The organism is Pseudonocardia sp. GCM10023141 (assembly GCF_042653605.1).
In genome coordinates, this window is the sequence record NZ_JBHSIR010000009.1 from 395,426 (window position 1) to 451,935 (window position 56,510).

At 68.9% G+C, this 56,510-nt stretch carries 56 protein-coding genes and 3 pseudogenes; 29 read left to right on the forward strand and 30 right to left on the reverse strand.

Annotation, left to right across the window (positions count from 1 at the left end; all coding sequences use genetic code 11):
* The first annotated feature begins 137 nt into the window (after positions 1-137).
* From ACFPFQ_RS06700 to ACFPFQ_RS06735, 8 genes are all read left to right on the forward strand, one after another.
* The gene (locus tag ACFPFQ_RS06700) at positions 138-596 is read left to right on the forward strand and encodes a MarR family winged helix-turn-helix transcriptional regulator (RefSeq protein WP_379615837.1); all 459 of its coding nucleotides are present in this window, start codon (positions 138-140) and stop codon (positions 594-596) included.
* A gap of 26 nt (positions 597-622) precedes the next feature.
* Complete coding sequence (locus ACFPFQ_RS06705; RefSeq protein ID WP_379615839.1) at positions 623-2,023, forward strand: MFS transporter; 1,401 nt, start codon at positions 623-625, stop codon at positions 2,021-2,023.
* 33 nt (positions 2,024-2,056) lie between these two features.
* Entirely contained in the window at positions 2,057-2,350 is a 294-nt protein-coding gene (locus ACFPFQ_RS06710; protein ID WP_379615841.1) for a DUF1330 domain-containing protein, read from the forward strand.
* Positions 2,265-2,855 (forward strand): inorganic phosphate transporter, encoded by a 591-nt coding sequence (locus ACFPFQ_RS06715; protein ID WP_379615843.1) that lies wholly within the window; start codon positions 2,265-2,267, stop codon positions 2,853-2,855. Before ACFPFQ_RS06710 ends, ACFPFQ_RS06715 begins: the two co-directional genes overlap by 86 nt.
* Positions 2,856-2,900: 45 nt before the next feature.
* A complete protein-coding gene (locus ACFPFQ_RS06720; RefSeq protein WP_379615845.1) occupies positions 2,901-3,149 on the forward strand; it encodes a hypothetical protein in 249 nt (82 codons plus the stop codon).
* Positions 3,150-3,213: 64 nt separating this feature from the next.
* Entirely contained in the window at positions 3,214-3,648 is a 435-nt protein-coding gene (locus tag ACFPFQ_RS06725) for a DUF3349 domain-containing protein (RefSeq protein ID WP_379615847.1), read from the forward strand.
* Positions 3,649-3,941: 293 nt separating this feature from the next.
* Complete coding sequence (locus tag ACFPFQ_RS06730; protein WP_379615849.1) at positions 3,942-4,136, forward strand: hypothetical protein; 195 nt, start codon at positions 3,942-3,944, stop codon at positions 4,134-4,136.
* Positions 4,137-4,274: 138 nt separating this feature from the next.
* Positions 4,275-4,601 (forward strand): hypothetical protein, encoded by a 327-nt coding sequence (locus ACFPFQ_RS06735; protein WP_379615851.1) that lies wholly within the window; start codon positions 4,275-4,277, stop codon positions 4,599-4,601.
* On the opposite strand, the gene ACFPFQ_RS06740 is transcribed toward ACFPFQ_RS06735, so the two are convergent.
* On the reverse strand, positions 4,580-4,774 hold the full coding sequence (locus tag ACFPFQ_RS06740; protein WP_379615853.1) for a hypothetical protein: 195 nt from the start codon (positions 4,772-4,774) through the stop codon (positions 4,580-4,582). The two genes, ACFPFQ_RS06735 and ACFPFQ_RS06740, sit on opposite strands and share 22 nt — an antisense overlap.
* Positions 4,775-5,174: 400 nt before the next feature.
* Between ACFPFQ_RS06740 and ACFPFQ_RS06745 the strand changes: the two genes are divergently transcribed.
* Positions 5,175-6,194: an acyltransferase family protein gene (locus tag ACFPFQ_RS06745; RefSeq protein WP_379615855.1), complete on the forward strand. Its 1,020-nt coding sequence runs from the start codon at positions 5,175-5,177 to the stop codon at positions 6,192-6,194.
* On the opposite strand, the gene ACFPFQ_RS06750 is transcribed toward ACFPFQ_RS06745, so the two are convergent.
* On the reverse strand, positions 6,177-6,317 hold the full coding sequence (locus tag ACFPFQ_RS06750) for a hypothetical protein (RefSeq protein WP_379615857.1): 141 nt from the start codon (positions 6,315-6,317) through the stop codon (positions 6,177-6,179). The two genes, ACFPFQ_RS06745 and ACFPFQ_RS06750, sit on opposite strands and share 18 nt — an antisense overlap.
* 8 nt (positions 6,318-6,325) lie before the next feature.
* On the opposite strand from ACFPFQ_RS06750, the pseudogene ACFPFQ_RS06755 reads away from it, so the two are divergent.
* The 6 genes and pseudogenes from ACFPFQ_RS06755 to ACFPFQ_RS06780 all read left to right on the forward strand — a co-directional run.
* A pseudogene (locus tag ACFPFQ_RS06755) lies at positions 6,326-6,670 on the forward strand (winged helix-turn-helix domain-containing protein); the annotation flags it as partial.
* A 371-nt stretch (positions 6,671-7,041) separates the two neighbouring features.
* Entirely contained in the window at positions 7,042-7,506 is a 465-nt protein-coding gene (locus tag ACFPFQ_RS06760) for a hypothetical protein (RefSeq protein WP_379615859.1), read from the forward strand.
* Entirely contained in the window at positions 7,445-8,458 is a 1,014-nt protein-coding gene (locus tag ACFPFQ_RS06765; RefSeq protein WP_379615861.1) for an HD domain-containing phosphohydrolase, read from the forward strand. Before ACFPFQ_RS06760 ends, ACFPFQ_RS06765 begins: the two co-directional genes overlap by 62 nt.
* 75 nt (positions 8,459-8,533) lie before the next feature.
* Positions 8,534-8,896: a nuclear transport factor 2 family protein gene (locus ACFPFQ_RS06770; RefSeq protein WP_379615863.1), complete on the forward strand. Its 363-nt coding sequence runs from the start codon at positions 8,534-8,536 to the stop codon at positions 8,894-8,896.
* Between the two features lie 231 nt (positions 8,897-9,127).
* The gene (locus tag ACFPFQ_RS06775; protein WP_379615978.1) at positions 9,128-9,424 is read left to right on the forward strand and encodes a putative quinol monooxygenase; all 297 of its coding nucleotides are present in this window, start codon (positions 9,128-9,130) and stop codon (positions 9,422-9,424) included.
* 43 nt (positions 9,425-9,467) lie between these two features.
* The gene (locus tag ACFPFQ_RS06780) at positions 9,468-10,220 is read left to right on the forward strand and encodes an AraC family transcriptional regulator (protein ID WP_379615865.1); all 753 of its coding nucleotides are present in this window, start codon (positions 9,468-9,470) and stop codon (positions 10,218-10,220) included.
* Between the two features lie 108 nt (positions 10,221-10,328).
* Here ACFPFQ_RS06780 and ACFPFQ_RS06785 read toward each other — a convergent pair whose 3' ends face one another.
* Both ACFPFQ_RS06785 and ACFPFQ_RS06790 read right to left on the reverse strand, forming a co-directional pair.
* Positions 10,329-10,913 (reverse strand): TetR/AcrR family transcriptional regulator, encoded by a 585-nt coding sequence (locus ACFPFQ_RS06785; protein ID WP_379615867.1) that lies wholly within the window; start codon positions 10,911-10,913, stop codon positions 10,329-10,331.
* Positions 10,914-10,922: 9 nt separating this feature from the next.
* Entirely contained in the window at positions 10,923-12,371 is a 1,449-nt protein-coding gene (locus tag ACFPFQ_RS06790) for a carboxylesterase/lipase family protein (protein WP_379615869.1), read from the reverse strand.
* A gap of 125 nt (positions 12,372-12,496) precedes the next feature.
* Here ACFPFQ_RS06790 and ACFPFQ_RS06795 point away from each other — a divergent pair, with 125 nt between their 5' ends.
* Together ACFPFQ_RS06795 and ACFPFQ_RS06800 are read left to right on the forward strand one after the other, a co-directional pair.
* Positions 12,497-13,510, forward strand: coding sequence for a molybdopterin-dependent oxidoreductase (locus ACFPFQ_RS06795; RefSeq protein WP_379615871.1), 1,014 nt, complete (start codon positions 12,497-12,499; stop codon positions 13,508-13,510).
* Between the two features lie 469 nt (positions 13,511-13,979).
* Complete coding sequence (locus ACFPFQ_RS06800) at positions 13,980-15,359, forward strand: hypothetical protein (protein ID WP_379615873.1); 1,380 nt, start codon at positions 13,980-13,982, stop codon at positions 15,357-15,359.
* Between the two features lie 118 nt (positions 15,360-15,477).
* On the opposite strand, the gene ACFPFQ_RS06805 is transcribed toward ACFPFQ_RS06800, so the two are convergent.
* The 14 genes from ACFPFQ_RS06805 to ACFPFQ_RS06870 form a co-directional block, all read right to left on the reverse strand.
* Positions 15,478-16,173 carry a GntR family transcriptional regulator gene (locus tag ACFPFQ_RS06805; RefSeq protein ID WP_379615875.1) on the reverse strand — a complete coding sequence of 232 codons (696 nt, stop codon included), beginning with the start codon at positions 16,171-16,173 and terminating at the stop codon, positions 15,478-15,480.
* A gap of 104 nt (positions 16,174-16,277) precedes the next feature.
* Positions 16,278-16,469, reverse strand: a complete 192-nt coding sequence (locus ACFPFQ_RS06810) for a ferredoxin (protein ID WP_379615877.1) — start codon at positions 16,467-16,469, stop codon at positions 16,278-16,280.
* Positions 16,466-17,656, reverse strand: coding sequence for a cytochrome P450 (locus ACFPFQ_RS06815; protein ID WP_379615879.1), 1,191 nt, complete (start codon positions 17,654-17,656; stop codon positions 16,466-16,468). The genes ACFPFQ_RS06810 and ACFPFQ_RS06815 overlap by 4 nt, the downstream gene beginning before the upstream one ends.
* Positions 17,653-18,489 (reverse strand): ABC transporter ATP-binding protein, encoded by an 837-nt coding sequence (locus tag ACFPFQ_RS06820; protein WP_379615881.1) that lies wholly within the window; start codon positions 18,487-18,489, stop codon positions 17,653-17,655. Before ACFPFQ_RS06820 ends, ACFPFQ_RS06815 begins: the two co-directional genes overlap by 4 nt.
* Positions 18,490-18,524: 35 nt before the next feature.
* Positions 18,525-19,322 (reverse strand): ABC transporter ATP-binding protein, encoded by a 798-nt coding sequence (locus tag ACFPFQ_RS06825; protein WP_379615883.1) that lies wholly within the window; start codon positions 19,320-19,322, stop codon positions 18,525-18,527.
* Positions 19,323-19,384: 62 nt separating this feature from the next.
* Positions 19,385-20,488 (reverse strand): branched-chain amino acid ABC transporter permease, encoded by a 1,104-nt coding sequence (locus ACFPFQ_RS06830; RefSeq protein WP_379615884.1) that lies wholly within the window; start codon positions 20,486-20,488, stop codon positions 19,385-19,387.
* Positions 20,485-21,366: a branched-chain amino acid ABC transporter permease gene (locus ACFPFQ_RS06835; protein WP_379615886.1), complete on the reverse strand. Its 882-nt coding sequence runs from the start codon at positions 21,364-21,366 to the stop codon at positions 20,485-20,487. Before ACFPFQ_RS06835 ends, ACFPFQ_RS06830 begins: the two co-directional genes overlap by 4 nt.
* Complete coding sequence (locus tag ACFPFQ_RS06840; protein ID WP_379615888.1) at positions 21,366-22,307, reverse strand: fumarylacetoacetate hydrolase family protein; 942 nt, start codon at positions 22,305-22,307, stop codon at positions 21,366-21,368. Before ACFPFQ_RS06840 ends, ACFPFQ_RS06835 begins: the two co-directional genes overlap by 1 nt.
* A 14-nt stretch (positions 22,308-22,321) precedes the next feature.
* The gene (locus ACFPFQ_RS06845) at positions 22,322-24,013 is read right to left on the reverse strand and encodes a thiamine pyrophosphate-binding protein (RefSeq protein WP_379615890.1); all 1,692 of its coding nucleotides are present in this window, start codon (positions 24,011-24,013) and stop codon (positions 22,322-22,324) included.
* Complete coding sequence (locus ACFPFQ_RS06850; protein ID WP_379615892.1) at positions 24,004-25,344, reverse strand: amidohydrolase family protein; 1,341 nt, start codon at positions 25,342-25,344, stop codon at positions 24,004-24,006. The genes ACFPFQ_RS06845 and ACFPFQ_RS06850 overlap by 10 nt, the downstream gene beginning before the upstream one ends.
* Positions 25,341-26,969 carry a bifunctional 3-(3-hydroxy-phenyl)propionate/3-hydroxycinnamic acid hydroxylase gene (locus ACFPFQ_RS06855; RefSeq protein WP_379615894.1) on the reverse strand — a complete coding sequence of 543 codons (1,629 nt, stop codon included), beginning with the start codon at positions 26,967-26,969 and terminating at the stop codon, positions 25,341-25,343. The genes ACFPFQ_RS06850 and ACFPFQ_RS06855 overlap by 4 nt, the downstream gene beginning before the upstream one ends.
* The gene (locus tag ACFPFQ_RS06860) at positions 26,966-27,841 is read right to left on the reverse strand and encodes an SMP-30/gluconolactonase/LRE family protein (RefSeq protein WP_379615896.1); all 876 of its coding nucleotides are present in this window, start codon (positions 27,839-27,841) and stop codon (positions 26,966-26,968) included. The genes ACFPFQ_RS06855 and ACFPFQ_RS06860 overlap by 4 nt, the downstream gene beginning before the upstream one ends.
* A complete protein-coding gene (locus ACFPFQ_RS06865; RefSeq protein WP_379615898.1) occupies positions 27,838-28,752 on the reverse strand; it encodes a dioxygenase in 915 nt (304 codons plus the stop codon). Before ACFPFQ_RS06865 ends, ACFPFQ_RS06860 begins: the two co-directional genes overlap by 4 nt.
* Before the next feature lie 48 nt (positions 28,753-28,800).
* Positions 28,801-30,069: an ABC transporter substrate-binding protein gene (locus ACFPFQ_RS06870; protein ID WP_379615900.1), complete on the reverse strand. Its 1,269-nt coding sequence runs from the start codon at positions 30,067-30,069 to the stop codon at positions 28,801-28,803.
* A gap of 239 nt (positions 30,070-30,308) precedes the next feature.
* Between ACFPFQ_RS06870 and ACFPFQ_RS06875 the strand changes: the two genes are divergently transcribed.
* A complete protein-coding gene (locus tag ACFPFQ_RS06875) occupies positions 30,309-31,565 on the forward strand; it encodes an NAD(P)/FAD-dependent oxidoreductase (RefSeq protein WP_379615902.1) in 1,257 nt (418 codons plus the stop codon).
* Between the two features lie 327 nt (positions 31,566-31,892).
* On the opposite strand, the gene ACFPFQ_RS06880 is transcribed toward ACFPFQ_RS06875, so the two are convergent.
* From ACFPFQ_RS06880 to ACFPFQ_RS06900, 5 genes are all read right to left on the reverse strand, one after another.
* A complete protein-coding gene (locus ACFPFQ_RS06880; RefSeq protein WP_379615904.1) occupies positions 31,893-32,177 on the reverse strand; it encodes a hypothetical protein in 285 nt (94 codons plus the stop codon).
* Positions 32,178-32,506: 329 nt separating this feature from the next.
* A complete protein-coding gene (locus ACFPFQ_RS06885; RefSeq protein WP_379615906.1) occupies positions 32,507-33,259 on the reverse strand; it encodes a beta-ketoacyl-ACP reductase in 753 nt (250 codons plus the stop codon).
* 42 nt (positions 33,260-33,301) lie between these two features.
* On the reverse strand, positions 33,302-38,845 hold the full coding sequence (locus ACFPFQ_RS06890) for a carboxyl transferase domain-containing protein (RefSeq protein ID WP_379615908.1): 5,544 nt from the start codon (positions 38,843-38,845) through the stop codon (positions 33,302-33,304).
* A gap of 74 nt (positions 38,846-38,919) precedes the next feature.
* Positions 38,920-40,887 carry a 3-oxoacyl-[acyl-carrier-protein] synthase III C-terminal domain-containing protein gene (locus tag ACFPFQ_RS06895; protein ID WP_379615910.1) on the reverse strand — a complete coding sequence of 656 codons (1,968 nt, stop codon included), beginning with the start codon at positions 40,885-40,887 and terminating at the stop codon, positions 38,920-38,922.
* A gap of 310 nt (positions 40,888-41,197) precedes the next feature.
* A complete protein-coding gene (locus ACFPFQ_RS06900) occupies positions 41,198-41,683 on the reverse strand; it encodes a CBS domain-containing protein (protein WP_379615912.1) in 486 nt (161 codons plus the stop codon).
* Positions 41,684-41,848: 165 nt separating this feature from the next.
* Here ACFPFQ_RS06900 and ACFPFQ_RS06905 point away from each other — a divergent pair, with 165 nt between their 5' ends.
* The 6 genes from ACFPFQ_RS06905 (at position 41,849) to ACFPFQ_RS06930 (ending at position 47,049) form a co-directional block, all read left to right on the forward strand.
* Positions 41,849-42,136 carry a three-helix bundle dimerization domain-containing protein gene (locus ACFPFQ_RS06905; protein ID WP_379615914.1) on the forward strand — a complete coding sequence of 96 codons (288 nt, stop codon included), beginning with the start codon at positions 41,849-41,851 and terminating at the stop codon, positions 42,134-42,136.
* 194 nt (positions 42,137-42,330) lie between these two features.
* Positions 42,331-43,152, forward strand: a complete 822-nt coding sequence (locus ACFPFQ_RS06910) for a GAF and ANTAR domain-containing protein (protein ID WP_379615916.1) — start codon at positions 42,331-42,333, stop codon at positions 43,150-43,152.
* Positions 43,153-43,173: 21 nt separating this feature from the next.
* Positions 43,174-43,986, forward strand: a complete 813-nt coding sequence (locus ACFPFQ_RS06915; RefSeq protein ID WP_379615918.1) for a GAF and ANTAR domain-containing protein — start codon at positions 43,174-43,176, stop codon at positions 43,984-43,986.
* A 104-nt stretch (positions 43,987-44,090) separates the two neighbouring features.
* Positions 44,091-44,927: a DUF1206 domain-containing protein gene (locus ACFPFQ_RS06920; RefSeq protein ID WP_379615920.1), complete on the forward strand. Its 837-nt coding sequence runs from the start codon at positions 44,091-44,093 to the stop codon at positions 44,925-44,927.
* An 80-nt stretch (positions 44,928-45,007) separates the two neighbouring features.
* Positions 45,008-45,163, forward strand: coding sequence for a DUF6131 family protein (locus tag ACFPFQ_RS06925; protein ID WP_379615922.1), 156 nt, complete (start codon positions 45,008-45,010; stop codon positions 45,161-45,163).
* A gap of 1,124 nt (positions 45,164-46,287) precedes the next feature.
* Positions 46,288-47,049: a gamma carbonic anhydrase family protein gene (locus ACFPFQ_RS06930; protein ID WP_379615924.1), complete on the forward strand. Its 762-nt coding sequence runs from the start codon at positions 46,288-46,290 to the stop codon at positions 47,047-47,049.
* A 290-nt stretch (positions 47,050-47,339) separates the two neighbouring features.
* Here ACFPFQ_RS06930 and ACFPFQ_RS06935 read toward each other — a convergent pair whose 3' ends face one another.
* On the reverse strand, positions 47,340-47,828 hold the full coding sequence (locus tag ACFPFQ_RS06935) for a TspO/MBR family protein (RefSeq protein ID WP_379615980.1): 489 nt from the start codon (positions 47,826-47,828) through the stop codon (positions 47,340-47,342).
* Between the two features lie 325 nt (positions 47,829-48,153).
* On the opposite strand from ACFPFQ_RS06935, the pseudogene ACFPFQ_RS06940 reads away from it, so the two are divergent.
* Positions 48,154-48,363 (forward strand): annotated as a pseudogene (locus ACFPFQ_RS06940) (respiratory nitrate reductase subunit gamma); the annotation flags it as partial.
* Here ACFPFQ_RS06940 and ACFPFQ_RS06945 read toward each other — a convergent pair.
* Positions 48,360-49,004 (reverse strand): SRPBCC family protein, encoded by a 645-nt coding sequence (locus tag ACFPFQ_RS06945; protein WP_379615926.1) that lies wholly within the window; start codon positions 49,002-49,004, stop codon positions 48,360-48,362. The pseudogene ACFPFQ_RS06940 and the gene ACFPFQ_RS06945 overlap by 4 nt on opposite strands.
* Positions 49,005-49,716: 712 nt before the next feature.
* On the opposite strand from ACFPFQ_RS06945, the gene ACFPFQ_RS06950 reads away from it, so the two are divergent.
* From ACFPFQ_RS06950 to ACFPFQ_RS06960, 3 genes are all read left to right on the forward strand, one after another.
* On the forward strand, positions 49,717-50,100 hold the full coding sequence (locus ACFPFQ_RS06950) for a pyridoxamine 5'-phosphate oxidase family protein (protein WP_379615928.1): 384 nt from the start codon (positions 49,717-49,719) through the stop codon (positions 50,098-50,100).
* A gap of 19 nt (positions 50,101-50,119) precedes the next feature.
* A complete protein-coding gene (locus ACFPFQ_RS06955) occupies positions 50,120-50,554 on the forward strand; it encodes an HPP family protein (protein ID WP_379615930.1) in 435 nt (144 codons plus the stop codon).
* A gap of 124 nt (positions 50,555-50,678) precedes the next feature.
* Positions 50,679-50,921, forward strand: a complete 243-nt coding sequence (locus tag ACFPFQ_RS06960; protein ID WP_379615932.1) for a BON domain-containing protein — start codon at positions 50,679-50,681, stop codon at positions 50,919-50,921.
* Here ACFPFQ_RS06960 and ACFPFQ_RS06965 read toward each other — a convergent pair.
* Positions 50,815-51,114 (reverse strand): annotated as a pseudogene (locus tag ACFPFQ_RS06965) (hypothetical protein); the annotation flags it as partial. The gene ACFPFQ_RS06960 and the pseudogene ACFPFQ_RS06965 sit on opposite strands and share 107 nt — an antisense overlap.
* A gap of 200 nt (positions 51,115-51,314) precedes the next feature.
* Between ACFPFQ_RS06965 and ACFPFQ_RS06970 the strand changes: the two are divergent.
* A complete protein-coding gene (locus ACFPFQ_RS06970) occupies positions 51,315-51,740 on the forward strand; it encodes a hypothetical protein (protein WP_379615934.1) in 426 nt (141 codons plus the stop codon).
* A gap of 350 nt (positions 51,741-52,090) precedes the next feature.
* Here ACFPFQ_RS06970 and ACFPFQ_RS06975 read toward each other — a convergent pair whose 3' ends face one another.
* The 4 genes from ACFPFQ_RS06975 to ACFPFQ_RS06990 all read right to left on the reverse strand — a co-directional run bounded on the left by ACFPFQ_RS06975 (position 52,091) and on the right by ACFPFQ_RS06990 (position 56,166).
* Positions 52,091-52,318: a hypothetical protein gene (locus tag ACFPFQ_RS06975; protein ID WP_379615936.1), complete on the reverse strand. Its 228-nt coding sequence runs from the start codon at positions 52,316-52,318 to the stop codon at positions 52,091-52,093.
* Positions 52,315-54,000 carry an NlpC/P60 family protein gene (locus ACFPFQ_RS06980; protein WP_379615938.1) on the reverse strand — a complete coding sequence of 562 codons (1,686 nt, stop codon included), beginning with the start codon at positions 53,998-54,000 and terminating at the stop codon, positions 52,315-52,317. Before ACFPFQ_RS06980 ends, ACFPFQ_RS06975 begins: the two co-directional genes overlap by 4 nt.
* Positions 54,001-54,070: 70 nt before the next feature.
* Positions 54,071-54,835 carry a class F sortase gene (locus tag ACFPFQ_RS06985; protein WP_379615940.1) on the reverse strand — a complete coding sequence of 255 codons (765 nt, stop codon included), beginning with the start codon at positions 54,833-54,835 and terminating at the stop codon, positions 54,071-54,073.
* Complete coding sequence (locus tag ACFPFQ_RS06990; RefSeq protein WP_379615942.1) at positions 54,832-56,166, reverse strand: ice-binding family protein; 1,335 nt, start codon at positions 56,164-56,166, stop codon at positions 54,832-54,834. Before ACFPFQ_RS06990 ends, ACFPFQ_RS06985 begins: the two co-directional genes overlap by 4 nt.
* Positions 56,167-56,510: the final 344 nt, after the last annotated feature.

Here is a 56,510-nt window from a genome sequence, read left to right on the forward strand (position 1 = left end):
GGCACGCCACCCAGCCGCATCGCGATCTGGCGACCGGCTGACGGCCATCAACACAGCTTCGGCAGTCCCCTCGACGACAGGTCCGGTACCCGAAACATTTCCATAGACTCTAAATATAAAGTTGCTATGCTTCGAGCGTGCGTCGGCAAGACACCCCTCCTGGCGCGTCCGCCGCCGTCGGGGCAGCCCTCTACGGCCTGGCCACCAGGGCCACGAGACGCCTTCCCCGCGACATGAGCCTGACATCCGCCGCCACCTTGGCCACCCTGCACAAGACCGGCCCGCGACGGATCACCGATCTGGCGGTGGCCGAGGGCGTCACCCAGCCCGCGATGACCGTGCTGGTCCGGGTGTTGGAGGAAGCCGGGCTGGCCGAGCGGAAGGGCGATCCGTCCGACAAGCGGGTCACGCTGGTGCGCCTGACCGAGGCCGGCGCGTCGTACGTCCGGACGCGACGCCAGGCGGGCGTCGACGCGTACGCGCGGTTGATCGACGAGCTCACCGGTGACGAGGTCGAGGCCCTGGCAGCAGCCCTTCCGGCGCTGCGGCATCTGGCGGAGCTCGAAGGCCACGCCGGAGCGGAGTCGGACCGGTGACCGACGCCCAGGCTCATGACCAGCCCATGAGCACTCCCCCGCCACGTTCCCCAGCACGCCTGCTGGTCCCCGCCCTGATGTTCATCGCACTGGTCGTGGCGGCGGTTGCAAGCCTCGGGACGCCGCTCATCACCAGCGTGGCGACCACGTTCCACGTCTCCCTCGACAGCGCGCAGTGGACGCTGACCATCGCCCTGCTCAGCGGTGCCGTTGCCACACCCGTCATCGGCCGGCTCGGAGCCGGTCCGCACCGGCGGGCCACGATCCTCGCCACGCTGGCGATCGTCGTCGTCGGCAGCGCGTTCACGGTGCTGCCGCTGCCGTTCGCCTGGCTGCTCGTGGGCAGAGCGGCCCAAGGCGTCGGACTCGGTCTCACGGCGCTGATGATGGGTGTGGCCCGCGACCACCTCCCCGAGGAGCGCAGCGCGGCCACGATCGCCCTGATCTCCGTGGTCTCCATCATCGGCGCCGGCGTCGGCTACCCGTTGGCCGCACTGCTCGCCGAGCTCGCCGGCCTGCGGGCCGCCTACGGCCTCGGCCTGCTCGTCACCGCCATCGCCTTCGTGACCGCGTGGCGCTCCATGCCCGCAGCTCCCGAGGGTCGCTCCGCTCACGTGAACGTGGTCGGTGCGCTCGTACTTGCCGGTGGACTACTCCTCGTCCTGTTCCTGGCCGGCGAGATGAGCCTCTGGAGCCGACACCTCGCCGTGGCGGTGACCCTTGCCGTCGCCGCCATGCTCCTGCTGTGCATCTGGACCGTTTCCGAGCTGCGAACCTCGGCGCCCCTGATCGACGTCCGGGCGGTACGGCACCCGGCGGTCGCCGGGGCGAACATCGCCATGTTCGTCGGCGGGAGCGGCATGTACCTCCTGCTCACGCTCATCACCCGCTACGCGCAGACGCCGCACAGCGCCGGCTACGGCTTCGGACTGACCACCTTCGATGCGGGGCTGGTCCTCATCCCGTTCTCCGTGCTGGGGTTCGTCGCCGGCAAGCTCACGCCGCGGGTCCGGATGCGGATCGACGGCCCCCTGCTCCTGGCCGCCAGCGCTGTCATCGTCGGCGGCGGGTTCGTCCTGTTCGCCACCGCCCGGTTCGAGCTGGCCGAACTGCTCGCGGCCATGGGCGTGCTGGGCTTCGGCGTCGGCAGCTTCTCGGCCGCCATGCCCGGCGTCATCCTGGCCGTCACCCCCCAGAACGAGACATCGAGCGCCATGAGCTTCAACTACGTCGTCCGCAGCGTCGGGTACTCCCTGGGCAGCGCCATCGGCGGCCTGATCCTCGCCGCGGGCACCGTCCCCGACCACCTCTTCCCCGACGACAGCGCCTACACCACCGCGGCGCTGGTCGGCATCGGCGCCATGGCGATCACGACACTGACGAGCCTCGCTCTCGCCCGCAGACGCTCGTCCGAGACCCACCCGTGAGTCAGATGAACGCATCCCGACACTGGAGGTTCCATGCCCAAGGGCTACTGGGTCAGCGCCTACCGCACGATTGCAGACCCCGAGAAGCTGGCTGCCTACAACAAGCTGGCCCCTGCGGCCGTCAAGGCCGGGGGCGGTCGGATCCTCGCCCGCGACGGTCGGGTCGTGGCGCATGACGCCGGAATCGCCGGGCGCACCGTCCTGATCGAGTTCGCCAGCTTCGAACAGGCTGTCGCCGCACATGCGAGTGCGGCCTACCAGGAGGCGCTGGCCGCACTTGCTGACGGCGTCGAGCGCGACTTCCGCATCATCGAAGGCCTCGACTGACGATCGAGGCCGCGTCGGCGATGAACACGAAGGCGGCAGTGGCCGGCGGCGTGTCCGGCGGGCCACTGCCGCCTTCGCTCCTCAGCTCTCCTTGAGGTCGCCCCAGGGGATGGCTGCCGAATCCTCCTCGGCCGCAGTCATCCTGCTCTCCAGCAGCTTCGGCTACTCGCTGTCCACCACCCACGTCGCCACCGGATCGGTCCTCGGCACCGGGATCGGCAAGAAGGGCGCCCAGGTCCGCTGGGGCGTCGCCGGGCGCATGGCCACCGCGTGGCTGTTCACCCTTCCCGCCGCCGCGGTCGTCGGGGCGGTGACCTGCTTCCTGGCGCACCTCATCGGCGGCACGGCGGGCGTCATCGTGATGTTCATCGTGCTGCTCGCGATCGCCGCGTTCATCTACCTGCGATCACGCAGGACCGCCGTGCACGCGGGCAACGTCAACCAGGAGTGGGCCGGTGGGGTCGCACCGCCCCGGCGCGACGTCGCCGCCTCGACCTCGGCATGAAGAACCACCGCATGACTTCCCGCATCGACCGGACAGGGTGACGAGATGAACGCCTGGATCAACCTCGATGCCGTCGGCCTCATCCTCGGCCTCGGGCTCGTGTTCGGCGCCGGACTGCCCGCGCTGTTCGCAGTGGGGCTGCGCGCGCTCAGCGCCACCGGCTCCCCGGCGCCGGTCACCGGCGACGGCGCGGCCGAGGTGGGGCCGGTACGGATGACCGCCGCGGTGCTCTGCTTCGCCGGGGTGGTGGCCGCCGTCGCGGCGGGCATCTACCTCATCGTCGCCATGAGCTGACCCATCCGATCCCTGAAAGGACGTGACGGATGGCTCTGCCACCGTTTCTCAGCTCGATCATCGAATGGCTTCGTGCGGGCTACCCCGAAGGCCTCCCCCGCAGGACCACCTGCCACTGGTCGCCCTGCTCGGCAGCCAGCTGTCCGACGCCGACGTCACTGCGATAGCCGACGAACTCGCGGACAAGGGCGACCCCGCCACCGCCGACGCCATCCGCGACGCGGCAGGGCGCATCGGCGGTGCCCGGCCCACCGACTCCGACGTCGCTCGCGTGCGGGCCGGCCCGCCTCGCCGCAGGCAGATGGCCCCTCGCCGCCCCCCATCACGTGGACCCCACGCCTTCGAGTTCGCCGACCGCACCGCACCGCCACCACCCACACTGATACTGCCCCTGGTCCCGGACTTCCCCCTCGGCGCCGCCCACGGCTTCGACCTGGCCCAGCTCCGGCCCGGCACCGACGGGTTCACCCCGCCCAGCAGCCACTCTCCACCCAGATGATCGACGCCTGGGTGCAGTTCGCGCTCCGGCGACCCCAACGGCGCGGCGGGTCTTCCGGCCTGGCCACCCGTCGACTGCGCCACCACGAACGTACTGCGCCTCGACACCACCCCAACCGCGCACCTGCAGCCGGCGTTCGACGTCGGCTCGGACCGTTCCGGGTAACCCCGCAGCAGCGACGCGCTGCCGTATCCCGACCTTCACGCCACGGCCTCCGACAACACCCAGACCAACCCCCACCAGCCCGGTATACATCTGACGCGGTGACCTGCCCCGTCCCCTGCGCTTCGACCGTGCGCTCTGCCGCCGTCAGCGATCTGTTCGACGCCGTCGAAGCGCTGATGATCCGCTACCAGGCGCTGCCTGACGCCGAGCGCCACCAGCTGTGGTCCGCAGACGCCGAACGCATCACCGGTGAGGTCGGTCGACATCTCAGCGTCGCCCGCGCGCGCCTGTCCTCCTCGTTCGTTCCCACACCAGCCACATAGCCGGCCCAGCACCCGCTCGTGCAGTCGGCACGGACCCTCCCCGGCCGGACTCATGTCGGTCGAGTACGGCGATAGTGGATCAGGTGAACTCGGCGCGAATGTCGTTGCCGGTCCACGAACCTGCGACATCATGTTCGGATGTTGTTCACCGTCGCCGCGGGCCCCACGGCCCCGGACGGCCATGCCGGGTTCGTCGCCGGCCGCTACCGCAACGGCGCCTTCAGCGACGCCTGGACCGACGTGCGCCGCTGCGCCGAGCGCACCTTCACCGCCTACCTCCCCGGCTGCACCTGCGGCTGGACGGGGCTCGCGCAACCGGCCTCCGACACCGGCTGGCACCGATGCCGCCGGGCCTGGTTCGACGAACACCTCACCCGCCTGTCCGAGGCAGTGGCCTCCGCCGCCAGCCTACCGGCTCGCGCAGGAACCACTGCGCGCCCGCGCTACGGCGAGGTGAACCCGTAGCGCCACACACCGGTGTCGGGGTCCGGATCCCGGTTGAGCAGGTGATAGATCCCGCGCAGCTCGCTGGGCTCGTCGCGGTGCCAGTACAAGCTGGGCAGGGCGCGGTCGAGCAACGGGTACTCCTGCACGACGCCGTCGGCGGGCCCGCCCTCGAACATCACCCGGACACTCACCACACCGTGGGCACGGACTTTGTGCACACAACCAGGGTCACGTTGCTCCATCCGCAGAGATCATTGCCACCAACGGCGCAAGCCGATCACTCAGCGTTGCGCGCGAGCCGCGCACACCAGGGTTGTGGTCCGTGCTCCCAGCCGGACAGCTTCCCGACGCCTCCGTCCAGCATCCACAGCGAAGATGACCAGCAGGCGTCTTCCTCATCGGCATCAGCCCTCACCGCGTTGCTCACCGCGCTCGGGTGACGACTCCACCCCGGTCCGTCGCCACCCGTTCACAGGATATTCATCGGCCGGCGGCCCATTGATCCGACCGGGCGGACACCATCCTGACGCCGCCGTCGCACCGAGACCGCGCGGTGGCGGACGTCGCGGGTCGGCCCTCGAAAGGATGTGAATGTTCCTTCGGTACGTGCACAACTTCCGTGCGGTCGCCATCGTGTTCATCGTCGCCGGGCATGCCGCGTTCACCCTCGGACGGACGGCCGAGCCACGCACGATGGACCTGCTCGCCGACGTGCTCGACTACGGCACGGTGCTGTTCCTGTTCATCGCCGGCTTCCTGTTCCAACACCTGGCCGCGACTTTCGACTACCGCCGCTACCTGGGCCGCAAGCTCCGCAACGTCATCCTCCCTTACGCCGTCACACTCACGCCGGGCATCGCGTTCATCCTCTGGACCACCCGCAACACCGAGCCGCACCCGCTCTATCGCATCGCCACCATCCTGGTGACCGGGCTCGGCACCCCGGACTATCCGATGTGGTTCGTCCCGATGATCGCGCTGTTCTACCTGGCCGCTCCGCTGTTCATCCTCGTGGTGCGCCATCCACGGCTGTACTGGATCACACTGCCGCTGCTCGCCTTCTCGCTGCTCGCCCACCGGCCACCGGAGATCGAGACCGCGGCGATCGCCCTGTACTTCCTGCCCGTCTATCTCATCGGGATGTGGGCCTGTCACGAGCGCGACCGGCTCGAGCCGCTGCTCCTGCGTGTCTGGCCGTGGCTGCTTGCCGTGTTCGTCGGCGCCGTGATCACACGATTCCTGTTCTCCCCGACCCACGGCGGCGACTACTCGCGCAGCTTCTTCTCCGGGGAATACCGGCTCATCGACGAGATGCTGCTCATGAAGCTGGTGCTCGCCTTCGCGCTCATCGGCGTGCTGCAACGGTTCGCCTCAGCGATCGGGACCCGGCTGACCCCCATCGCCGACATCAGCTTCACGATCTTCTTCGTGCACGTCTACCTGCTCTATGCGTTCGTGCTGGGCTCGCGGTACCTGCTCGGCGACGTGCCGGAGGGCACCCTGCTCACCTGGTTCGCACTGACCGTCGCGGTGGTCGGGGTGACAGCCGCCGCCACGTTCGCCGCGAAGCGGGTACTGGGTCGGCACAGCCGCTCACTGATCGGTTCGTGAGGAGATCGCCCGTCCCCACCCGGGGAACGCACGGATGTCGACCTCGGACTGCACGTCCCGGCGGGTGACCGCGAGGTAGACGACCAGGCCGACGATGACGGCTGTCAGCGCCAGGCTCACCACGCCCGCACCCGACCCGAGACCACCCCACCATCGCCATCGGCGACCTCGTCGTCGACACCGCCGGGCGCCGCGCCGCCGTCCACGAGCACGAGATTCCGTTGCGCGCCAAGGAGTTCGACCTCCTCGCTCGCCTCACCGCCGAACCCGGCGTCGCGATCAGCCGCGCCACCCTCATGACCGACGTCTGGGACGAGCACTGGTTCGGCTCCACCAAGACCCTCGACGTCCACGTCGCAGCGCTGCGCAAACACCTGGCGGCGCATGCCGAGCACGGAGATGTCCCACAGATCGTCACGCTCCGGGGCCACGGCTACCGGATCGAGACCCGCACCGATCAGGTGCCGAACTCGTAGCCGTGCAGATGCCCGTACCCGGGCCATCGGCAACAATGCCGTGCAGGACGAACAGGGTGGCGCCCACCACCAGGAGCAGCATCGCGAGGGCGATCACGAGTGTGCGAATGCGTTGGGTGCGGCTGCCCGGTGCGCGACCGCACAGCACCGCACGTCATGGACGATCTGTTTGCGGGCCAGGCCCGACATCGCCTTGGACGCCGCGAGCTCCGTCCCGATCGCGGTGTTCTCCCCCGAACGCTTCGATGGGTAGCACCCGATGCAGCGCCGGTGGCGACCTGCGCGTCTGGCGTACGGGCGCAACCCAGCAGCCGATCGTTTCCTGACTTCTGCATGGACCGGGCCGCGGCGGAGCGATCTATCCTGCTGCGATGTCCCGGATCCGGGTTGCGGAAGTGTTCGCGGCGTTGTCGTTGACCACCGATCTGGCCGCCGGCGTGCCAGTGGAGAAGGGCTTGCGCACCTGCGTGGTGGCCACGGCGTTCGGTCGGGCGCTCGGTCTGGCCGAGGCCGAGCGGCTGGCGCTGTTCCATGCCTCCCTGCTGCGCTCGATCGGTTGCACTGCTGCCGCGCCGGAGAACGCCGCACTGTTCGTCGACGACCGGGCATTCCAGGCGGCGCTCAAGCGGCTCGACCCCGGTGACCCCAACGTATTCGGGAGCCAACTCGCGGCATTCGGTGACTGGGCGCCGCAACGGCAAGGTGAGCTGGCGCGACGGTTCACCGAGATCGCGCCCATCCAGGGACCGCGGGCCGCCAGGTGCGGGCTGCGAGGTGAGCCGGGCACTCGGCGGTGCGCTCGGGTTGCCGGCCACCGCGGTCGAAGCTCTCGATGACGTGTACGAGCGGTGGGACGGACGGGGTATCCCGGGCGGGCGCCGCGGCGAGGAGTTGTCACTGCTGGGCCGCGTAGTACACGTGGCGGAACAGGCCGTGTTCGCCCATGCCGAGGGCGGGCGTGTCGCGGCTTGTGCGGAGGTAGCGCGTCGTGCAGGCGGGCACCTCGATCCGGACCTGGCCGCGGCCTTCCTCGACGATGCCGACGCGCTGCTCGCCGTGCTGGATGCCCCGGACATGCTCGCGGCCGTCGTGGCCGCCGAGCCCGGAGCGGGCACGACGGTCGGTGTGGAGGGTCTCTCGGGGTCGGAGCGCACGGTGCTGCGGGCGGCCGGGCTGGTGCACGATCTGGGACGGGCCGCAGTGTCCAGCGAGGTCTGGGACCGGCCGGGTCCACTCGGGACGGCCGACTGGGAACGGGTACGGCTGCACGCCTACTGGACGGACCGGATCCTGCGTCGTTGTCCCGGGCTCGCCGCACTCGCCGAGCTCGCCGCCGCCCACCACGAACGCTGCGACGGCAGCGGCTACCACCGCGGTGTGCATGCTGCCGAGCTGCCGTTCGCGGCCCGGCTGCTCGCCGCTGCCGACGTGTTCGCCGCCGCCACCGACACCCGCCCGTACCGGCCGGCGATGACTGGCGAACGCGCGCGGGAACTGTTGCAGGTGGAGGCGGCGGGGCGGCTGGATCATCAGGCCTGTGCCGCGGTCATCGAGGGCGCCGGGCTGCCCCGGCCACGACGCGTGTGGCCGTGCGAGCTCACCGACCGCGAGGTCGAGGTGCTCCGTCTCGCCGCTCGGGGTCTGTCCAACCGGGGGATCGCCGCCGAACTGGTGGTCTCCGAGCGCACCGTCGGCCACCACCTCACGCACGTCTACGACAAGACCGGGCGACGAACCCGGGCCGGGGCGGCCGTCTTCGCGATAGAGCACGGGCTACTGCCCGAATAGGTCGAACGACCGATGTGGCCGCACGTCCCCCGGCGCGAGCATCTCCCTCGTCGAAGCCCCAGGCGAAGGAGACCGATGTCCACCATGGACACCACCACGAGCACTAATGCCACCGCCGTCGCCGACATCTACGCTGCGTTCGGCCGCGGCGACGTCCCGGCGATCCTCGACACGCTCTCCGAGGACGTCGCGTGGGAGACATGGCCCGACAATTTCGCCCAACGCGCCCAGGTGCCGCACCTGCTTCCGCGTCGTGGCCCGGCGCAGGCCGCGGAGTTCTTCACCGTGATCAGCAGCTGGACAGTCCTCGACTTCGCCGTCCTCGACATCGTCGGCGGCGGCCGGCAGGTGGTGCGGTTCCGCCACTACTGCGACACCGCCAAGCACATCGCCGCGAGCAGCGGAGAGGACACCACAGCAGGGCACCCGCCGCAGTGATCGCGATCCGGTTACTGCTGCGGGTCTGCAACCGGCCGAACCGCGAGAGCCTGCTGCACCCCGCGAGGGAGTGACACGCCGGCGCCTGCCTGGGTCTGGGTAGGGGCGAGTCTGTCCGATGGGAGCGCGAAGGCGTCCGGTCGACGGAGGCCGGACGAGCAGGTGCCGCGTGAGGATCAATGCATCTCATCTGCAGCGATCGCTGCTCCGATCCAGGAGGTCCCCGTGTTCATGGCCATCGTCGATTTCGCTACCGCCGCCACCGACCGCGCGGTCGCCCTCGACCATCTCGACGCCGAACGTCACGAGATCCGCGCGATGCTCGGCAACCTCGCCTTCCGGGTATACGCCTCGCGAGAGGACGACAGCCGGATCACCATCCTGCATGAGTGGGAGGACGAGGCATCGTTCGACGGCTACCTGAGCTCAGCGTCCTTCGCACGTTTCGGCGAGGCGGTTCGACCGATCATCGTCGGCGTGCCGGTGAGCAGGCGTTTCCGCGCAGAGTTGCTGGCGACGGTCGGCTGACCGGTAGCGCTACGGGCTAGGGTCGGTCCGTGCGAGGCCGTCGATGACCCGCAGGGCGTACAGCTTCGTGCGCACGTTCGAGACGGGACCCGCCCGCGACTTCTGCGTCGATCGCCACTACCTCCTCTGCGCCTCCGCCGGCGCCCTCCGGTTGGAGGCGCAGGGCCGGGCGTGGTTGCTGCCGCCGGCCCGGGCCGCTCTGATCGAGGCGGGCCGGGCGGTTCGGGTCAGCATCCCCCGGCCGGTCACGACGGCGTCGGTGTTGTTCGACGCGGGGTTCGCACCACCCCCGCCGGCACCGTTGACCGTGTTCGACCTCAGCCCGCTGGCCCGCGCACTGGTGGCTGAGTGCGGCGGGTGGGGAGAGAGCGACGAACCCCTCACTGCCTACGCCGAGACCCTGTTCGCCGCCCTCGCCGCGGTGACCTGGCAGCTTGCCGAACGGCCGAGCCCGGTCGTCGTGCCGGTCGGGCGTTCCCCGGAACTGCGCCGGGCCCTGCAACTGACCGAGCAGCGGCTCGAGGGAGAGGTTCGTTTCGAGGACGTGGCACAGGAGGTCGGCCTGGCGCCGCGATCGCTGGCCCGCCGGTTCGCGGGCGAGACCGGCATGACATGGCGGGCGGTCCTGCGCCGGATGCGCCTGCTACGGGCGGTCGAGGAACTCGCCGCGGGCGACACCCCGGTGACCAGGATCGCCTTCATGGTCGGCTACACGTCCCTGTCCGCGTTCAACGCCGCCTTCCATGAGCTGACCGGCCGCACGCCCACCGAGTACCGCGCCAGCTTCCATCCCTGACACCGATGCCCTGAGTCGACGCGCATCTCAGACGCCCGCCGGCCGGCGCGAGGATTGCGGTTGAACCGCGGGTGGAGCCGGTCGGATGGACCCCACCGGGAGGGGGCATCACGCGGGGGTGATGGCTCGCACGTACAGGTCTGAGAGATCACGCCCCAAGCGGGCCAGCTCGGCCGGTTCGGGGGTTGCCCGCGCCGCGGTGGCGACGACCGCGTCGACTCCGCTGGTGAGGGCGATCGCGGCCATCCGCGCATCGAAGTGCCGGAACACGCCTGCGTCCTGCCCGCCGCGGAAGTGCTCCTCGATCAGCGCGAGGCGTCCGTTCACGGCCTGGCTCTGCGAGCCGGCGTTCTTGACCAGGTCGATCAGCGCACGGACAGCCGCCGGGTGCTCACCGACGAGCGCGACGTTCGACTCGACGTACGCACGCAGCTGCGCGACGTGGCCTCGTGCGGCGCCGATGCGGGCCTGCATGAACCCGTTGGTGATCGCCTCGATCTCGGTGAGGCAGGCCGCGAGCAGATCTTCCTTGCCGGCGAAGTGATAGCTGATCAGGCTCGTACTCGACAAGCCTGCCTGCTTGGCGATCCGGCTGAACGTCGCGTTGGCGAAACCGTCGGCGGCGATCACCTCGATCGCCGCCGAAACGATCTGGGCGCGCCTACTGGACCCCCTGGCCTGCTGCCCTCGCACGCGCCGAAGCTACCTCACCACCCGCGTCGTGGGATCGAGCAGCGGCAGGGGGTCGAACCTGTGGTCCCGCCAGGCCTGGCGGGAGTCGTCCTCGGGGTAGGGCGTCACGATCGACGTGCTGTCGAAGACCTGCGTGAGCCGACGCTCGGCGTCGTAGGTGGGCCAGCCCGGATCACCGGTCGTGGCGAATCCGATCCACGCTTCCCGCATCCGCGCCGACAGCTCCGCAGCCTCCGGCTTCCCGCCGATCAGCATGGCCGGACCGCCCACGGCCAGGTTGCCGAAGACGAGCGGCACGTCGAGGCCGTGGCAGGCCCCGAGCGCGCCGGGCCAGGTCAGTTCGTAGAGATGGGCCCGGCCGCCCCCGATGATCTGAGACTCGGCCAGGTGCAGTGACGGCATCCGGAACAGCCAGTCGGAGTGGACCAGTTCGTAGAGCTGCTCCGGCTCTCCGTGGCCGTAGGGCTGGGGGGCGAAGGTCTCCATCGCGTTCGCTGCTTGTTCCGGGGTGACCGTACCGAGCAGGCCTTCGATCACCATGAACAGCCGGTGCTCGTCGCGGGTGTGGCCGACGACGAGGTCGACATCCCGCCCGGCCCCGTCGGCGAGAGCCTGCCACGGCGTCGCGGGCAGGATGTCGCCGTCGACGACAGGGGCGAACAGAATCGCGCGCTGCGCAGCCAGGCCCCACCGTGGCGTGCACTCGCCGATCCGCGCCATGACCGCGTCGGCCGCCTCGGCCAGCTTGCGCGGCTCGACCTCGGACAGGTTCGGCAGACCGAGCGCCGCCGTGATGTCGGATGCGAGTGCCGGGTGGAAGAACGTGCCCGGCACGCTCTGCGCAATGGCTCTGTGGAACAACCCTGCCGCCCGGGGCATCGCCATCAGCGCCGCGACCGACCCGCCCCCCGCGGACTCTCCGAAGATCGTGACCTGGTCGGGATCGCCACCGAAGGCGTGGATGTTGTCACGCACCCATTCCAGCGCGGCCACCTGGTCGAGCAGTCCCCGATTGGCGGGCATGCCGTCGATCTGCCCGAAACCTTCGACGCCCACGCGGTAGTTGAACGTCACCACCACGACACCGTCACGTGCGAGGCACGCGCCGTCGTACTCCGGCAGGCTGGACACACCGATCCCGTAGCCGCCGCCCTGGATCCAGACCATGACCGGCAGTCGAGCGCCGAAGTCGGGCGTCCACACGTTGAGCGTCAGCCAGTCGTCGGACGCGCGGACCAGCGCGTCCATTCCGAAGAAGCCCGCCTGCGGAGGCGGCGGCCCGAACTGCATCGCATCCCGCGCGCCCTCCCACGAGGCGACCGGCCGGGGCGCGGCGAACCGGAGCTCGCCGACAGGGGGTCGGGCGAAGGGGATACCGCGAAAGACTCCGAGACCGGCTTCGCCGGTACCCCGGAGCTCCCCGGCCGCCACACGTACCGCGATCGTCTCTGCATCCATGGGGCGGAAAGTAGCTTGGGCAAGCAGCTCAGGAAAGCGGTTTTGCCATGGGCGACCGTCGAAACGATGGACCGCAGCGAACGGGACTGCAGCCCAGGTGATGCTGTCCGGGGATACTCGCTCACATGTCTGGGCTCCCGGCGTTGCGCAGGGCCGGCCGCCGGACCAACCTGGCCCTCCTCCTGCTCCTCATGGGCGCGTTCGGCACCGGCTGGTTGGCGTTCGCCGCAGCCGCGCCGGTTCCCGCCGAGCTGGTCACCACGGCCCACGGCCTGCTCGGGCTCGGCATCATCGCGCTGGCGCCGTGGAAGGCGACGATCGTGCGCCGGGCCCGGACCTGGCGGCCGATGAGCCTGCTGCTCGCCGTCGCGATCATCGCGTGCCTCGCGGGTGGGTTCGCCCTCGTCTTCGTCGGGCCGGCCGGAGTTGCCGGGCTGACCGCGGTGCAACTGCACGTGGGCGGGGCGCTGATCGCCCTGCCGCTGCTGGTGGTGCACCTCGTGCGACACCGACGCCGCCAGGGGTTCCGCCGCCGCGACATCAGCCGGCGCGCGCTGCTGCGCACCGGCGCGTTCGCCGCCGCGACGGGTACGGGTTACCTGCTGCTGGAGGGCGTCGGCCGATGGACCGGATCCGCCGCCGCCGGGCGCGCACCGACCGGCTCGCACCAGATCGCGCCGTCCGAGGTTCCCGCCACGATCTGGCTGCTGGACCGGGTACCCCTCCTGGACCCGACCACCCACCACGTCGACGTCGCCGGCCGGCCCTTCGCCATCATCGACCTCGCTGCACTGGCGGAACCCGTCGACGTCCGCCTGGACTGCACCAGCGGTTGGTACGCCGAGGAGACCTGGACCGCGACCCGGCTCGATCGGCTGCTCCCCGCTACCGAACTGCGGGCTGCGGCCAGTATCGAGGTGGTCAGCGCCACCGGTTACACGCGCCTGTTCGCACCCTCCGACGCCGGTATCCTGTGGCTCGCCACCGCCACCGGCGGCCAGCCGTTGCGGCCCGGGCGCGGTGCTCCCGTCCGGCTGGTGGCCCCGGGGCGGCGCGGGTTCTGGTGGGTGAAGTGGGTGAGCGCGGTCCACCTGTCCGGCACGCCGTACTGGGCACAGTCACCGTTCCCCCTGCAGTGACCGCAGCCCGCTCCCGGCGGCTACCGCCGCTGCGCCTGCGCAACACCACCGGCAGCCAACTCGGCGCCCGCTACCCCGACCTGACCCACCGTCGCCACGGCCGCCGGACCTCCTCCGTTTCCGGTGGGCCTGGGGCGGTGACCATCAATGGTGAGGCGGCGGTGGTCCCATCGCCGTCAACCACATCCCGCCGAACAACCCGACAACAAGAGATGATCAGCGATCAGCGAGTCAGACCCATCCGCAGGTCTTGACAGGTGCTCTCCACCCGCGGCGCTCGGAGCCACCAGCCGGCCCGGTCGCTCCGTCCGAGCCGGTACCGACCGGCGGATGACCGTGCCCTCCACCGATCGGTGGAGGGCACGGTCATCTCCCGAAGGGCGCGATCGGTCGAGGGTCCGACGGCGGTGTCACGGCGAGGCTGAATGCACGCCGGGAACAGCCCGGACCCAGCCGAGCGAGGCACCCCATGAGCATCGATCTCCTTCCCCGACCCACGATCCGCACTGCCGCGACGCCGCGTGCGCACCGCCCCATCACCCACGTCATCGACCTCCCGCCGGTGTCGGCGGAGCACCGCCTCGCCGGCAGCCGCTTCACCCCGTTCCACCGCCTGATCGTCACCGGCCTGGCGGTGAACGCGCTCGTCGCACTCGCCGTGCTGCTCAGCGCCCCGAGTGCCGCCACCCTGTTCGTCACGACCATCACCGCCGCCAGCGTCAACATGGCCGCGGCCGTGCTGATCCGTCATCAGTACGTCGTCAACGCACTGTTCGCGGTGGCCACGAAGGCACCGCTGAGCTGGCCACTCCGGCTGCGGGCGGCGCTGGCGAAGGTCTACCAGATCGGTGGCGGCGTCCACGTCGGATGTGCGATCTCGGCGACCGGGTGGTTCCTGGCCTTCACCGCCGTGCTGCTGACCCAGCCGCAGCTCGGCGCCGTCGCCGGCGTGCACACCGCCCTCGTCTGCGTCGCGTTGACCATCGCGCTGGACCTCGTCGTCATCGCCGCCTGCGCCCGTCCGTCGATGCGGGAGCGGCACCACTACGTCTTCGAGTCCACCCACCGCTACGGCGGCTGGCTGGCACTGGCCCTGTTCGTCTGCCTGACCTTCCTGGTCGCGATCAGCACCGGGGGCGACGTCCTCACCACGTTGGCCGCCTCGCCCAATACCTGGATCCTCGTCGTGCTGCTGATCGGTGCGGCCATCCCGTGGCTGCAGCTGCGCCGGGTGCCCGTCGAGGTCTTCACGCCGTCGAGCCACGTGGCGCTGGTCCGCTTCCCGACCGAGAAGCGGCCTCGGACCGGCTCCGCCTCCCGGGTCGCCCGCACCCCGCTCGGCGAGTGGCACGCCTTCGCCAACATGATGACTCCGGACGCACCCGGCTTCCAGCTGGCCATCTCCCGCGCCGGTGACTGGACGTCCGAGCTCATCGCCGATACCCCCGACCACCTGTGGGTTCGCGGGGTCCCCACCACCGGAGTGGGCACCTGCGCCCGGCTGTTCACCAAGGTCGTCTGGGTCGCCACCGGCAGCGGCATCGCCCCGTGCCTGCCCCACCTGCTCAACGACCCGACCCCGGCGCAGCTGGTCTGGGTCACCCGGCACCCGGAGCGCACCTACGGCACCGAGCTGGTCGACCAGATCCTCACCGCCCAGCCGAACGCCGTGCTGTGGAACACCGACGAGGACGGCAAGCCCGACCTCGCCGAGCTGGCCTACAAGGCCTACCTCGAGAGCGGCGCCGAGGCCGTCATCTGCATCTCCAACAAGGCGGCCACCCTGAAGATGGTCAGCGAGCTGCAGCAGCGCGGCATCCCCGCCTTCGGCCCCATCTGGGACTCCTGAGCCTCACCTCTATCCGTCTGCCGCCGCCCCACCCGGGCGGCGGCGGACGCCGTTGCGCACGTTCCCCGCGACCGTCGTGGCTGCGCGCGTCTGGCACTGGTCCACAGGACAGCCATGATCAATCGCTTCCCACGCCGTTCCGGTCGAGCTCGAGCCCGGTCAGCACCTGGCTTGCGGTGCACTGCAGGTGCGATTCGAACGCCGCAAGCGCTTCGTCAGTCTTGCGTGCGACAGCGAGCGCCATCAGGTTCTCGTGTTCTTGGTCGACATCTCGGGTGCCATCGCTCACCCTGGCCGCGACACGCCGGTAGAGTTCACTGCCGTTCATCAAAGAGTTGCAGATGTCAAGCAAGTCAGGAATATCACAGGCCCCGATCAAGGCTTTATGAAACACCCGATGCGCGATGGCCCAAGCCTCGGGAGTTCCTCCCGCCCCTGGAGACCTTCTCGGCGTGCGCCGAAGCACATGGTGAGCGGCCACTACAGCCGACTCCCATTCGAAGTCACCGCGCTCGATCGACAGCCGTAACGCGTGACCCTCGATCAGGCAACGAATGGAGGTGAGATCAACAATACCTTTGGCTGTGACCTCAGCGACGGTGAAGCCCTGGTTGTAACGGGCGACAACCAACCGCTCGGCGGCTAACCGGCTCAGCGCCTCGCGCACAACACTCAAGCTGACGCCCCCGAAGCGCCCGCGCAACTCCAAGGCCTTCAGCCGCTGACCGGGCTGGAAGTCGCCGTTGAGTATCGCGCTCCGGATGCCCGCGTAGACGTCGGCGCCCAGACTCTCTGCCGTAGCGGTTCGCACCATGCCCCGATCGTACTATATGTTTCCGATTATCCCTAATTACTGGAATTATCGATAATAGTGCTCGCCGCGGAGCCTGACACGGCAGCGGGTGGCAGCCAGTGCGTTCAGGACGTGAGCCGCAAGGCAGCCACGGGGCAGACCCGCGTGGCCATCGTCGCGGACTCACGCTCACCATCGGAGATGTCGGGGCGATCGATGATCAGCTCACCGTCGTCGTCGAGATGTAGGTGCCCGGGGGCAGCTGCCTCGCACAGGCCGTGGCCTTCGCACCGATCGCGGTCGACTTCGATCCTCATGACTGCTTCCGTCCGCCCAGTTCGGCCGGCAACGCCTTGGGGCGCCGCATCTGCAAGCTCTCGATCGGCACCCAGTTGAATCCCTCAGCCAGGTGCAGGGCGGGGAACGTCGCGGCCATGACCTCGAGCGTCAACCGAGCTTCCAGGCGAGCCAGCGGTGCACCCAGACAGGAGTGGATTCCCGAGCCGAACGCGATGTGGCCGGCCGGACCCGGCCGATCGAGATCGTAGTCGAGTGCGTTCTCGCCCCACGATTCCTCGTCCCAATTCGCAGACTGGAGACTCACCACGACGCGGTCGCGGGGCATGACCGGGCAGCCTCCCAGATCCGCTTCCTTCGCCACCGTGCGCAGGGTGTACTGAATCGGTGAGTCTCGGCGCAACGACTCCTCGACGGCCGGCGTGGACAGCGCGGGATCCCCGACGAGGCGATTCCACCGCGCATCATCTTCCAGGAGCCGGTAGAACACATTGACGATGAGGCCGCTCGTGGTGTCGGTACCGGCGGCAATCAGCTGGCGTATGTGCTGGACGATGTCCTCAGCCGCAAACGGCGGGTCCTCGCCCGGGTAGAGAAATCCGTCGATCACGTCGTCGTGGCGCTCCCCTGACGTGCGCCGGGCGGCGAGCAGCTCGATGAGGTAATCACGGACACGTCCGGTCGCCTCCGGATTCTGCCGCGGCAGGTCCTGGTTGCCCTGGTCCGACCACTCCTGAATGGTCGACCAGTCGGCAGGAGGTATCCCCAGGAGGGTATAGACGGTACGCGCGGGCACCAGGTGGGCGACGTCGCTGAACAGGTCCACGGTCCCGCGATCCGGGAGGTTCCCGACGACGTCGTCGACGATCTTTCGGACTGCGGGTTCCAGCGACCGGAGCCCGGCAGGCGAGAACCATCGACGCAGGAACCGGCGAAGGGCGGTGTGCTCAGGAGGATCGATTCGCGTGATGAATTTGTAGTCGCCGGTCCGCTCCGTCGGGGCAGGCCCATCCTCGAGGATGAAGTTGAAGTGGTTCGAGTAGACAGCGGGGTCGAGCAGCACCTCTCGGCAACGGTCATCGGAGGCGACCACGTTGACATGCGGGTAGGGCTGCGATACCGGGCACGACCGCCGGGCGGCGCTCAGGGTGGTCTCCGCATTGTGGTTGTCAGCGATGCTGAGAGGATCGAAAGGCGTGGTGGTCACTGGCTACTCCTCAGGGGCAGTCGCCCCGATCGTCCATCCGACCGGTGCTCGTCGGTTCCCGGTGGTGTGGGGGCGGGTTGCTCCGATGTTGTGCCCAGGTAGGCGGCGATGACTTCGGGGTTCGAGATGACGTCCTTGACCGCGCCGACTTCGATCATCTCGCCGAAGTTCAGCACGGCGATGCGCTCCGATACCGCCATGACCAGGCTCATGTCGTGATCGATCAACAGCTGGGTGCAACGGCCGCTGGCGCGGATGCGCTGGAGAAGCTCCACGATCTCGACGGTTTCGGCTTCGTTGAGCCCTGCGGCAGGCTCGTCGAGCAGCAGCAGTCGAGGCCGGGTTGCCAAGGCACGAGCGATCTCGATGCGCTTCTGAATTCCGTACGGTAGCTGTCCGACGACGACGTGCGCGTACTGCCCAAGGCCGAGGAAGGTGAGAATCTCCAGGCAGATCTCCCTGTGCAGGCGGTCCTCCCGGCTGGCCCGACCGATCCACACAAGGTTCGACCACGTACCCGCGCGCATCAGCGGGTGGCGTCCCATGAGGACGTTGTCCAGGGCTGACATCGCCGGCTGCAGGAGCAGGTTCTGGTAGGTCCTGGCCACGCCGATGCGTACGAGCTCGTGCGCGCGCATCTGCGAGAGCGTGTAGACCTTCCCGTCGATGGAGAGGCGAACTTCTCCCCGGTTCGGCCGGTACACCTTGGTCAGCACGTTCACCAGGGATGTCTTCCCAGCCCCGTTCGGCCCGATCAGCGCCATGATCTCGCCCGGATACACCTCGAGGCTGACATCGCGAAGGACGTGCGCCCCGCCGAATCGAAGATCCACGGACTCGACCACGAGGCCCGCTGCGGCCTGCGTGTCTAGCGATACCACGGCAGATCGCTCCCCTCGACCGCTTGCGCGGTTGCTGTGCCGAGAGCCCTGTTCTCACCGGGCGATGAACCGAGGTAGAGCTCGGAGAGCTGCGAATCGTCCATCAGCTGTTTCTTCGTCCCCGCGCGGACGACTTCTCCTCGACTCAGGACGTATCCGAAGTCGGCCAGCGAGAGGGCGAGTGAGACGTTCTGCTCGACGAGCAACATCGAGAGGCCTTCACGATGCAGTTCCGTCAGCAGCGCGGCGACCTCGTGGGTTGCCTGCGGTGAGAGCCCCAGGCTGGGCTCGTCGAGCATGAGAAGTCTGGGCGAGCCGACGAGTGCCCTGGCGATGGCGACGATCTGTTGCTGCCCACCCGACAGCAGGCCCGCCTGCTCTTGGGCCCGAGCTCGCAGCAGGGGGAAGCGGTCCATCATCGCCGCGACGGCGTCGTTGCGAGCCCGCTTGCTCCTCAGCGTGGCAGCCCCGGTCAGCAGGTTCTCGCGGACGGTGAGGTTGACGAAGATCCGTCGGCCCTCCATGACCTGGCGGATCCCGAGCCCGACGGCCCGTACCGGGTCACGCCCGGTCAGGACGTTGCCCTCAAGGGTTGCGCTGTCGGCGGTCATCGATCCGCCGTGCTGGGGCAGCAGTCCCGATACGGCCCGCAGGAGCGACGACTTGCCGGCGCCGTTCGCGCCGAGGAGCGCGACCACCTCTCCCCTGCCCACGTTCAGGGTCACACCGCGAAGGGCGCGGATCGATCGGGCGTAGGTGAGGTTCAGTCCCGCGATGGCCAGCAACGGCTCGGCGAGCCTCGTCGAGTGCGCCTGCGCGAGCTCGGGTGTTCTCACGGACTCTTCGGTCATGTCTTCGCCCTCCCGATGAGGCGACGTGCTCGTCGCGCGAGGCGCTGGTGGACACCGGCAAGGCCGGCGGGCTCGAGGACCGTGATCACGACCAGGAGAAGCCCGTACAGGATGGCGGTGGCTCGTTCCGGGGTGAGCCCCGAGCTGCTGATGGACACGAAGGGCAAGACATCGGCATAGATCTTCACGACTTCGGGAAGGGCGTAGACCACGACGGCGCCGGCGATGGCCCCGTAGACCGACCCCAGTCCACCGAGGACGATCACCGCGATCAGGTTGATCGACATCGCGATGCCGAACTGCTCCCAGGAGATGAATCCCTGTCGGCTCGCGAGCAGGCCACCGGCGAGTCCGCCGAGTACAGCCGCATAGATGAAGGCGATGGCTCGATACCGGGCGGGGTCGATTCCGAAGGTGCGGGCGCCGATGGCGGAGGTTCCCGTCATGTACAGGGCTCGACCTGTGCGGGATTTGAGCAGGTTGGTGGTGGCTACCGTCGTCAGGAGAAGGATCATCGTGGTGAGGGTGAGGAAGACGGAGTCCACAGGCACGATGACCCCGGCCAGGCGCAGCGGCGCGTTCAGGTCGTGTCCGGCGACGGTGATCGCATCCAGTTGCAGGCCGGCGCCGCCACCGGTGAAGGGTGTCGCGACCTGGAAGACGTACTGCGCCAGGAAGCTCAGACCGACCGTGATGATGGCGATCTGGATCCCGGACAGTTTCCCCGCGATGGGAGCCGCAGCGAGTCCCAGTACTCCGCAGACCAGGATCCCGAGGATCATGGCGGGCAGCAGGTCCAGCGCGGCGGTCTTCACGAAGTACGCCGTCACGAACGCGCCGGCCCCCACGAACGCCGACGACCCGATGCTCACCACACCGACGGGGCCGGCCAGGACCGTCAGCCCCTGTGCCGCGATCGCGAAGGTGAAGGCGGTGATGGCGACGTTCATCAGGGATCCCGGGCCGACGGCGAGGAGGCCGACGAGGATCGCCGCCATGACAACGGGGCCGGCCCAGGGGCGTCCGCCGGTGCGACGTCCGAGGGGTACAGCGGGATCGGTGGATCTGGTCACGGTGGGGACCACCGAGCTAGCGGTCATGCCCTCGCCACCTTCCGAACCCCGAACAGGCCCTGCGGCCGGATGAGCAGCACGACCAGCATCGCCGCGTACGGAACGATGAGATAGAAGCCGCTACCCAAGAAGGGTGGCTGGTAGATCAGCGCCAGCACCTCGATGTAGCCGACGGTGATCCCACCGACGAAGGCACCGCGCAGTGACCCGATCCCGCCGAGCACCGCTGCCGGTAGCGCCCGGAACGCCCACGCGTAGTTGGACATGTCGAGGTTGCGTGGCGACGCACCGACCAGGATCCCGACCAACGCTGTCAGCGCGGCGGCGATGATCCAGGCGACGGCGAGGTTTCGACGAATCGAGATGCCCTGGGCGAGGGCAACCTCACCGTCCTCGGCGCAGGCCCGCATCGACAGTCCGAAGTTGCTCCAGCGGAAGACCGCCGCGAGGATCAGGCCCACTGCAGCGGTGACACCGATGATGACGATGTCCGCCGAGGCCACCGTGTCGCCCCCGGCGCTGATCTGACCCGTGCCCGGCAGGCCGACATCGAGCACGTTCAGGCTCCAGTGATCGTTGGAGCTCAGCAGCGACCGCACGGTCAGATCCACGCCGATCGTGGCGATCACCAAAGCGTCGGGGTGCGCCCGGATCAGGGGCCACGCGACGGTGCGGTAGACGACGAAGGCGAGGACCGCGACGAGGCCACAACTGATCGCCACGGCGATCACGAACGGGAGCCCTGCTCCTGCGGTGCCCAGCTGATAGGCCAGATAGCCGCCCAGCAGCAGGAACGCGCCCAGCGCGAGGTTCAGCGACCGCGACACCTTGAAGATGAGGGCATATCCGCACGCGAGCAGGGCGTAGATGCACCCGACCGCGAGGCCCGAGACGACGGTGCCCATCAGCCGCTCGCTTCAACCCGCTGAGCCGAGCGTACGGGAGTGCGCAATGTCCCCAACCGGGAGATCTCGACCTCGACGACGTCCCCGTCGCCGAGGAACACCGGCGGGTCACGGAAGAGCCCCACCCCTCCTGGGGTTCCCGACACGATGACATCACCAGCGTTGAGCTCGGTGAAGGTGGTGATGTAGGCGATCAGCTCGGGGATCGTGAAGATCAGCTCGCCGACCCTCGCCGACTGGCGCACCTCGTTGTTCACCCGCGTCTCGAGGAGGAGGTCCTCGACCTCACCCACCTCGTCGGCGGTCACCATGGCCGGCCCGAAAGCGCCCGTGCCGGTGAAGTTCTTCCCCGGTGTCCACTGGCCGCTGTGCTTCTGCCAGTCGCGCGCACTGAAGTCGTTGTAGGGCGCGTAACCAGCGACGTAGCTGAAGGCATCAACCACGTCGACATGGCGCGCGGACCTGCCGATGATCACCGCCAGCTCGCCTTCGTAGTCGAACTTCTCGACGACGGCGGGAATCGTGACCGGATGACCGGCCCCGATCTGGGTATCGGCGAATCGCGTGAAGATCGTCGGCTTCGCATCCGGCGCTCGGCCGCTCTCGTCGCGGTGGCTCTTGTAGTTGAGCCCGACGCAGATCACCTTCGCCGGGCTGACGATCACGGGAAGCAGGTCGACGTCGGCAATCTCGACGTCGGGACGGCGCCCCTCGGTCACACGCCTGATCTCGGGCAGGGCCTCATGGTGGAGGACTTCCTGGATCGAGTGGTACGGGGTCGCCGCGCGGCAGTCGATGACGGCACTGCCCACGAGCCGGCCGAAGGACTCCTGCCCGGCGTGCCGGTAGCTCACGAGCTTCATGGTGTACCTACCTGATTCTCTCGCACTTGGCTTTCTCTCGTCTGGCACACGCGCGCCGCCACGCTGCGGCGGGCACACCGATCTTCGGAGGACTAACGGGGCGCCCGGGCGGCCGAACCGGGCGGCGCCAGCGCCTCGATGTCGGTGAGCGCCTCGACGAGCACCGGGCCGTTGGTGGAGAGTGCTCGATCGATCGCGGACGGCAGGTCAGCGGCCTTCTCGACGGTGATGCCCAACACGCCCATCGCGTTCGCGACGCCGGCAAGGGAGACGTCGTGGAAGTGCCAGAGCTCGTGGTGTCGCCCGTGCAGCTCTCCCCCGTAGGCGAGGGTGTAGTTGTGAATCTCCTGGTTGAGCGCCTTGTTGTTGTTCACGACGACGACGAGGGGGATGTTCCACCGGGCCGCTGTCTCCAGCTCGCCGATGTGGTACCAGAGCCCTCCATCACCGGTGACCAGGACAACGGGTCGTTCCGGCTGTCCGATCTGAGCTCCGATGGCGGCGGGTAGGCCCCACCCGAGTGACCCGGCGGCCCGGAGATAGGACTGGCCGGGGTGCAGTAGATCGAGGTAGCCGCCCGTCCACATGCCGGAATGACCGGTGTCGGTCACGACGATCGCATCATGGGGCAGGCAGTCGGTCAGCTCGGCCATGAGCCGCTCCGGGCGCATCGGCACGGCATCTGCTGTCACGTGGTCAGCGACCTCGCTGCGCCAACGCTCGACCAGCTGCGCTGCGCGTGCTGCCCACTCGTCTCGGGAGTCACCGGCGTCGCGACGCAGTTCGGCGGCGAGCTGGCTCAGCCCCACCTTGGCGTCGGCAACGAGCGCGACGCTGTCCTTGAAGTGCCGACCGGGTCGAGTCGGGTCGATGTCGAGGTGGATGACCGGCGTCGACAGCTCCGGGACCGACCACATCAAGGTGACCTGGCTACCGGTCTGGCTACCCACGTAGAGGACCAGGTCCGCCTCGAGGAGTGCCTGGTTGGCGCTGGGCCGGGAATAGAGCCCGGGGACGCCGACGGCGAGCGGATGCAGCGCGGGGAAGACGTCCTTGGCGTTCATCGAGGTGGCGACCGGGGCACCGAGGGCCTCCGCGACCGCCAACAGCTCGGACCCTGCCCCCGACCAGCGCACCCCACCCCCAGCGACGATCACGGGCCTGCGCGCGGCACGCAGGCGAGCGACGGCGTCCGCCAGTGCCCCCGGCTCGATCGCTGTCCGCACAGCAGGGACGCAGCGCGTGCCCGCAACGATCTCCGGGGCGTCGAACTCAGCGGTGTCGAGCTGCTTGCCGGCATGACCCTCGAACTCCAGATGCACCGGGCCGGGCATGCCGGCGGTGGCGATCCGGAATGCCGTGTCGAGCATGTCGGGGAGGCGTTCGACGTCGGGAACTGACTCGCTCCACTTCGTCAGGTTCCGGAACTGGGGAAGGTCGACGATCTCCTGGTAGTAGTGGCGTCCGCGGGAGTACTGGAACGGTCCGCCGGTGATGGCGAGCACGGGCGACCCTCCCAAGAACGGGTCCCGCAACCCGGCCGCAAGATTGGAGGCGCCGATGTTCTGGGAGAAGCAGACGCCCACTTTCCCGGTGGCGCGGGCGTACCCGTCGGCCATGTAGACAGCGGCCTTCTCACCGTGGGTGACGATCCGCTTGATGGCGGTCCGTTCCTCCATTTCCACGAGGGTGCGGCTGAGAATCGTCGGGACGAGGAACACTGCGTGTACCCCGTAGGCATCGAACGCTTCGGCGAGGTATTGACCGCCGGACTTCAGTGCCACTGTGTCTCCTTCTCGACCGAGGCGACACCGAGTCGCTCCCAGGATTCGTGTAGTAATCCGCGAACCTGCTCCTGGTCGACGCCGACCAGCGCGCCGTGCCGCTTTCGGATCACTCCCCGCACCAGCACGGTGTCAACGTTTCCGGGATTCGCCGCGAGCGTGACCGATTCCAGCCAGCGGCCCGGTCCGATCATGTTGATATCGGTGGTTCGCAGCAGGATGATGTCGGCATCCAGACCAGTGGCGAGCCGGCCGACGCGATCTTCCAGGCCGAGGGCCCGCGCACCGGACACGGTCGCGAATTCGAGCAGATCAGCGGCCGACGGCGCCGGGTAGCGCTGCGCGAACTCAGGTGACAGGCCTGCCTGCAGTTGGTGGCTGTGCAGCGCCGCGCGCATGACCCCGAACAGGTCACCGCCCGCCGCGACCTCGACGTCGACTCCGAGACCGGGCCGCAGACCCGCGCGCCTCATGCGCGCCAGCGCGGGTGCACCCAGGCCTGGCATGACCGTCTCGATGGCTGCTGTCACGCTGGCGCTGGTACCGGCCTCGGCCATCATGGCGAACTCGTCGTCGGTGCAGCGACAGCAGTGGACCAGGGTCATGTCGCGGCCGAGCAGTCCCGCCGTTGCCATGCTTTCGACATCGCCGGGATGGACGCCGTCGCGTGGCGCAGAGCCTGCGTGAACGGAGATGGCGAGCCCGAGGTCGCGGGCGCGTGCCAGGTCGGCTGCGAAGATGTCGGGACTCGACATGCCGGGGCCGCGCAGGTGCGCGTTCATCGTGACCAGGGCGCTGTCATCGGGGAGGAGTTCTTTCCGTGCGCGCTCCATCTGGGCCGGGTGGTGGCGTGTGCTGCCCTTCATGTAGTCGCTGCTCGAGGGCCATCCGTAGGCGAACTTCGCCCGGATCCCGGCGGTCTGGAGTGCAGAGACCGCGGCCGTGGTGTGGTCCCAGCTGTTCTGCACGTGGGACTCGTCGCGCACGGTGGTGATGCCGGCGTCCAGCGCGGTCAGCGCTCCGAGGAGGTTTCCTGCGTACACGTCTGCGGGCGTGTAATGCGGTGCCAGGCGCATCTGGAAGTCCGTCATGTACTGCTGCAGCGTCCACCCGAAGGCGGTGGCGCGCATGCCGGTCTGCCACATGTGGCGGTGGGTGTCGATCAGGCCCGGTAGGACGAGCATGCCGGTGGCGTCGATGTCATCGGGCGAGGCGCCGGGGAGCTCGGGCGCGATGTCGACGATGACGCCGTCCTGCACGCGGAGATCGGCACGGTGGGCGTCGGGTTGCTGTGCCTCGAGGATGAGGCCACCGCGAATGGTGTAGGTCATGCTCCACTTCCGGCTGACGGTGAGGTGTCGTCGTCGATCGCAGCGGCAAGGTCGCCGATCAGGCCTTCGATGCCGCCCGGTGGGCGGGCTACGCCGAAGACGTAGTAGTCGGGCCGGATCAGGACCGCGTCGGTGTCGTGAGTATCGAAATATGCGGTGTAGACACCATCGATGTCGGCCAGCGTGGTGTCGTCGTTCGCATTCGCGGAGAACCAGTGCACCCGTACATCGAGACGGTCCAGAACGGCGCGGGTCGAGGTGGAGAGCGCAGGGCGTGGATCGTCGCCGCGGACGAGGAGGATGAAGCCGTGTCCCACCACATCGTGGAGCAGGCCCTTGGTCGAGCGGTCACTCACGACACCCTGCGGTGAGAAGTCACCGGCAGGCGGCCAGGGATGGGTACCGTCGCGGGACTGCAGAACCCCGGTGCTCAAATTGGGGCGCGGGAAAGACGGTGCCTCTCCCGACAGGATCCGCGCATCGCGTTCGGCCGCCGCTGCTGGATCAAGGATGCAGGAGATGCGTCCGACAGCGACGGAGTTCTCGATCCACTGTCGGGCGTGCGGTTTGCGTTCGGTCTCGTAGGCGTCCAACAGCGTCGCGGGCGCTCGCCTCCTGAGCACGAGGTCGAGCTTCCAGGCGATGTTGGCGGCGTCGCGGACCCCCGAACAGAGGCCTTGACCGAAATGAGGGGGCATGGTGTGTGCGGAGTCGCCGACGAGCATCACGTTCCCGCGACGCCAGGAATCCGCGAGCTTCGCTTCGAAGCGGTAGACGACCTGGCGGACGATCTCCATATCGTCGGGGGTGAAGCCTCGCGCGTTCAACAGTTTCCAGGCGGTCTCGGGTCGCTCCAGCTCCGCCCAGGTCTCGCCGGGCAGTGCGGCGTACTCGAATCGGTGGTGGCGCTTGCCCAGCGGGCCGACGTAGGCAGGACGGGCGGGATCACAGAACTGTCCGTCCGGGTCGAAGCGCAGCGGCCGGAGGAGTTTGACGTCGATGTCGAGCCAATCCTCGCTGAAACCGAGGTCGGTCTGTGCCAGCCCGAGACTCTCCCGGATCGTGCTGCGCGCCCCATCCGCACCGAGCAGGTAACGCGCATGCAGCGAGCCCGTCTCGTCGCTGTCGTGGCGACGAATCGTCAACGTCACTCCGTCATCGCCCTGGTCGCTGACGCCCTGGTCGCTGACGGAGGCGGCCTCCCAGCCCATCAGCAGCGTGACGTTGTTGGCGCATCGGGCGAGAGCGGCGTGCAGGGCGTCCTCGAGGACCGGCTGATACATCATGTAGTCCGAGAGGAATCCCGAGATGCTGTCGCCGCGCGTGAACGACAGGAGCATCTCCCCGCGGCCATTCAGCCAGCGGTAAACCGGGTTGGTCACCCCGTCATCGATGAGCGCCTGATGGGAGTCGATGCCCTGGAGAACGCGCATCACTTCGTGGTCGACATGGCCCGCCCGCGGCAGTCCGTAGGGCTGGGGGTGGCGCTCCACGACGGCGACCCGGTGTTTGTTCCTACCGAGAAGCGCCGCTGTGACCAGCCCCGTCGGCCCGCCACCGACAATGATCACATCGAACTGCGAGTCCGGGGTCGCGTTCTGTGCAGCTGGGAGCGACGAGGTCATGGTCTACCCGCACCTTTCCTTCCGGGGTGGACAAGGTCCATGCGCCCGTTGCTGATGCCCCGGCCGAGGCGCTCGGGTGTCGTGTCGGCCGAGCACAAGAGGAGATCGTCGCGCTCGGCGCCGACGAAGACGCAGGCCACAGCGGTCGCCCCGGGCGAGGGGATCTCCATCAAGATCTCTCCCGCCGGCGAGAGACGAAGGAACTTGCCGGCCCGGGTTGCCGCTACCCACAGAGCCCCCGCCTCATCCAGGCAGATTCCGTCGGGCCTGCACTCGAGTTCGGCCACCGTGGTCCGCGCCTCGAGCGAACCGTCTTCGGTGACGGCGAACCGAGTGATGCGCTGACCACGCGTCTCGGCAACGTAGAGAACGGTGTTGTCGTCGGTGATCGCCAGCCCGTTGGGAAAGGCAAGGTCCTCTGCGACGACCCGGGCTGAGCCCCCTTCGGACCAGCACACGAGCCGACCAGCGCCTTCCGCTTCGCCAATCCCCGGCCGGAAACCGGTGTCGCCCACGTAGGCGCGGCCCCGCGAATCGACGATCATGTCATTGAGCAAGCCGCTGACAAGGGGTGCCAGGTCGGCGACCTCGATGACCGAGCCTGCGACGACCCGGTTGAGCTTCGCGTCGAGGGCGGTCGCCATCAGCACGCCTGCATCGGGGAGAACCCCGATCCCGGCAGGCCTGCCAGGGACTGCCGCGATGACCTCTATCGCACCAGCAAGGTCGATGGTCTTGATCGTGTAGTCGTGCACATCCGAGAACCAGATCCGATCGGCATGCCAGCGTGGCGACTCGGGATAGACGACCGCACGGGTGAGATCAGTGATCGCCAGGGGTTCGGACGGCGGAACGGCTGTCGTCTGTGTCAATGGAGATCCGCCATCAGCTCGGTCAGATCATCCGGGCGGATGAAGCTCGGCGGCGGTGGCGGACCCCAGTCGTATCGCGCCCATTTTCCCTCGAACACCTCTGGCTTCCACAACTGATCCTCGAGGATGCAGTCCATGTCCGAATAGTATTCAGAGAAGTTTCCGGCGGGGTCGCGCAGGTACCAGAAGAAGTTCGATCCCACGTGATGTCGACCGAGCCCCCACACGTGTCGGGAAGGATCCACTTCCAGCATGGCCGCAGCTCCGCGACCGATCTCGTCGATGTCGTCCACCTGCCACGATGAATGGTGGAAGAAGTTCACCGGTGCCGACTGCACGAGAAGGTTGTGATGTTCTTCCGAGCAGCGCAGGAAAGCTGCCCGGCCCTTGATCTCGTCGCTGATGAGGAACCCGATGCCCTGCATGAAGAACGTCTGGGTACGGTTCTGGTCCAGCGACCCCACCACGACGTGGCCGAGTTGGCGCGGCCGCACCGGGTCGGTCCTGCCCAGACTGCCGGATCGACCGGTGCCACGCACCGGGTTGCCCGGTGTGTTGTAGTGCCGCTCCTCGACGAGAGGTTGCTGGCGGCGCGCGGCGGCCACCACGGTGGCCCGTACTCCGGATGCGTCCTCGACCGCCGAGAGCTCCGTCGCGGTCCGGTCGAACGCGATGTCGAGCCGGCTCAAATTGGTGGCGATCCGGTTGAGGTCATCGGCGTCGTCACACTCGATCCGCAGTTCCTCCAGCCTGCGCCGTGGTGCGCGCCGAAGCAGCAGCTGCTCCCCGCCGTCGGTGGTGGCCAAGCCGCCCGTACGGGTGCGACCGAGTCCGAACTCCTCGTAGTAGCGGGCGGTGTCCGCGACATTGGGCACACCGAGGGTGATCGACTGAAGGCGGTGGAGCGCCAAGGAAATTCTCCCTCTCTGTCAGGGTCTGCCTGCCGTATGGGCCGACTTCTACTTCTGTGCCGTGGCGGCGTAGTAGCTGGGGATGAACTCAGCGGCGCTGTAGGGCGCAACCACCTTGAGCCCACCGGGAACCGACGCGTCCGGAGCAGCCATCGCGGTGGCGTGGAACGGCACCCCGGCAACGACTCCGTGGGAGTCGAATTTGATGTCGGGGGTACCTACTCCGGGGATGCTGAGGCCGCCCAAGGCGGCCGTGATTCCGCCACGGGTGAGCGTGTTGGACTTGGTCGCGTTCGTCAGCGCACCGTAGATGAACAGTCCCGCTTCCCACCCGACCAGCGCCGAGGGGTCGGTGGCGACGTCGGAGTGGCGTGCGGTGATCTCACGTTGCGCGAGTTCGATCGCGGGCCCGCCTGATTGGAATATCGGTCCGCCATAGGAAAGAACGACCTTCTGCTGGAAGGCCTGGCTGATCGGCAGCCGGAAAACCGTCGGGGCGAAGGCGCCCTGGGTCCCCAGCCAGTCCCACGTGGCGCCCGCGGCCTGTGCTTCACCGAAGAAGGTGATGGCCGCGCCGGGCTGGTTGCCCATCAGCACAACGTCCGGTCGTGCCGCCTGGATGGCCGCGATCTGGCCCGCGAAAGTCTTGTCCGTTGCCGCGAAGGTCTGAGTCGCCACGACCGTGAACCCGGACGCCTGCGCGGTCGCTTGCGCCGCCCGCACCATCGCATCACCACTGGCTCCTGACTGAGCCAACAGGGCGACCTTCGCGCCAGGGTGGTTCTGCGTCTTCACGTACCAGGTGAGCGCGTTGATCACCTGGTCCTCGATCGTCGGCCCGAGGTAGAAGATGTTGGGCGGCTTCTCCGCGACCGAGGCCGCATTCGACATCACCGCCATGCAGTCCTGCACCGCCAGGGGCGCCAACGCCGAGCTGATCGCGGAGCCGAACGCGAGCGGCACTGCAGCGACCGAATCGCGAACAGCGCGGTACTCGCTCAAGGCCTTCTGCGTGTCATAGGCCGAGTCCTGCACGTCCAGGTCGACCTTGCGACCGCCGAGCGTGTTGAGCTTCTCGTTCGCGTAGGCGAGGTACGCGTCGAGACCCTTGTAGAACGGAATTCCCCCAGAGGAGACCGGGCCCGACAAGTCACTGATCGCCGCGAGCTTGATCGAGGTGTCCGTCACGCCAGACGTGGAAGCGCACGCTGCCGAGTCAGCGCCCGGCTGAGATCCACCGTTGCTCGCGGTGACGCTTCCGCACGCGGCGAGGGTGAGCGCGAGGGCACCCACGAGCGATGTCCTGATCGACTTCACTGTCAACCTTCCTTGGACCTGTCCCAGGCTGTCGCCGACCCGGGCAGGCCCTCGAGCGGGCGTCCGAGTCCCGGCGTCGCCGACGGTGTGTTGGGCTGCGCACACTGTCCAGCACAGGAATCGACGAGTCAAGGGTCTGTCGTAGTGTTTGCTAGATTATCGATTCTTAGGCTTGAGGCCACGCCAGAGGCCGGCCCACGCCTCGAGGCGGGCCCAACTGATGACCAGGGAGAAGACCCATGACGACGAGCGTCCTGGTGGTAGGCGCCTCGATCGCCGGCCTGCGGACAGCCCAAGCACTGCGCAGCCACGGCTTCGAAGGACGTCTCGTCCTGGTCGGCGACGAACCCCACCTGCCCTACGACCGGCCACCACTGTCGAAGCAATTCCTCACGGGCGGCCGCGATGCCGCGAGCCTGGAGCTGGTGTCCGAGCGCGACGCCGAGGATGCCGGCATCGAGCTACGGCTGGGCTGTCCAGCGGTGCGACTTGATCTGCCCGGGCAACAGGTAGGCCTCGAGGACGGAACGCATCTGGCCTACGACAACCTGGTCGTCGCCACGGGTGCCGCGGCGCGCCGACCGTCCTGGTTGCCACCCTCCGGCACCCACGTGCTTCGCAGCCGGGCAGACGGCGAAGCCCTCGCCGCCGATCTGCGTCGCCCCGGTCCGGTCGTCGTCGTCGGTGCCGGTTTCATCGGATGCGAAGTTGCCGCCACCGCACGATCACTGGGGCACGAGGTCACCATCGTCGATCCCCGGCAAGCGCCGATCGGCCGCGCGGTGGGCCCTGAGGTCGGGCACTACCTGACCGAGCAGCATCATCGCCATGGCGTTGTCACGCGCTTCGGTGTGGGCGTCGACAACGTCGACGGCCACGCAGGTGATCTGCGCGTTGACCTCAGCGATGGCACGCACCTGGGCGCAGCGACGGTCGTCGTCGGCATCGGAGCAGTGCCCAACGTCGCGTGGCTGGCCGGTTCCGGGCTCGAGATCGACAACGGGGTCCTGTGCGATCAGCACTCCCGCGCGCTGGGCGCGCAGGACGTGTTCGCCGTGGGCGACGTCGCGCGCTGGTATCACCCCCGCCACCAGAAGCACGTCCGAGCCGAGCACTGGACCAACGCTGTCGAGCAAGCGTCATGCGTGGCCCACAACCTCCTCCACCGTGGCGACCTTCGCTCCTACCAGCCCGTGGAATACGTGTGGAGCGACCAGTACGACTGGAAGATCCAAATCGTCGGCATGCCGAGTCTCGCGACCGGGGTCCAGTTGGTCGGCAACTGGACCGGAAACGATGCCCGCGCTGCCGCTCTGTATGCGGATGCAACGGGCCGACTGTGCGGTGCGCTGACCGTCAACTGGCCCCAAGCCCAGGTGAGAAGTCGTCGGATGATTGCTCGATCCGCGACCTTCCCCGAGTCGCTCCAGCAGATCACCGATTTGAGGCCGTCGGCGGCCATCGCCGCATCGAGTTCAGAAACTCAACCCCGATAGCCCACCTCCGACCTACGATCAGGCCACACCCCACTCCTCGGAGAGATCACCACCTCGTGATCACCTTCTGGAATCGGCATGTCGCAACCAACGACGGGCCGATCGGCGCAGTAACTCGCCACGAACAGCTCATGTCGCCACGCCGACGATGTGCAGCCGCACTGCGGTGCTCGCGCTCATGGGCCTCCTGCGGCGGCGGGTCACCGAGACACCGGTCTTCGTGGCACACGTCGAGGCGACCGAGGAGCGGTAAAGCTTGTGCGCGTGAACGGTCTGCCAGTAGCTGCCTGCGTTCGAGCGTTGTTGATCACAGATCGGTAGTGGCACTCAGATCAAGGGCCAGACTCGCCATCCCGTCACCGACAACGACGAGGTCAGCTGGCGCCGGTCCTGCAGAAGGGGCTCGAACACGCCCGGTGGTCGACAGCGGGTATCCCAGTGCCGTCCACCTGATTCATCGATCTCCCACAGTCGGAGGGTGGCATCGTCGCCGCCGCTGATGGCGACCACACGACCGTCGAGAACGGTGGTGACGACGGCCACGACCGAGCTGCTGTGACCGGTGAGTGGAGGTCCGATCTGCAAACCGCTCCCCAGGTCCCAGACCCGCACTGTGCCGTCAACGCCGCCTCACCACCACCACCACCGGCACTGGCCGGGCGGGCGGGCGGGCGGTGGGGAGGTCAGCACGTGGGTGACCTCGCTGTCGATCACACCGTGTCGGTGTTCGCGCGCACCAACTTCGCCCCCTCGCCGAGCCGGCACTGGTCAAGTCCGAGCGGCGCGCAGGCCACGAGGTGCAGATCAACCGGTTCCGGGACAGCTGAACGGCTGCCGGGCGTACCGTCACCCGCTTCGCTGGAGGCACCCTCGGGGCGTGCCTGACCACTGTTCGTTGGTGGTCGCGCACCGGACCAGGCTCCCGATCCTGTCCGCCTGTCTCACATGTCCAGGCCGCCGTTGACCGAGATGACGCTGCCGGTGATGTAGCCCGCGTCGTCGTCGACGAGGAACGCGACCGCGCGAGCGATCTCGCTGGCCTGCCCGAGCCGACCGACCGGGACCCCCTTGAGCAGCTTGGCGAGCACCTCCTCGGGGAGTGCCGCCACCATCTCGGTGTCGACGAACCCCGGCGCCACGCAGTTGACCGTGATGCCCTTGCGGGCGACCTCCTGCGCCAGGCTCTGGCTCAGCCCGAACAGGCCGGACTTGGACGCGGCGTAGTTGGCCTGGCCGATCCCGCCGGTCTGCCCGATCAGCGAGCTGATGTTGACGATCCGGCCGAACCCGCGCTCGATCATGGTCTCCAGCACGGCCTTGGTCATGTAGAACGCGCCGGAGAGGTTGATCCGCAGCACCGCGTGCCAGTCGTCGACCGACATCCTGCGCATGGTCTTGTCGACGGTGATGCCGGCGTTGTTGACCAGGTGATCGATGCGCCCCTTCAGCTCCAGCACCTCCCCCGCCACCCGGAGGCAGTCCTCGGGCGAGCCGACGTTGCCCTGGTGCACCGAGACCGAGGCGCCCTCGGCGATGAGCTTGGCCGCGAGCTCGTCCGCAGCCTCGCGGTGGGACGAGTAGCCGGCGGCGACGTGCACCCCGGATCGGGCCAGGTTCGTGGTGATGGCAGCGCCGATCCCGCGCGCTCCCCCCGTCACGATGGCTACCCGTTGCTCGTTCGTGTGCTCGGACATGATTTCTCCGTCCTCATAGGCATTCAGGTGGTTGCTGGTGACTCACGTGCCGAGGGTGCGGGCGATCCCGCGCTGCACCGCGTCGGCCAGGTAGGGCCGGAGCCGCTCGGCCGAGACGATGACGTCGACAGAGCCCATGCGCTGTGCGCGCTCGATGCTGTGCGTCGTGTCGAACTCGTCAGCGACCGTGCCGAGCATCTTCGAGCGCACAGTCGGGCGAACCGACGCCAGCTCCGCGCGCAGCCGAGCCGCCTCGACCTCGTCCCCGGTGGCCACCGCGGCGGCGATCGCGGCCTCCCGGTCGGCGATCCGCGGGTCCGCCGCAGTCCGCTTGGCGACCACACCGGCGAAGACGACGGCCGCTGCCGGTGCCCCGCCGATCACCGAGGCGTAGGAGCCCTCGACGGCGGCGACCTCCATGTTGTCGTTGAGGGTGCCGGAGAACACGACGAACGCGCCGCCGTGATAGCGCGAGATCACGCAGAACACGATCGGACCGGCGAAGTTGACCATCGCGCGGCCGATCTCGGCGCCGTACTCCAGCTGCAGGCCGCGCAGCGACTCCGGGGAGCCGTCGAAGCCCGACAGGTTGGCCAGCACGACGAGCGGGCGGTTGCCGCTCGCCGCGTTGATCGCCCGCGCTGTCTTCTTCGACGACCGTGGGAACAGCGTTCCCGCGGTCCACTGGGCGGGCCCGTCGACCGGCGGGATCCCGGTCCGCGGCAACGGCCGCGACTCGATGCCGATCAGCGCGATCGGCTGTCCGCCCAGGTGCGCGTCGAGCACGACGACGGACTCCGCGGAGTGCATGTCGGCCCACCGCTCCAGCGTCGGGTGGTCGGCGTCGGCGACACCACGCAGCACCGAGCGGATGTCGAACGGCTTCTTGCGCTCGCCGTTCGACCCGTCGGCGAAGATCTCGCCGAGCCGGGTGAACTCGCAGCCCGGACCGGAATGCGGGGACGAGCGGATGTCCCGTTCGACGGGATCAGTGGTGTCCGCGGGCCGCGGGAACCGCTCACCCGGCGCGGTGAACGTGTGCGTGTAGTGGGCGAGCAGCACGTCGACGGCGCCGGACAGGTCCGGTGCCCAGTACTGCGCCTGCCCGTTCGGACCCATGATCCGGTCGTAGCCGCCGATGCCGAAGTTGTCCTCGGCCGATACCCCGCCGGAGTAGTCGAGCGACTGCTTGCCGGTGAGCACCATGGTCGAGTCCGGTGTCATGACCAGGATGCCCCTGGTGTGCATCAGCATCGTGGCCTCGGCGTTCCAGTACGGCTGAGCCCCGACGGTGATGCCCGTGACGACGACGTTCATCTCGCCACCGCTCTGGGTGAACTCGATGATCGAGCGCAGCACCCGGGAAACCCAGTCCATCGTCTCGCTGCCGGAGTCCATGGCGATCTTCGCTCCGGCCGACACGGCGAACCATTCCACCGGGACGTCGAATCGCCTGGCCAGCTCCACTGCCGCAAGGACCCTGCGGCACTCCGGCTCGGCGATGGCGCCCGGCGCGATCGTCGGATCACCGAGCAGGACGACCCGGGTCATGCCCTCCGGATAGCGGCGCGTGGGCGTCGTGACGACGCCGAGCACGATGTTGGCCGTGTTCCCACCGGGCGCCCGATCGACCGGAACCGGTGATCCGGCCGCGTCGAGGTCGTACTCGGTGAAGATCCCCGGTGCGCCAGCACGATCGGGCGAGCGGGTGATCAACGGGACGAGCTCGTAGGGATACGTCGCGCCGCGGCGCCGGGCCTTGATCACCTTCTGCGCGTAGGAGTCCAGCTCGCGCATGGGCCGTGCCGCTGGGTCGGTGATCCGCAGCGTCAGCCCGGCTCCCGGTGGCCGCGACATCCGCAGCATCTGCTCCCGGGGTGGTCCGCTCTGGTTGTCGGGATCGGCCGTCCGGAACTGCACCAGCACCTGCTCGAGGCCCAAGGCCTCGGTGCGCGGGGCGAGCGAGCGGACGATCCGATCGAGTTCGGGCAGCGGGACGTCGACGACCGGCCAGACGTAGAGCTTGACGCGGTTCCACTCCAGCTTCGCCATCGCCGGATCGGCGGAGCGAGCCGCGCGCAGGCTGTCCAGGCAGGCGTCGAGTACATGCTCGAGCTGCGGCAGTCCGCGGATCGACCCGTCCTCGGCGCGCAGCGTCGTCAGCTCGCGGACGTCGGCGAGCGCGATGAGACGCCGGTCGTCCGGGACGTCGCGGCCCCGAGCGTGGAACAGCTGCACGTCGGCAACGGCAGGCAGCCGGGTCAGCGAGAAGGCCGACAGCCGCCACAGGTCGAGTCGCTCGGCGACCATCGGGTGCATCCCGCGCAACGTCCGGTCCTCCGCCTGCCCGTCCGGGCCACCCCGGAACGTGAACCAGGTGGGCCCACCGTCCTCACCGTCGGGACGGCGGACGGCGACCGCGACGCGTGCGACCGCCGACGGGATCGTGGTGCCCAGCTTCTCGTGGATCCGCTCCGCGCGGGCGTCCAGGTCGCTCTCCAACAGGTCGGACCCATTGGCGTCGGAGGTGACGTAGACGTCGACGAGAGCGGTGCGACCGGCGGGCAGCGCCGCGACGAGCCGGTGCAGGTCCGAAGCGTCGGCGGCCATGGCGTCGGAGCGCGACACCGTGGCCAGCACGGTGTAGTCGTGCCCGCCGTGGCTGTACTGCGCGGTGAGCAGCGGACGGCCGTCGCGCACCGTTGCCTCGACGTGCTCCAGCGGCCGGATCCGGTAGTAGCGCCGGGTCATCACCTCGAGCATCGCCGCGTGGTGACGCTCGGCGAAGACACCGAGGATCGGCTCCCCCGATGCCACCATGGCATCGATCTGCGCGGCCCGGGTATCGGGATCGGGCGAGAGCCGGTCGAGCTCCGCACCCACGCGGCGCTGCACCTTCGATCGCTCGCCGGCGATCAGCGGGGCGTCGAAGCAGCGGTAGCGGACCTGCCGGGCGAGATCACCGATCACCGGGTGGCGCAGCTGGGTGGCCGCAACCAGGTGGTCGAGCACCTGCCGGTAGGCGTCCCGGGCCGCAGCGGGCAACGACTCCGGATGGTCCAGCCGCCACCGCAGCAGGTCCGAGACAACAGGTACATGTGCGGCGGCACCGCGGTGGGCGAGGTACATCCGATAGAGGGCCGGGCCCAGGTCCGGTCCTGGCTCGAGGTCGGTGACGCCGTAGTGGGCCAGCGCCCGGCGCAGCTTGATCCGGAACGACTCGGGAAGGCCCTCGGCCTCGGCGTCGCGGGAACGCAGGTAGGCGTTCAGATACTCCTGCGGGTTGCGGGCAGATTCGTCGGCGGCGACCGCCTCGTCGGACACCCTGCGGTTGCGCGACAGCGCGCAAAGATCGGCGAAGATCCGCAGTACGTCGATCTCGCCGGCGAGATAGCCCGGGTCGTCGATCGGCAGGTCCTGGCGCACGGCGGCCACGCCGCTCGACAAGGACCGTGCCCCCTGTTCGTCCACGTAGAAGCCCAGCACCAGCGACCGCAGCCCGGACAGGACCTCGGTCCCAACCGCGGAGCGGCCCGCTGCGGCCGCGTCCAGCAGCACACCCAGGTCGGCCCGGACCCCCGCATCCGGCTCGTCGTTGCCGTCGCCACCGGTGGCCGGCTCCAACCGGACCAGCTTGGTACCGGCTTCGACCTGTGTGTTGGCGTCGGCCAGCACCTCGGCGACACGTCCGGCGACCGGCGCGCGCAGCACCGTCTCCAGCTTCATGCTCTCCACGACGGCGACGACATCGCCTGCGGCAACAACGTCGCCTGCCTCGACCCGGACGGCCACCACCATCGCCGGGGCGGGCGCGCGGACCAGGCCGGCCTCGCCTCCTGAGATGCGGTGCTCCGCGCCCTCGACCTCGATGAGGAAGTCGGCGCCCTGCGCGACCGTGAGCACCGAGAACGTCCGGCCCCCCACGGTCAGCCTGCGCTCGAACCGGCCGGTCCGCTCGACGTCGACGTCGAGTGCCTGCACTACTGCGCTGCCCCGGGCGGTCGGCGCACCGAGTGCCACCCGGTAGCGGGATGGCCCGGATCGAGCCACCCGCAGTCGATAGGCCTGACCGACGGCACGGACGTCGACCTGGAACCAGGAATCGCTGCCAACCTCGGGTCGGCCACGCTCGGCGGAACTGTAGAGCCGCTCCTGCTGACGGCGCTCGTGCGCATCGTGCGCCGCGACGGCAACGGCCAGCAGCGCCACATCGAAGCGCTGGGCCGGGGCGTACCCGTCGGCCATCAAGGTGTCGAGCCACGTCGTGTCGATCTCGCCGGAGCGGAACGCCGGCCGGTCCAGCAGGTCGAGCAGGAAGGCCTTGTTCGTGGTGCCGCCGTCGATCACGGCGACGGTCTGGCGCAGCGCTCGGCGCAACCGCGCACGGGCCTCGGAACGGTCGCTGCCCCATGCGATCACCTTGGCGATCATGGAGTCGAACTGCGGCGGGATGTCGTCCCCCGCGGCCACGCCGGTGTCGACCCGGATGCCGGGGCCCCCGGGGAGGGCGAGGTGCTCGATGCGCCCCGGTGCCGGAGCGAAGCCCTGCTGCGGGTCCTCGGTGGTCAGCCGTGCCTCGATGGCGTGCCCGGACGCGGCCGGCGCAGCGGCAGCGAGCTCGGCCAGCGTCCCGCCTGCGGCGATGTGCAGCTGCAGCTTGACGATGTCGGTGCCGGTCGTCATCTCGGTGACCGGGTGCTCGACCTGCAGCCGGGTGTTGACCTCGAGGAACGACAGCTGCCGTTCCTTCGGCTCGAAGAGGAACTCCACTGTTCCGGCGTTCGTGTAGCCCGCCAGGCGGATCAGCTCGGCCGCGCTGCTCCGCAGCTGAGCCGCCAGCTCAGCGTCCAGTGCCGTCGAGGACGATTCCTCGATCACCTTCTGGTTGCGCCGCTGCACGCTGCAGTCACGCATGCCCAGCGTCCATACGGTGCCTGCGGCGTCGGCGACGATCTGCACCTCGACGTGCCGGCCACCGCGGATGGCGCGTTCCAGGAACACGGTGGCGTTCCCGGACGTCGACAGCGCCTCAGCGCTCGCCCGCGTGAAGGCGTCGGCGAGCCCGTCGGCTTCGGTCACCAGGCGGATGCCGCGCCCGCCGCCGCCTGCGGTCGCCTTGACCATCAGCGGGTAGCCGATCTTCTCGGCCTGTTCGCGAGCGTGCTCCAGATCGGCGACCGGGCCGCCGCTCCATGCCGCGAGCGGCACGCCGGCCCGCTCGGCCAGGTGCTTCGCCTCGATCTTGTCCCCGAGCAGCCGCATGACCTGCGCCGTCGGCCCGACGAACGTGATCCCCATGCGGTCGCACAGCTCGACGAACTCCGCCTGCTCCGAGACGAAGCCCCAGCCCGGCCACACCGCATCGGCCCCGCAGGCACGCAGTGCCCGTTCCAGCTCGGCGTGGTCGAGATAGGGACCGGGGCCGAATGCACGGTCCCCGCCGGTGTCCGGAGGGCCGATCAGCACCGACTCGTCGGCCTCCCGGACGAACATCGCCCGCCGGTCGGCCGCCGTGTACAGGGCGATCGTGGTGAGCGGGGACCGATCCTCCTCGTTCCACTCGCGAACCGCGTTGATCAATCGCATCGCCGGCTCGCCCCGGTTGACGATGGCGATTCTCTGCAGTGTCGTCGGCATCGGGGGCGTCGGCATCGGGGGCGTCATTCGCCGAAGGCGACGCGCACGTCGTCGGTCGTGGTTCGCGTCGCGTGCGTGGGCAGGACCAGGCTCGCTCCGCCGTCGAGAACGGGCTCGTCGGCAACGATGGCGGGGTCGATCCGCATCACGACGTACCCGCCGACGGCTCCGGCCCCGAACCCCGGGGTGAAGACCCTCGTCGGGCGGGTGATCGCACCGTCGCGCACGGCGTCGAAGACCGCGATCGGGATGCTGGCCGCCGAGACGTTGCCCATGCTCTCGACGTTGAAGTAGAGCTGATCCAGCGACAGCCCGGCCTTCTCGGCGAGCGCGAGGATCATCGTCTTGTTCGCCTGGTGCGGCACGATGAGCTCGATGCTCTCCAGCAGCGTGCGCGTCGGGTCGTCGGGATCGGACTGGGCGCCGAGCTCGTCGAGCATCTGGTCGAGGTAGCGCTGCACGAGCGACTTCACCTCTGGTCCGTAGACCGTGAGGTCGTTGTCGAACTCGGGGTTCGGCCAGATGATCGAGTTGACCTCGCTGTGCGGCCCGCTCGCGTAGGTCTGCACCACCTCGACGTCGCCGGTGGCACCCGGTGCTGCCGGGGCGACGACCATCGCTGCCGCACCGTCGCCGAAGATCATGCGTGAGGTGCGCGTGCTGCCGATCTTGTCGGAGAACTTCTCCACGCAGATCAGCAGGACCGGGCGCCGGACCTCCTGCAGCTGCCGGATGGCCTCGGCCATGCCGTACGGCATCCCGGCACACGCGGCCACCATGTCGACGGAGGCGTGGGTCTGTTGCAAGCCGAGCTCTCCGGAGATCCAGCAGGCCATCGACGGGACCAGCCGGTTGCTGGTGCAGGTGCTGACCAGCACCGCACCGATCTCGGACGGCGATCGGCCGGACTTCGCCAGTGCTGCCTTCGCGGCGGCCAGCGCCAGCTGCTCGGGCTCCCGGCTGGTGTAGCGGCGCTGTTCGATCCCGGTCTTGGTGGCGATCTCCGTCGCGCTCATCGGCGACCAGGAGAAGCTGGCGTTGCGGATGACGTCGACGTTGGAGCAGATGTGCTCGCCGCGCACCACGGCCAGCGCCTCGAGCACCGGCTGGACCTCGAACGCCTCCCGCACCCGCACCGGGGGGTACGGGGTGATGGGGGCGACGGTCTCGACCGGCACCCGAGGGGCCGGAGCTGTGGCGGTCGGGACTGCGGCCCGGGCGCCCCGGACCCGGTCGATGAATGCCATGGCATCGCGGTTGGCGGGATGGAACGCGACCACGAAGTCGTCGTCGCCGATGTCGGCCGGGCGGCGCAGCTCGGTGCGGGAGCGCTCCCACGGGTACTGGTTGTGCAGCACCATGGCCCAGCGCATCAGGGCTTCGAGCTCCGGCACCGCCTCGTCCGCATCCAGGATCTCCTCGGTCCGGAAGACGGGGTAGTCCGGGTCGTGATCGGGCAGCACGAACGTCAACGCATCGGGCTGAGCCATGAACTCCGCAACCGTCGGCTTGATCGCCGGCAGCTCGGTGGCGTGGTGCAGCTTGTTGCGGAACAGGTCGAACAGCAGCCCGAAGACCTTGTCCTCGGTGTCCGCGTCCCACGTCGCCGGCAGGTCGCGGTAGGCGCGCTCGACCGCGGCCACCTTGCGCTCGGCGTCCTCCCACGGGGTCAGGAGCGGCAGGAAGACGTCGTCGCGGTGCTTGGCGACGTCACGCCAGCGGGTCGGCCGCTTCTCGAACATGGTGATCGAGTACCGGTTGACCCAGAACAGGTTCTGGCCCAGATCCCGCAGCAGCGGGAAGCGGCCCGCGTAGGTGCCGCCCTCGGCACGGGTGAGGATGTCGGTACCGGTCGGAGCCTTCGCCTCGAAATCCCGCTCGATCACCGCGGTGAACTGTTCGAAGGTGTCGAGGACGGAGAAGTCCAGCTCACCCAGGAAATTCGCGGGGAAGACCAGACGGCCATGGCTGTTGATCACGAACGGCTTCACACGTCACCTCAGGACTCAATCTCTCGATTCGCCCACGATCTGCGGACATGAATCGTCAATCCAACCGTGCAAGAATCGATCTACGCGGACCCGATCGGCCCGCCGAGATGATCGAGTCGGACGTGCCCTCGAGCCACCCACTACCGTTCACCAGTGGACAGATCCGATTCCACGGGTGGTTCTCGTCTACCGAGACAATGACATCATTGGATGAGAAAATGACCGGCGGTCGGCACCGCGTCGCACCCGGCAGGTGCAGGGTCGGGTACCCGGACCCGGGTCGGTCCAACCCGCTCGGGCCTGGTCCATCTCAGACTTCGCGCCGCCATGGCCTGGCTGTATCCACTGGCTCGCTCGTCGCACGCCGGTGGCGGAGATTTCGGAAGTGCAGGAGGTGGGCCGGTAGCACGAGCGTCACGTGGATGGCCGGCAGGCGGTGTGCGAACCAGGAGGGCAGATACACATCGGTGACCGAGCCGCTCCGGGCACCGAAAGACTCGGCGACCGCGGTCAGTGGACACGCCTCGATCGAGAACCAGATCACGGTGTGGACGAACCTGATCGTAGACAGCGCTCGCGGTGTGCCGCTCCCCCTCGCGCCGGCAGCGTGGATCAAGCGGTGTCCGACCGCCGGATGACCATCCGAAGCTCCACCTGCGAGGGCAACGCGGCCGGCCCCCACCACCCGATCATCGCTGTCGACGACCGCCAACCAGGTCAGACCGAGCTCCCGCATCGTCCGCGCCACCCGACCCACGTTGATCCCCGGTCCGACAGTGACGGCCGGAGCGCTCATCACATCGGCCGTCGCGATGACACAGTCTTCGCAGTTCGGCTCTGCCGGAGCGGGCCCTTCTACCCTGCCGCGACCCGCCTTTGCGCGACAGGCTCACGTCATGACGCGAGCGACAGCATCGTTCACAGCATTCGCCGCCGAGCATCGGACGGTCAGGTGACACCGGTGCGGTCGGACGCCGAGCAGGCGAGTCGCTGGGAGACCGACGGCGGGCACCTCCTGGAGTCGCCCGGCGACGCGCAGCGTGCTCAGGAACACCATGTCGGCCGCCAACTGGCGGCCGTGGGCCAACGGTTGTGCCGGGAGTTCGCACCCGACGGCGGGGCGGGCGCCACCGCGATCCGGGACATGGTGCGCGAGGCCAGGACCGGCTTCGGCAATCCCGACGTGATCGCCTACCTCCCGGCGCTGGTCGAGCGGATGGTCCGGCGCCGGCTCCGCGACCACAGCTGACCGGGGGACCGCAGCCGTCGCTCCCCAGGGGCCACGACCTCGCGGTGTGTGGCATCGGGCTGCGCAGTGAGGCGGTCGATCTCGCCCCCGCTCGACACCCCGGGCTCGGAGCCTCACACTGGGCGGGCACAAGCCGCTCCGGACCCTCGGCGGCCCAATCACATGGGCGGCGCCGAGATGAGTGTGCACATGGAATGCGGAACTACCCCGATCCCCCCATCGGCGGGGTGGGAGCGCCATGCCTGAACTTGATGCGCGAAGCCTCGGCCGAGGCGCCAGCAATGGTTGAGCTGGGAACAGTCACCCGGGACCTGCTGGCCAGTAGCGATGCCGGCCTGGACGAGCACGCAGTGGCCAAGCGGATCTGCCAGGCTTGCGTCGCCGGCCTGGACGTCGACGGCGCGGTGATCTCCCTGCTCACCGCCACCGTGTCCCGCGAGACATTGTGGGCCACGGATCCGACCGCGGAGTTGCTGGAGGAGCTGCAGTTCACGCTCAACGAGGGTGCCTGCATGGAAGCAGCGACGACCGGAGTACCGGTGCTCGTCGCGGACCTGCACCACAGCACCGACGTGCAGCGCTGGCCGATCTTTGCCGCAGCGGTCGCTGAGCAGGCGGATGTCCGGGCCCTGTTCGCGTTCCCGCTCCAATGGGGGACGGTGAACGTGGGCGTGCTGGACCTCTACCGCAAAACCCCGGGCGCCTTGAGTGCAGCCCAGTGCCGCGACGCCATCAGCGCCTCCGAAACAGGGGCGTCGATGCTTCTGGGTGTGCGCACCGATCCCGGACACACGGATGCCGACGGCCTGCCCGGTGGGTCGTGGCTGGATCACTCCCACAGCAGCCGCGCCGAGATCCACCAGGCCACCGGCATCGTGTTGGCTCAGCTCGGGATCAGTGCACAGGACGCGTTGGCCCGGATGCGGGCCTACGCCTTCGTCGAGCGTCGACTGCTCATCGACGTCGCCCGCGAGGTGGTGTCGCGCCGGCTGCAGTTCACCGCCCAGATGAAGTAGACACAGATGAGGTAGCCACTGATGTGGACACCGGAGGAGAAGACCGACATGAACCCGGCCGACACCGGTCGCGAACACCTGGTGACCCGCGCATTCGTCTCCTTGGCCGACACACTGGTCGACGAGTACGACATCATCGATCTGCTCGACCGCCTCGTCAGATACAGCGTCGAAATGCTCGCCGCGGACGCGGCCGGCATCGTGATCACCGATGCCCGCGGTGACCTCCGAGCAGTCGCGTCATCCAGCGAGGACGCACAACTGATGGAACTGCTGCAACTGCAGAGCAACGAGGGCCCCTGCCTGGACTGCGTTCGCAGCGGCACCCCGGTCAGCGTCATCGACCTCGCGGTCCCCGCTGCCGCACGACGATGGCCCGCCTTCACCGCCGCTGTCGCCGACAGCGCAGCGTTCCGGTCGGTCCATGCGTTGCCCCTACGGCTGCGCGGGCAGGCGATCGGCGCGCTGAACCTGTTCCACCGCCAACCGGGTCCACTTCCCGCTGTCGATCTGTCACTGGGACAGGCGCTGGCCGACGTCGCGACGATCGGGATCCTGTCCGAACGCGCCGTCCGCCACGGCGAGGTCCTCAACGAGCAACTCCAATCCGCGTTGAACAGCCGGGTGATCATCGAGCAGGCCAAGGGCGTATTGACCCAGAAAGGCAATCTCAGCATGGACGCGGCGTTCGATCGGCTGCGCTCCTTCGCCCGCAACCGCAACATGCGACTCAGCGAGGTGGCCCGCCAGGTCGTCGAGGCCGACCTCGCCGACGACGTGGTGGCCACTCGGGTCGTGGCACCGCGGACGCCCCGACCGCCGCGGGGCACGTGATACCGACCGGGGCGTGGCGGCGTCGGGCCACATCCGGCCGATGCCCCACTCGTCGCTCGCCGGAACAACGAACGAACTGATCGCCGCGCAGTGCGGCATCCGAGGTGGAGGCCTACGAGATGGCAGCACATGTCAGCGACAAGGCCGAACAGGTCGGCGACAGCAAGCCGCTGGAAGTGCTCGCCCGGGTCGGCCTGATCGCCTACGGCATCGTGCACCTGCTCATCGGCTGGCTTGCGTTGCAGATCGCGTGGGGCTCGGCCGGCGGGAGTGCCGATACGTCGGGCGCGATGAAAACCGTGGCCGAGCAGCCGTTCGGCAAGATCCTGCTGTGGCTGGTCGCGATCGGGCTGGTGGCTCTGGCTCTCTGGCAGGCCAGCGAGGCCATCTGGGGCTACCGCCACCTCGACGGCGTCCAACGGATCCGTAAGCAGATCACCAACGGGGCCAAGGCCCTCATCTACGCCGGGCTGGGCGCCAGCGCGGTCTCGGTCGCACTCGGATCCGGATCCGGATCGTCGAGCTCGCAAACCCAACAGCACACCACCGCGGGAGTACTGGCCTGGCCGGCCGGACAGGTGATCGTCGTCGCGGCCGCACTGATCATCATCGCCGTCGGCGTGGCCGGGGTGGTCAAGGGCATCACGATGTCCTTCGCCGAAGAGATCGACACCTCGTCGATGCCACCGGCCCTGCGCACGGGCGTGGCGCGCTTGGGCCAGGTCGGCTACATCACCAAAGGGGTGGCGTTGGCAGTGGTGGGCGGTCTGCTCGGCTACGCCGCCATCACGTTCGACCAACAGAAGTCCCAGGGCCTCGACGGCGCCGTGCAGGCGATACTGGCACAACCCTTCGGACGGTTCCTGCTGACGGCAGTGGCACTCGGGTTCATCGCCTTCGGATTGTTCGCGATTCTCCAGTCGCGCTATCGCCGCATGTAGCGCAGCTACTTACTACAGCGCCTCATCCTCATCAATCACGACACACAACCAGATCACCACGAGACCACCACGGAGGCACAATGATCATCCTCGGGCTGATCCTGCTCGTACTCGGCTTCATCCTCGGTTTCCCCGCGCTCTACTACATCGGCGGAATCCTGCTTCTCGTCGGCGTGGTGCTGATGGTCCTGGGAAGCACCGGGCGGGCAATCGGGGGGCGGAAGCACTACTTCTGACAGACAAGCAACATCAGGACAAGGTGTTGTGCGATCTCTACGGGACCTGCGGCGGTGCGCCACCCGCGCACGACCCGAAGTCGTTCATCAGGGGCGCACCACAGGGAAGGAATGATCCGCGTCCACCATTGTCATCATTATCCTGATAGTTTTCATCATTGCGCCACTGGGCGTGGGTGGCGCCGTGAATCTGCGCCGGAAGCGGTCCGAGCAACTCCGCGAGACGTTCGAATCCGAATACGACCGTGAAGTTGCCGACACGCCGAACCGTTCGGCCGCGGAGAAGGGTCAGCAAGTGCGGCCACAGGCGCCAGCACCCTTGACCGGTCCTGCGGGACCACGCCATCGGCCTCCACCGGCCCAGCCTGTCGCCGGATCGCCACCGCGCGAAACCGGGCCGCGACCATCGGACCGACCTTGGCGATCTCCCAAGCGAGATCCAGCCGGTCGAAGCCGTCATCGATCAGATCGAGCCCGTTCTGGAACTTGCCGGGATCTTCGGGATCCGGTTCCCACGAAGACGCGCATTCCTCGCCTGCGCAACCGAACGTCGGCGGCAGCGGATCGCCCGGCTGCGTCCTCCCTTGCTGGTAGCCCGGTTGCTACCCACCTGGGCTTGCTCCGTTCCAGAGCTGCAACCACGCCAGTATTGGTGCCAACCTCCTGCTCCGACGTCCGACCATTCCGCGGCCTGCTCGTCCGGCCCGGCGTCGATGACCCGCTTGCCTCAACCTGTGACCGGTGACACACTGCGGCACTAGGCGGGAGGTTCTCCCGAGGAGCGGCAACCGGCAACGGACAACCAAGGACACCTGCAATCCCACCGCCGCGGCCCACGCCCGGCAACCACGACCAGAACCGGCAACCAGGCCGGTGGCGAGCCGGGCCGCGGGGCGGACAACTCGTCTCCCCGCGACCCGCGCATCGAAGCGGATCCGACATGATCACCGGGCGACAACGGTCCGACCTCGTCGGTACCCAGCCGATCTGACTGCTGATTCGGCTCATCCATCCACAGGGACCTCTTCGAATCGATGGCCTGAGCTCTTCGCGCAGGAGCTGAGGGCCCACGAGGAGTTGCGAGGGCCGCTGCGCGTCATGATCGGTGACAAGGGGAGATTGCGATGACCGCGGAGGATTACCCGACACCGCCACGGACGGTGGGCCGCGATGCGGTGTTCGTGCGACATCGCATGAAGAACCCGAAAGTGGCCGCATCGGCCTACATCGCCCCCACCGCGGTGCTCTGCGGGGACGTCACCGTCGGCCCGCACAGCCGGGTGCTCTTCGGAGCGGTCATCACCGCCGAAGGCGGCCCCGTCGAGATCGGCGAGCACTGCGTGATCATGGAGAACGCCATCGTCCGTGGAGTACCGCAACACCCGACGCGGCTCGGGGACCACGTCCTCGTCGGCCCCCACGCCACGCTGACCGGGTGCATCATCGAGGGCGACACCCGCATCGCCACCGGCGCAGTGGTGTTCAACGGCGCCCGCATCGAGGTCGGCGCCGAGGTCGAGTTCCACGCCGTCGTCTACGTCAACACCGTCGTACCCGCCGGGACAGCGGTCCCGATGGGCTGGTTCGCAGGCGGTGACCCCGCCCAGCTCGTCGCGCCCAGCGACTGGGAACGCATTCGCGACCTGATCGGGCCACTCGACTACCCGGGCACCGTCTTCGGAGCCGCCGGCACCGACACCACGGTCCCCGACATCGCCCGCCGCTACGCCCGCGGACTGGCCCTGCACAACCGCGACCACGTCCTCCCACCCGGCCAGCACGACCAGCTCCCCGAACAACCCACCACCCGAGAACGCCCCGATCAGCGGAAACCTCGCGCGCGACGACCGATCAGCCAAGCGTCCGTTTCCGACGACCGGGTCTAGGTCGTGTTGACAAGGGATGATCGATGGCCTTCGTGATCCAGATCGTTTCTTGAGCCGGCGCCGCCGCGAGCCGTCGTACCTGGTTGTACCCGGTCGTGGTGGCAGCACCGAAGCGCTGCTCGCAAGCTTCGCATCGGCGCAGCCAGGGACGATCTGGGCGCGGAGGCCGCGATCAGGACCTCGTGAACGCGGCCCAGGTCCGACCTGGTACTGCCTTGTCAGGTGTGATTCCGCGTGGGGTTCGGGCCCGCTGCGATGGGGTGCCGCACACCTGTCCTCTCGTCCTACGGTCAGTTGAGCACCCAGATCGCCATGTTCAAGGCTGCGGCGAAACTCACCCACGCCAGATAGGGCACCAGAAGCCAGCCGGCGAGCCGGTCGATGCGGCCGAACAGGAAGATGGTGGCAACGATCGCCGCCCAGAGCACGACGATCTCGGCGAACGCGAGACCCACCAAGCCGGCACCGAAGAACAGCGGCGTCCAACCCATGTTCAGCAACAGCTGCGCCCCGTAGACGACATGTGCAGGGCGGATCAAGCCCGCACGCCGCCACACCAGCCATCCGGACAGTGCGATCAGGACGTAGAGGACCGTCCACACGGGCCCGAACAGCCACGATGGCGGCGCCCACGGCGGCTGCACGTACGCCGCGTACTGCTGGCCCGACGTCGCGGCGGCCAGACCCCCCACCAGCGCCACCACCGCCACTGCGAGTCCGAAACACAACAGGGCGATGACCGCCGCGGGAACCGCCGGCCGGCGTAGTGAACCAGTCATGGATGAATCGTCAGGCACAGCAGACCATCGCGCGCGTCGTGAGCGACGCCGCGACTCGCCGATACCGCATCGGTGTGGCTCGATCTGGGCCTGGATCATGGAGAACGGCGTGACCGGCGCGGGTGACTACGAACGGCTCACCTTCCCGGCCACCGGCCGCCTCGGCGGCGGCGGCGGACGCGCGCAACGGTCCCGGAACAGCGGCTATCGCGGCTCTGACCAGTCCGAGCACGTTGTCGAACCACCCCGACATCGTCACGTTGTTCGATTCCGGCGTACACGAGGGCCGTCCATGGCTCGCCCTTGAGCTGTGCCCGGCCGGCTCCCCCAACCCGAGCTGATGGCGGTGGCCCCGCCGGGATTCCAGGCCCACGCGCTCGCGGCCTTCGCCCTGTTCGCGCTCTGGCCGTTCACCCGCCTGGTGCACGCGTTCAGCGCACCCATCGGCTACCTGTGGCGCCCCTTCGTGGTGTACCGCAGCAAGGACGAGCGGCTCGGCGCACGGGCACCTCGTCGGGGCTGGGAGCGTTCCTAGGAGGCACGAACCGCCCCGGTTCGGGACTGCTCAGCCCGGTCGGCGATCCCGAGCAGCATCTTCCGTGTCATGACGAAACTGACCGCCGACGTCGGCTCGACCACGACCGACGCCCACCAGTGCAGGTACTGGTAGCGCTCCCGCACGACGAGCCGGCTGGTGCCGTCGCCCAGATCCGTCAGGACGAAGGCCCACGTGAAGTCGAAGGGTGCCGGTGCGCGCCCCATCGGGATGCCGCCGCGCAGCACCAGCGCCCGGCCCGGCTCGACGACGGCCACCGTCAGCGCCATCTCCGGCGACAGCTTGATCTCCGAACCCTCGACGACCGACTGCCACGCCGGCACGATCCGATCGGCACTGTGGATGTCGCAGCGGGCGAGGTTCTCGAGCACGTCGTAGCTGTAGAAGCCGCCGCGGCACTGGCCGAGCTGCACGATCCACGGCCAGACGTCCGCAGCGGGGGCGCACACGGTGATCGCCCGCGTCGTCGTCAGGTCCGCCTGCACGAGGTGGTCGCCAGGCAGCGTCGTGCCCACCTCCTCGTCGGTGGCGCCCCAATGGGCCATCCAGGAGCGGGCCTTCGTGCCGTAGGCGGCCACTGCCAGCAGCGGAACCGCGAATCGTGTGCTCGACCTCGTCATGACCAGCACCCTGCTCCGATCCGGCGGGTACCGACAGAGTCCTTCGACTCCACGCAGATCGGGCTCCTACCGGATCGGGCGGCTGCCCCAGGGCAAGGGGCTGCTTCGGCGCGCTGATCGACGATCCAGAGTCGATCCGGCTCACCCGGATCGCCGATGACCCACGCTCGTCGGGGTTCCCAGCAGCCCGATGCTGGTGATGCCACTACTGGGTCCCGGGCCGACGTCGCCCGCCACGCGGGAGCCGGCGCGGCGGAGGTCAACCTGTCCACGGGGGCGGACGGGGTCCATCTCGACGTCCGCGACGACGGCATCGGCATCGCACCGGCCGGGCGGCGCAGCGGCCTGACGAACCTGGCGCGCCGGGTCGAACACCACGGCGGCACGCTCACCTGCACTGGGCCGGCACCTCGCTGTCCTGGTCGATTCCACGGAACACGCATTAGCCCAACCGCGGGGCATCCCTGAGCTCCGCGGTGACCAGCAGCCGGCCTCGGAGATCGCGCCCAGCAACCGCCGCTCGTCGTCGAGAACCGGGACGGCCCGGACTGCCGGTCCCCCGACCTGGGGACCTTGGACCCTGCCGACAAACGCAGGCACGACACATCGTGGATACCTGCACCCCGCTCAGGTGTGGAGCGCCGAACATCGAGGGGAAGGATATGCCGGAGTCCGTCGATCGCGACCAGCTCGCCGAGATCGGTCACGACGAGTGCCTGAGCCTGCTGGGCAGTGGAAATCTCGGCCGAGTGATCTACACCGACGCCGCGCTGCACACGGCGCTGCCGGTCACGTTCAGACTCGACAACGGGGAGATCGTCTTCCGCGCACGGCACGGGAGTGCCGACTCGCGCAGGCGACCCGGCACGACGTCGTCGCCTTCGAGGCCGACGAGATCGACCCTGCGACGCTGCGCGGCTGGAGCGTCCTCGGCGCCGGCCACACCTACGAGGTCACCGATCAAGAGCGGTTGGCCGGTCTGCTCGAACCCACGCCGATCCCGTGGGCGCCGGCCGGGCCGACCGTCACCATCGCCGTCCGGCTGCAGCGCCTCACCGGACGTCGGCTCTGCCCCAGCCCCGACACGCTCGTCTGAGCAGAGAGAAGAGATCCCGATGCCGACCACAACAGCGCGACCACCCGCACCCCCCGACACCGACCCGCAGCTGTCCACGCTCATGACCCACCCGCTCATCGGCATCACCCCCGATTCGAGAATCGACGTCGCCTGGAAGCAGATGACGCGCCACGAGGTGCGCCACCTGCCCGTGATGACCGACGGCGGGTGCAGCGGCCTGGTCCTCGAGTCCGACGTCGTGCGCTGCATCGCCGAACGGTCCCTGCTGGGCGATCACAGCCGGCCCGCCACAGCAGGCGAGCTGTGCCGGGTCGTGCCGACGCTGCGGCTCACCGACCGGCGCTCGACCGCGGCCCAGCAGATGCACGCCGACGGCATCGACGCCGTACTCGTCACCGACGGCCCGCGCGTGCTGGGGATCGTCACGGCGGTGGACCTGATCCGATCACTCGCACTGACCGGAACATCATGAGCGTGCGGGCTGTCACCTCGGGTTCGCCTGATCGTCGGTCGTTCCGCCGTGGCAGGGCACGCCGCCTCTCCTCATCGGGGGGTGCGCCCTGTCGCTGCTGTACCCGGGAGACGAAGCTGGGCCCATGAACCTCCAGCCGACGTCCGCCACCGCGCACGCGGACACCGTCCAGCGCGCGGTGGGAGTTGCGCTGCGGCGCAATCCCCGACTCCGCGACAGCCGCATCACCGTCACCGTCGCCGACGAAGGTCTGGTCACGCTCACCGGATCGGTGCCGACGCAGGCGCTGCGCCGCGAGGTCGAGACGATCTGCTGGACGGTGGCCGGCGTACACAGCCTCCACGACGAGATGCACGTCGGGCGCTGACCCGAAGGCCACCGCACACCCAGCGAAGGGTGGGTGCGGTGGCCTTCGGTGTGAACAGCATCAGGCCGTCGGCCTGCTTGGACACCTGGTAGTCGTCCACGGAGCGGCCCTCGGCCCCGAGGATCCGGTCCAGGCGCTGGATGTCGCCGTAGCGGAGGCGGTAGCCGTCCCGGTCCAGCTCCGCGAGGTCGCGGTAGCCCTCCGGTCGTGATGCGGGGAGAAGTCATGGCGGTTCCTTCCTGGAGCGAGGGATGCAGCAGCGCCCCGAACACCACATCCGACGTCGCCTTCACGTAGTTGGCGTGCGCCGAGGGCGGACGCGCCGCGGTGCGGCCTCCGCCTCGTCAGGATGATGCGGTCCACCAGAAATGAAGGAGCCGCGACCATCCCGGGATGGGGATGATCGCGGCGATCGGCGGGGGGCTGCGTCAGAAGACCATCCGCAGCTCCACCTGGGACGGCGGCTCGGCCTGGAAGGCGGGATCCGTGACCACGTCGCCGTCCACCCGCACCCACCCGACGCGCAGATGGCCCCGTGCCCGATCCTCGGTTATCCCGGATTCGCCCAACCGGTCCAGGACACTCCGCTCCGCTACCGCACTTGCCGATGTTGCCACGATCTCGGACGTCGCAGGCCGCCACCGCGCACTGTCGGGCAACGTGTTCGTGGGCATCCTGTTCATGGACGACCACCTCATCCATGGGGCCGTCCTGGCCCTGCTGGCCCTGCTGGCCCTGCTCGGAGCGGGCAACACCCTCGGGCTGGGGCGGACCTGGACCGCCACTCCCCTGGTCCGGCGCCTCCACTGGCTCGCCTGATCGTCGGGCGCTACCGCAGCAGGGCACACCGCATTCCCTCATCGGGACGGTGTGCCCTGCTCACCTGCGAGCTTCGCCCGATCACCCTGCGACACGCCGACCATCACGATCTTGACAGCTCGTGCTCGGGCCAACCCGTGACACCCGGGATCATCACCCGGCGAGATGACGCCCTTCGGAAATGCGAGCACACCTGATTTGACCGGCAGAGGCTGCAGTCACTGCCCGTCCGGAAATGCTCATGCGCCGAGCCGTCGTGGCCGCACACACAGGAGATCGTCGGTTCAACCATCTTCTCCACCATCATCTTCCTCCGCGACTGGGTATTTCGTCGAAGCCTCTGCCGGAACTCATCGGTCGAGTTCCATCCAGCGGCGCCAGGCCATGATCGCCCCGATCAGCTCTCCCCCACAGCCGTCCTCGATGGCTGGTTCCTCGTGCAGCGGCGCCACAGCCAGCCGGTCGATGAGAACGTCATCACACCTCAGCTCGAGAAGGTGGACGGGCCGAGCGCACCCCTGTGAGTCCTCCATTGCTCCTCCTTCGGCGATCGTGTCGGAAAGCGAATCTCCGGTCACCCGATGTGCGGACCGGTCGAAATGTGAGTGAGCACGACGATCTCTCCCGAGATCAGGTCGCGGAAGACGAACACCGTGGATCCGAGATATCGGGTGGTCGCGAACAGCGCTTCGGCGCGCGCCCGCGTCATCGCCGGAAGGACGGACGCGGGGTGGTCAGTGCGGACCGGGGGAACGAGTGGCGTCGACGGCGCCACGGGTGGCGACGGAATCATCCGGGGCGGCTGCACCGGCTGCTCCTGAGGAGGTGAGGGGGGTGTGGGCCGCACCGAGGTCGATGTCGGGGAAGTCGGGATCGGGGATGCCGGCGGATCCTCCGGCGCCGGCGGGGCGGTGGGAGCTGTCGCGGGCTGTGCTGCTGTGCCGACGAGTGGCACAGGCGTGGCTTGCGGCACCGGCACCGGGGTGGGGCGTGGCCCGGTGGCCGTCGGTACGGCGGCGCGGTACGTCGTCGGGACGGGAGGCACGAGCGGCAAGGAGCCCGGTCGGGCAGAGGGGCGCGTCGCGCCGACGAAGTCGTCGCCCGGCCAACGGTAACCGGCCGCCCGGACGGGCTGCCCGAACGTGGGAGCGTTGATCATCCGATCACCGCCGATGTAGAGCCCGACGTGGTGCACGAGAGTGGGCGTTCCGTAGAACACCAGGTCACCGGGCTGCAGTGGCACGTCGGCGCGCAACCGTGGACCGGCGTCGTACTGGGTCTGCGCGGTGCGGGGTGTAGGAACACCGGCCGCGACGTAGGCGGCGTGTGTGAGTCCGGAACAGTCGAAGCCCGCATCGCCGTGCGCCGGGCCGTCGCCGCCCCATACGTACGGCAGCCCGATCTGTGCGGTCGCGAAGGCGACGGCCACGGCCGCTGCGGCCGCGGCGGCCGAGCTGCTGCGACCAGGGGTGATCGGGGCATGGCCGGCGTCGGCGCCCGAGGGCAGTCCCTGCACCGGGCCGGCGGCGTAGCTGCGAACCCAGGCCAGCACGGCCTCGACGTAGATCGGAGAGGGGTTGTACCGGAACAACGCCGTATCCAGCTGTCCCGGTGCGGTCAGGTTCGCACCGCCGGTGCACAGCAGTCGTCCGGCTGCAGTCGCGGCGTCGTCGACGTTGTGGGGGTTGCCGCCGTTCCCGTAGAGCGCCCAGGTCGTCGGGAGGAACTGCATCGGGCCCACGGCCCGCGCCCATGCGCCGCCGCGGCCGGATCCCGCGCCGCCCGCAGGGATCGCCTCCGTGTTGTTCGTTCCGTCGAGCGCCGGCCCGAAGATCGCCGTGAGGGTGTCACCGGCCGCATCGACCCGACCACCCTCGGCGTGATCGGATTCGATCTTCCCGATGGCGGCGACCATCCACCAGGTCAGTCCACATCCAGGCGCGGCACCGGCCAGCGTCGACTCGGCGCGCCTGTAGGCGGCGAGCATGACCTCGGGGATACCCGGCGGGGCGGTGCCGGCGGACTGGCTCGACCCCACCGAGGACACCGTCTCGGCGTATCCCGAATCGGTTGCTCCCGACAGCGCCGCGGCGGGCCCCGCCACATCGGCGAGCGTGCGCCATGACGCGGCTACGGCCGGAGCCGTCGCCAGCGCGGCCGTTCCTGAATCGGCGGTGAGCACCGCGGCCAGCACGGCGCCGATCCGCAACGCCCTTCGCCGACGCGATGAACTGGTTGGCCGCACGGTCTTTCCCTTCATCGAGTCCGACCGTGCCGTCGACACCCGCAATCGGATGATGGCGCACGCGAGGAGTTGGGCACTGGACGTCCTAGTGCACTGTGGACGGACGCCCCGGGGTCATGGCGGCGAGCGTGGTGTAGACGACGACGTTGGAGAGGTAGCTGCGGGCCGCGCTGTCGAACTCGCCCCCGCAGGTCACCAGCTGCAAGGCGCGGCCGCCATGGCTGCCGTACACCTGCTGTGCCGGGAACTGCTCCTTCGGATACATCGCCACGGAGTCCACGACGAACCGGGCGACACCACCGTCGGCCAGACCCACCTCGACGTCGTCTCCCGCTTTCAGGGTCCGCAGCCGGTAGAACGCCGCCGGCCCCTGGTAGGAGTCGACGTGGCCCAGGATCACCGCCGAGCCGATCTGGCCCGGCGACGGGCCCTGCTCGAACCAACCCGCCTTCTGGAAATCCGTCGGCACCTCGACGGTGCCATCCGGGTTGAGGCCCAGCCCCGACACCGGCACCGACAGCCCGATCGCCGGGATACGGAGCCCGGTCGGCACCGAGCGTTGCACGAGCGGGATGGCGGCAGTCCCCGGCGGCGCAGCCGTGGCGCCGTCGCCGGGCAGGACCGCAGCCACGGGCGGCGCTGCCGCGGCTGCGCTGTCGGGGGGTGCCGGTGTGGCCACCGACGTCGCCGGGGACGCCGCCGGGGACAGCGAGCTCAGCGCGTCATCGTGTCCCCGGACGCCGCCGACCAGCAGCGCGGCGGCGCCGATCAGCAGCACGGCGGTCGCCGCCCACCAACCCCGCACCCGGGCCCTGCGCCCGGGCCCGGCTCCCACCTGCGGCTGGTTCACTCGTGGTCACCAGGATCCGTGGACACCGAGTCCGGTCGCGTCGAGCGACGTCGTCCGCGGATGGCCATGCTCGCCGTGAGCGCTGCCCCTACGAGCACGACGCCGCCGAGAGCCAGCAGCTTCCCGTCGACAGCATGCGCAGCACCGCCCATCCCCGTCTCCGGGTGTCCCTGCGGGATGACCACCACACCGCCGGACCCGCCGCTGCCGTTCGCCCCGTTATGGCCATTCACCCCGTTCTCGCCGGCATTCCCACCCGGCCCTTGCGGTCCACCCGGTCCCTGCGGCCCACCAGGCCCACCCGGTCCCTGCGGCCCACCCGGTCCACCCGGTCCCTGCGGCCCACCGGGCCCACCGGGTCCACCGGGTCCACCGGGTCCACCGGGTCCACCGGGTCCACCGGGTCGAGTGGACGTCGTCGGGGGCACGGTGGTGGTTGTGGGCGGCACCGTCGTCGTGGTGGGCGGCACCGTCGTCGTCGTGGTGGGCGGCACCGTCGTCGTCGTTGTGGGCGGCACCGTCGTCGTGGTCGGCGGCACGGTGGTGGTCGTGGGCGGCACCGTCGTCGTGGTCGGCGGCACCGTGGTTGATGTCGGCGGGGTGGTGGTGCCGCCGCAGCGACTCCGGTTGATGACGTTCGTGTCCAGCGTCACCGCCCCGTTACGGGCGAGCACGCGGCCCTGGACGGTGGTGCCGGTCTTCACGCTGACCGAGGTCAACGCCAGAATGGTGCCGACGAACGTGGTTCGGGTGTCCAGGGTCGCGGAGCTCCCGACCTGCCAGAACACGTTGCAGGGGTTCGCTCCGTTGATCAGCCGCACGGTGCTGTTCGGCGCCGTGATCAACGTCGATCGGGCCTTGAACACGAACACCGAGTCCGCGGTCCCCTGCCCGTCCAGCGTGAGCGTCCCGGTCAGCCCCAGCGTGCCGTTCTCGTAAACCCCGGCGAACAGCGTCCGCCCACCGAGTTCGGTGGCCACGCTCGTCTCGGGGGTCTGGCCGGCGGCGTTGTTGTAGGCGACGGTCAGGTCGGCCTTGGCCTGCAACGCGACAGCGTCGGCCGAATGCGTCGCCCCGTTCACCAGCCCGGGCGGAAACCCGGTGATCGCCGTGCCCGGACTGACTCCGAGGTCCCCGGTGATGACCGAGGGACCGGTGTTCGTGACCGTCGAGCCGGCGAGCACGGCGAAGCTCCCGGCCGTGCCCAGCGGCACCCCGGTAGCAGCGCCCGCGCTACCTGCGAACGCGACCATGAGCATCGTCGTGAGCAACGCGACCACAGCGGCAAACGCGGCGCCGAGGCGCCTGCGTAGCGCCGCCGGCGCAGACATGGAGAGCTTCATGATCGGTGTACCCCTAGCGTGAGCTTCGTACCGGGACGCGCAGAACGCGCCGGGAGGCCTCGGCCACAGGCCGAATGCCATGAATCGGGAGTCATTTCGCTCTGCGCCACTCAGCGGCACGGCGTTCTCGAATTCGCCGACTACCCCGTGCGCCAACAGCTCGGCGGCCGGGGCTATGGTGCGAATAGCGCGAGGCGAAAGAAATCTGCCAGTGTCCGGCCCAAATAGAGTGCTCGAGACGAGGCGTCGAGCGGGGCCGAGCCGTACCAGCAGCACTAGACCGTTCGGCGGTCCGGAGTGACCAGCCGTAACCGGTAGGCTGCGAGGACTAC

Coding starts and splice junctions, on each gene's coding strand:
- ACFPFQ_RS06910 (WP_379615916.1), top strand. CDS start 42,331: ATGCGGAACTACCCCGATCCCCCCATCGGCGGGGTGGGAGCGCCATGC.
- ACFPFQ_RS06780 (WP_379615865.1), top strand. CDS start 9,468: ATGACCCGCAGGGCGTACAGCTTCGTGCGCACGTTCGAGACGGGACCC.
- ACFPFQ_RS06715 (WP_379615843.1), top strand. CDS start 2,265: ATGCGAGTGCGGCCTACCAGGAGGCGCTGGCCGCACTTGCTGACGGCG.
- ACFPFQ_RS06955 (WP_379615930.1), top strand. CDS start 50,120: ATGCCGACCACAACAGCGCGACCACCCGCACCCCCCGACACCGACCCG.
- ACFPFQ_RS06885 (WP_379615906.1), bottom strand. CDS start 33,259: ATGTCCGAGCACACGAACGAGCAACGGGTAGCCATCGTGACGGGGGGA.
- ACFPFQ_RS06760 (WP_379615859.1), top strand. CDS start 7,042: ATGTCCCGGATCCGGGTTGCGGAAGTGTTCGCGGCGTTGTCGTTGACC.
- ACFPFQ_RS06810 (WP_379615877.1), bottom strand. CDS start 16,469: ATGAGGATCGAAGTCGACCGCGATCGGTGCGAAGGCCACGGCCTGTGC.
- ACFPFQ_RS06790 (WP_379615869.1), bottom strand. CDS start 12,371: ATGGATGCAGAGACGATCGCGGTACGTGTGGCGGCCGGGGAGCTCCGG.
- ACFPFQ_RS06850 (WP_379615892.1), bottom strand. CDS start 25,344: ATGACCTACACCATTCGCGGTGGCCTCATCCTCGAGGCACAGCAACCC.
- ACFPFQ_RS06935 (WP_379615980.1), bottom strand. CDS start 47,828: ATGACTGGTTCACTACGCCGGCCGGCGGTTCCCGCGGCGGTCATCGCC.
- ACFPFQ_RS06835 (WP_379615886.1), bottom strand. CDS start 21,366: ATGGGCACCGTCGTCTCGGGCCTCGCGGTCGGGTGCATCTACGCCCTG.
- ACFPFQ_RS06795 (WP_379615871.1), top strand. CDS start 12,497: ATGTCTGGGCTCCCGGCGTTGCGCAGGGCCGGCCGCCGGACCAACCTG.
- ACFPFQ_RS06745 (WP_379615855.1), top strand. CDS start 5,175: ATGTTCCTTCGGTACGTGCACAACTTCCGTGCGGTCGCCATCGTGTTC.
- ACFPFQ_RS06925 (WP_379615922.1), top strand. CDS start 45,008: ATGATCATCCTCGGGCTGATCCTGCTCGTACTCGGCTTCATCCTCGGT.
- ACFPFQ_RS06915 (WP_379615918.1), top strand. CDS start 43,174: ATGTGGACACCGGAGGAGAAGACCGACATGAACCCGGCCGACACCGGT.
- ACFPFQ_RS06735 (WP_379615851.1), top strand. CDS start 4,275: ATGTTGTTCACCGTCGCCGCGGGCCCCACGGCCCCGGACGGCCATGCC.
- ACFPFQ_RS06990 (WP_379615942.1), bottom strand. CDS start 56,166: ATGTCTGCGCCGGCGGCGCTACGCAGGCGCCTCGGCGCCGCGTTTGCC.
- ACFPFQ_RS06800 (WP_379615873.1), top strand. CDS start 13,980: ATGAGCATCGATCTCCTTCCCCGACCCACGATCCGCACTGCCGCGACG.
- ACFPFQ_RS06980 (WP_379615938.1), bottom strand. CDS start 54,000: ATGAAGGGAAAGACCGTGCGGCCAACCAGTTCATCGCGTCGGCGAAGG.
- ACFPFQ_RS06930 (WP_379615924.1), top strand. CDS start 46,288: ATGACCGCGGAGGATTACCCGACACCGCCACGGACGGTGGGCCGCGAT.
- ACFPFQ_RS06710 (WP_379615841.1), top strand. CDS start 2,057: ATGCCCAAGGGCTACTGGGTCAGCGCCTACCGCACGATTGCAGACCCC.
- ACFPFQ_RS06945 (WP_379615926.1), bottom strand. CDS start 49,004: ATGACGAGGTCGAGCACACGATTCGCGGTTCCGCTGCTGGCAGTGGCC.
- ACFPFQ_RS06970 (WP_379615934.1), top strand. CDS start 51,315: ATGGGGATGATCGCGGCGATCGGCGGGGGGCTGCGTCAGAAGACCATC.
- ACFPFQ_RS06725 (WP_379615847.1), top strand. CDS start 3,214: ATGGCTTCGTGCGGGCTACCCCGAAGGCCTCCCCCGCAGGACCACCTG.
- ACFPFQ_RS06705 (WP_379615839.1), top strand. CDS start 623: ATGAGCACTCCCCCGCCACGTTCCCCAGCACGCCTGCTGGTCCCCGCC.
- ACFPFQ_RS06720 (WP_379615845.1), top strand. CDS start 2,901: ATGAACGCCTGGATCAACCTCGATGCCGTCGGCCTCATCCTCGGCCTC.
- ACFPFQ_RS06900 (WP_379615912.1), bottom strand. CDS start 41,683: ATGAGCGCTCCGGCCGTCACTGTCGGACCGGGGATCAACGTGGGTCGG.
- ACFPFQ_RS06890 (WP_379615908.1), bottom strand. CDS start 38,845: ATGCGATTGATCAACGCGGTTCGCGAGTGGAACGAGGAGGATCGGTCC.
- ACFPFQ_RS06770 (WP_379615863.1), top strand. CDS start 8,534: ATGTCCACCATGGACACCACCACGAGCACTAATGCCACCGCCGTCGCC.
- ACFPFQ_RS06960 (WP_379615932.1), top strand. CDS start 50,679: ATGAACCTCCAGCCGACGTCCGCCACCGCGCACGCGGACACCGTCCAG.
- ACFPFQ_RS06805 (WP_379615875.1), bottom strand. CDS start 16,173: ATGGTGCGAACCGCTACGGCAGAGAGTCTGGGCGCCGACGTCTACGCG.
- ACFPFQ_RS06775 (WP_379615978.1), top strand. CDS start 9,128: ATGGCCATCGTCGATTTCGCTACCGCCGCCACCGACCGCGCGGTCGCC.
- ACFPFQ_RS06830 (WP_379615884.1), bottom strand. CDS start 20,488: ATGACCGCTAGCTCGGTGGTCCCCACCGTGACCAGATCCACCGATCCC.
- ACFPFQ_RS06855 (WP_379615894.1), bottom strand. CDS start 26,969: ATGACCTCGTCGCTCCCAGCTGCACAGAACGCGACCCCGGACTCGCAG.
- ACFPFQ_RS06875 (WP_379615902.1), top strand. CDS start 30,309: ATGACGACGAGCGTCCTGGTGGTAGGCGCCTCGATCGCCGGCCTGCGG.